This window comes from Desulfitobacterium chlororespirans DSM 11544, from assembly GCF_900143285.1.
GTDB lineage: Bacteria > Bacillota > Desulfitobacteriia > Desulfitobacteriales > Desulfitobacteriaceae > Desulfitobacterium > Desulfitobacterium chlororespirans.
In genome coordinates this window covers 321,719-379,389 of sequence record NZ_FRDN01000005.1, presented here as the reverse complement: position 1 = coordinate 379,389, position 57,671 = coordinate 321,719, and the positions used below count along the sequence as shown (strand labels likewise).

General features: G+C 46.1%; 54 protein-coding genes, 1 pseudogene and 1 riboswitch (1 of these 56 cut by a window edge). Of the genes and pseudogenes, 19 read left to right on the top strand and 36 right to left on the bottom strand.

The window, feature by feature from the left end; genetic code table 11:
- Window positions 1-13 precede the first annotated feature (13 nt).
- The 4 genes from BUA14_RS07665 to BUA14_RS07650 form a co-directional block, all read right to left on the bottom strand.
- Entirely contained in the window at window positions 14-1,150 is a 1,137-nt protein-coding gene (locus BUA14_RS07665) for an ABC transporter permease (RefSeq protein WP_072772054.1), read from the bottom strand.
- A gap of 32 nt (window positions 1,151-1,182) precedes the next feature.
- Window positions 1,183-2,343 (bottom strand): ABC transporter permease, encoded by a 1,161-nt coding sequence (locus BUA14_RS07660; RefSeq protein WP_072772053.1) that lies wholly within the window; start codon window positions 2,341-2,343, stop codon window positions 1,183-1,185.
- Window positions 2,340-3,038, bottom strand: a complete 699-nt coding sequence (locus BUA14_RS07655) for an ABC transporter ATP-binding protein (RefSeq protein WP_072772052.1) — start codon at window positions 3,036-3,038, stop codon at window positions 2,340-2,342. The genes BUA14_RS07660 and BUA14_RS07655 overlap by 4 nt, the downstream gene beginning before the upstream one ends.
- A gap of 66 nt (window positions 3,039-3,104) precedes the next feature.
- A complete protein-coding gene (locus BUA14_RS07650; RefSeq protein ID WP_072772051.1) occupies window positions 3,105-3,686 on the bottom strand; it encodes a DUF2318 domain-containing protein in 582 nt (193 codons plus the stop codon).
- 285 nt (window positions 3,687-3,971) lie between these two features.
- On the opposite strand from BUA14_RS07650, the gene BUA14_RS07645 reads away from it, so the two are divergent.
- The 6 genes from BUA14_RS07645 to BUA14_RS07625 all read left to right on the top strand — a co-directional run bounded on the left by BUA14_RS07645 (window position 3,972) and on the right by BUA14_RS07625 (window position 8,644).
- Window positions 3,972-4,739, top strand: a complete 768-nt coding sequence (locus BUA14_RS07645) for a tRNA threonylcarbamoyladenosine dehydratase (protein WP_072772050.1) — start codon at window positions 3,972-3,974, stop codon at window positions 4,737-4,739.
- Window positions 4,740-4,919: 180 nt separating this feature from the next.
- Window positions 4,920-5,612: a response regulator transcription factor gene (locus BUA14_RS07640; protein ID WP_072772049.1), complete on the top strand. Its 693-nt coding sequence runs from the start codon at window positions 4,920-4,922 to the stop codon at window positions 5,610-5,612.
- Window positions 5,613-5,616: 4 nt separating this feature from the next.
- Window positions 5,617-7,008, top strand: a complete 1,392-nt coding sequence (locus BUA14_RS07635) for a sensor histidine kinase (protein WP_072772048.1) — start codon at window positions 5,617-5,619, stop codon at window positions 7,006-7,008.
- 146 nt (window positions 7,009-7,154) lie between these two features.
- On the top strand, window positions 7,155-7,322 hold the full coding sequence (locus BUA14_RS27835; protein WP_178371648.1) for a hypothetical protein: 168 nt from the start codon (window positions 7,155-7,157) through the stop codon (window positions 7,320-7,322).
- Between the two features lie 135 nt (window positions 7,323-7,457).
- Window positions 7,458-7,775, top strand: a complete 318-nt coding sequence (locus tag BUA14_RS07630; RefSeq protein ID WP_072772047.1) for a TFIIB-type zinc ribbon-containing protein — start codon at window positions 7,458-7,460, stop codon at window positions 7,773-7,775.
- A 326-nt stretch (window positions 7,776-8,101) separates the two neighbouring features.
- On the top strand, window positions 8,102-8,644 hold the full coding sequence (locus tag BUA14_RS07625; RefSeq protein ID WP_072772046.1) for a nitroreductase family protein: 543 nt from the start codon (window positions 8,102-8,104) through the stop codon (window positions 8,642-8,644).
- Window positions 8,645-8,722: 78 nt separating this feature from the next.
- On the opposite strand, the gene BUA14_RS07620 is transcribed toward BUA14_RS07625, so the two are convergent.
- Window positions 8,723-9,298 carry a DoxX family protein gene (locus tag BUA14_RS07620; protein ID WP_072772045.1) on the bottom strand — a complete coding sequence of 192 codons (576 nt, stop codon included), beginning with the start codon at window positions 9,296-9,298 and terminating at the stop codon, window positions 8,723-8,725.
- 333 nt (window positions 9,299-9,631) lie between these two features.
- Between BUA14_RS07620 and BUA14_RS07615 the strand changes: the two genes are divergently transcribed.
- The gene (locus tag BUA14_RS07615; protein ID WP_072772044.1) at window positions 9,632-11,866 is read left to right on the top strand and encodes a sigma-54-dependent Fis family transcriptional regulator; all 2,235 of its coding nucleotides are present in this window, start codon (window positions 9,632-9,634) and stop codon (window positions 11,864-11,866) included.
- 99 nt (window positions 11,867-11,965) lie between these two features.
- Here the strand turns inward: BUA14_RS07615 and BUA14_RS07610 are convergent, their stop codons facing one another.
- From BUA14_RS07610 to BUA14_RS07530, 17 genes are all read right to left on the bottom strand, one after another.
- Window positions 11,966-12,931: a radical SAM protein gene (locus BUA14_RS07610; RefSeq protein ID WP_084078489.1), complete on the bottom strand. Its 966-nt coding sequence runs from the start codon at window positions 12,929-12,931 to the stop codon at window positions 11,966-11,968.
- A gap of 37 nt (window positions 12,932-12,968) precedes the next feature.
- Window positions 12,969-13,331, bottom strand: a complete 363-nt coding sequence (locus BUA14_RS07605) for a NifB/NifX family molybdenum-iron cluster-binding protein (protein ID WP_072772043.1) — start codon at window positions 13,329-13,331, stop codon at window positions 12,969-12,971.
- An 18-nt stretch (window positions 13,332-13,349) separates the two neighbouring features.
- Window positions 13,350-14,138, bottom strand: a complete 789-nt coding sequence (locus BUA14_RS07600; RefSeq protein WP_072772042.1) for an ABC transporter ATP-binding protein — start codon at window positions 14,136-14,138, stop codon at window positions 13,350-13,352.
- Window positions 14,135-15,151: an ABC transporter permease gene (locus BUA14_RS07595; RefSeq protein WP_072772041.1), complete on the bottom strand. Its 1,017-nt coding sequence runs from the start codon at window positions 15,149-15,151 to the stop codon at window positions 14,135-14,137. The genes BUA14_RS07600 and BUA14_RS07595 overlap by 4 nt, the downstream gene beginning before the upstream one ends.
- A 21-nt stretch (window positions 15,152-15,172) precedes the next feature.
- Entirely contained in the window at window positions 15,173-16,276 is a 1,104-nt protein-coding gene (locus BUA14_RS07590; RefSeq protein WP_072772162.1) for an ABC transporter substrate-binding protein, read from the bottom strand.
- Between the two features lie 37 nt (window positions 16,277-16,313).
- Window positions 16,314-17,831: a nitrogenase component 1 gene (locus BUA14_RS07585; RefSeq protein ID WP_072772040.1), complete on the bottom strand. Its 1,518-nt coding sequence runs from the start codon at window positions 17,829-17,831 to the stop codon at window positions 16,314-16,316.
- Window positions 17,832-17,841: 10 nt separating this feature from the next.
- Window positions 17,842-19,176: a nitrogenase component 1 gene (locus tag BUA14_RS07580; protein ID WP_072772039.1), complete on the bottom strand. Its 1,335-nt coding sequence runs from the start codon at window positions 19,174-19,176 to the stop codon at window positions 17,842-17,844.
- Between the two features lie 88 nt (window positions 19,177-19,264).
- Window positions 19,265-20,143, bottom strand: a complete 879-nt coding sequence (nifH, locus tag BUA14_RS07575; RefSeq protein ID WP_072772038.1) for a nitrogenase iron protein — start codon at window positions 20,141-20,143, stop codon at window positions 19,265-19,267.
- A gap of 162 nt (window positions 20,144-20,305) precedes the next feature.
- A complete protein-coding gene (locus BUA14_RS07570; RefSeq protein WP_011461520.1) occupies window positions 20,306-20,506 on the bottom strand; it encodes a YezD family protein in 201 nt (66 codons plus the stop codon).
- Between the two features lie 57 nt (window positions 20,507-20,563).
- Window positions 20,564-20,872: a DUF2325 domain-containing protein gene (locus BUA14_RS07565; protein ID WP_072772037.1), complete on the bottom strand. Its 309-nt coding sequence runs from the start codon at window positions 20,870-20,872 to the stop codon at window positions 20,564-20,566.
- A gap of 261 nt (window positions 20,873-21,133) precedes the next feature.
- Window positions 21,134-23,263: a molybdopterin-containing oxidoreductase family protein gene (locus tag BUA14_RS07560; protein WP_242954587.1), complete on the bottom strand. Its 2,130-nt coding sequence runs from the start codon at window positions 23,261-23,263 to the stop codon at window positions 21,134-21,136.
- A gap of 284 nt (window positions 23,264-23,547) precedes the next feature.
- Window positions 23,548-24,279: a gamma-glutamyl-gamma-aminobutyrate hydrolase family protein gene (locus tag BUA14_RS07555; protein WP_072772035.1), complete on the bottom strand. Its 732-nt coding sequence runs from the start codon at window positions 24,277-24,279 to the stop codon at window positions 23,548-23,550.
- Between the two features lie 195 nt (window positions 24,280-24,474).
- On the bottom strand, window positions 24,475-24,825 hold the full coding sequence (locus BUA14_RS07550; protein WP_005817423.1) for a type II toxin-antitoxin system PemK/MazF family toxin: 351 nt from the start codon (window positions 24,823-24,825) through the stop codon (window positions 24,475-24,477).
- Window positions 24,822-25,100, bottom strand: coding sequence for a CopG family ribbon-helix-helix protein (locus BUA14_RS07545; RefSeq protein ID WP_011461523.1), 279 nt, complete (start codon window positions 25,098-25,100; stop codon window positions 24,822-24,824). Before BUA14_RS07545 ends, BUA14_RS07550 begins: the two co-directional genes overlap by 4 nt.
- Window positions 25,101-25,329: 229 nt before the next feature.
- Window positions 25,330-26,094 (bottom strand): type 1 glutamine amidotransferase, encoded by a 765-nt coding sequence (locus BUA14_RS07540; protein WP_072772034.1) that lies wholly within the window; start codon window positions 26,092-26,094, stop codon window positions 25,330-25,332.
- 2 nt (window positions 26,095-26,096) lie between these two features.
- The gene (locus tag BUA14_RS07535; RefSeq protein ID WP_072772033.1) at window positions 26,097-27,497 is read right to left on the bottom strand and encodes a MurT ligase domain-containing protein; all 1,401 of its coding nucleotides are present in this window, start codon (window positions 27,495-27,497) and stop codon (window positions 26,097-26,099) included.
- A gap of 136 nt (window positions 27,498-27,633) precedes the next feature.
- Window positions 27,634-28,650, bottom strand: coding sequence for a 2-hydroxyacid dehydrogenase family protein (locus tag BUA14_RS07530; protein WP_072772032.1), 1,017 nt, complete (start codon window positions 28,648-28,650; stop codon window positions 27,634-27,636).
- Window positions 28,651-28,942: 292 nt separating this feature from the next.
- Between BUA14_RS07530 and BUA14_RS07525 the strand changes: the two genes are divergently transcribed.
- On the top strand, window positions 28,943-29,473 hold the full coding sequence (locus tag BUA14_RS07525; RefSeq protein ID WP_072772031.1) for a gamma carbonic anhydrase family protein: 531 nt from the start codon (window positions 28,943-28,945) through the stop codon (window positions 29,471-29,473).
- Window positions 29,474-29,664: 191 nt separating this feature from the next.
- Here the strand turns inward: BUA14_RS07525 and alr are convergent, their stop codons facing one another.
- The 5 genes from alr to BUA14_RS07495 form a co-directional block, all read right to left on the bottom strand.
- Complete coding sequence (alr, locus tag BUA14_RS07520) at window positions 29,665-30,774, bottom strand: alanine racemase (RefSeq protein ID WP_072772030.1); 1,110 nt, start codon at window positions 30,772-30,774, stop codon at window positions 29,665-29,667.
- A gap of 11 nt (window positions 30,775-30,785) precedes the next feature.
- Window positions 30,786-32,351 (bottom strand): bifunctional ADP-dependent NAD(P)H-hydrate dehydratase/NAD(P)H-hydrate epimerase, encoded by a 1,566-nt coding sequence (locus BUA14_RS07515; RefSeq protein WP_072772029.1) that lies wholly within the window; start codon window positions 32,349-32,351, stop codon window positions 30,786-30,788.
- 135 nt (window positions 32,352-32,486) lie between these two features.
- The gene (locus tag BUA14_RS07505; protein WP_072772027.1) at window positions 32,487-32,843 is read right to left on the bottom strand and encodes a holo-ACP synthase; all 357 of its coding nucleotides are present in this window, start codon (window positions 32,841-32,843) and stop codon (window positions 32,487-32,489) included.
- Between the two features lie 20 nt (window positions 32,844-32,863).
- Window positions 32,864-34,144 (bottom strand): histidine kinase, encoded by a 1,281-nt coding sequence (locus BUA14_RS07500; protein WP_072772026.1) that lies wholly within the window; start codon window positions 34,142-34,144, stop codon window positions 32,864-32,866.
- Between the two features lie 67 nt (window positions 34,145-34,211).
- Window positions 34,212-34,817, bottom strand: a complete 606-nt coding sequence (locus BUA14_RS07495) for a GntR family transcriptional regulator (RefSeq protein ID WP_072772025.1) — start codon at window positions 34,815-34,817, stop codon at window positions 34,212-34,214.
- Window positions 34,818-34,995: 178 nt separating this feature from the next.
- Window positions 34,996-35,123, top strand: a riboswitch (cyclic di-AMP (ydaO/yuaA leader).
- Window positions 35,124-35,227: 104 nt separating this feature from the next.
- Between BUA14_RS07495 and eam the strand changes: the two genes are divergently transcribed.
- Both eam and BUA14_RS07485 read left to right on the top strand, forming a co-directional pair.
- Window positions 35,228-36,469, top strand: a complete 1,242-nt coding sequence (eam, locus tag BUA14_RS07490; RefSeq protein WP_072772024.1) for a glutamate 2,3-aminomutase — start codon at window positions 35,228-35,230, stop codon at window positions 36,467-36,469.
- A gap of 59 nt (window positions 36,470-36,528) precedes the next feature.
- Window positions 36,529-36,723: a hypothetical protein gene (locus tag BUA14_RS07485; protein WP_072772023.1), complete on the top strand. Its 195-nt coding sequence runs from the start codon at window positions 36,529-36,531 to the stop codon at window positions 36,721-36,723.
- Between the two features lie 78 nt (window positions 36,724-36,801).
- On the opposite strand, the gene mnmL is transcribed toward BUA14_RS07485, so the two are convergent.
- The 4 genes from mnmL to BUA14_RS07465 all read right to left on the bottom strand — a co-directional run bounded on the left by mnmL (window position 36,802) and on the right by BUA14_RS07465 (window position 39,742).
- On the bottom strand, window positions 36,802-37,770 hold the full coding sequence (gene mnmL / locus BUA14_RS07480) for a tRNA modification radical SAM protein MnmL/YtqA (protein WP_072772022.1): 969 nt from the start codon (window positions 37,768-37,770) through the stop codon (window positions 36,802-36,804).
- Between the two features lie 38 nt (window positions 37,771-37,808).
- Complete coding sequence (locus BUA14_RS07475) at window positions 37,809-38,189, bottom strand: VOC family protein (protein WP_072772021.1); 381 nt, start codon at window positions 38,187-38,189, stop codon at window positions 37,809-37,811.
- A 39-nt stretch (window positions 38,190-38,228) separates the two neighbouring features.
- A complete protein-coding gene (locus tag BUA14_RS07470) occupies window positions 38,229-39,392 on the bottom strand; it encodes a DVU0298 family protein (protein ID WP_072772020.1) in 1,164 nt (387 codons plus the stop codon).
- Window positions 39,393-39,526: 134 nt separating this feature from the next.
- On the bottom strand, window positions 39,527-39,742 hold the full coding sequence (locus BUA14_RS07465) for a tautomerase family protein (RefSeq protein ID WP_005817453.1): 216 nt from the start codon (window positions 39,740-39,742) through the stop codon (window positions 39,527-39,529).
- 265 nt (window positions 39,743-40,007) lie between these two features.
- Between BUA14_RS07465 and BUA14_RS07460 the strand changes: the two genes are divergently transcribed.
- On the top strand, window positions 40,008-40,196 hold the full coding sequence (locus BUA14_RS07460) for a CooT family nickel-binding protein (protein WP_015943365.1): 189 nt from the start codon (window positions 40,008-40,010) through the stop codon (window positions 40,194-40,196).
- Between the two features lie 5 nt (window positions 40,197-40,201).
- A pseudogene (gene tsaA, locus BUA14_RS07455) lies at window positions 40,202-40,816 on the top strand (tRNA (N6-threonylcarbamoyladenosine(37)-N6)-methyltransferase TrmO); the annotation flags it as partial.
- Between the two features lie 303 nt (window positions 40,817-41,119).
- Here the strand turns inward: tsaA and BUA14_RS07450 are convergent.
- Both BUA14_RS07450 and BUA14_RS07445 read right to left on the bottom strand, forming a co-directional pair.
- Window positions 41,120-41,950, bottom strand: a complete 831-nt coding sequence (locus BUA14_RS07450; protein ID WP_072772019.1) for a manganese catalase family protein — start codon at window positions 41,948-41,950, stop codon at window positions 41,120-41,122.
- A gap of 146 nt (window positions 41,951-42,096) precedes the next feature.
- Window positions 42,097-44,073 (bottom strand): methyl-accepting chemotaxis protein, encoded by a 1,977-nt coding sequence (locus BUA14_RS07445; protein ID WP_072772018.1) that lies wholly within the window; start codon window positions 44,071-44,073, stop codon window positions 42,097-42,099.
- A gap of 380 nt (window positions 44,074-44,453) precedes the next feature.
- Between BUA14_RS07445 and BUA14_RS07440 the strand changes: the two genes are divergently transcribed.
- The 6 genes from BUA14_RS07440 (at window position 44,454) to BUA14_RS07415 (ending at window position 53,554) form a co-directional block, all read left to right on the top strand.
- The gene (locus BUA14_RS07440) at window positions 44,454-46,547 is read left to right on the top strand and encodes a glutamine synthetase III family protein (RefSeq protein ID WP_072772017.1); all 2,094 of its coding nucleotides are present in this window, start codon (window positions 44,454-44,456) and stop codon (window positions 46,545-46,547) included.
- A gap of 152 nt (window positions 46,548-46,699) precedes the next feature.
- Window positions 46,700-48,322: a sigma 54-interacting transcriptional regulator gene (locus BUA14_RS07435; protein WP_072772016.1), complete on the top strand. Its 1,623-nt coding sequence runs from the start codon at window positions 46,700-46,702 to the stop codon at window positions 48,320-48,322.
- A gap of 247 nt (window positions 48,323-48,569) precedes the next feature.
- Window positions 48,570-49,928 carry an amino acid permease gene (locus tag BUA14_RS07430; RefSeq protein WP_072772015.1) on the top strand — a complete coding sequence of 453 codons (1,359 nt, stop codon included), beginning with the start codon at window positions 48,570-48,572 and terminating at the stop codon, window positions 49,926-49,928.
- A gap of 131 nt (window positions 49,929-50,059) precedes the next feature.
- Window positions 50,060-51,448 (top strand): tryptophanase, encoded by a 1,389-nt coding sequence (locus BUA14_RS07425; protein ID WP_072772014.1) that lies wholly within the window; start codon window positions 50,060-50,062, stop codon window positions 51,446-51,448.
- 204 nt (window positions 51,449-51,652) lie between these two features.
- Entirely contained in the window at window positions 51,653-52,033 is a 381-nt protein-coding gene (locus BUA14_RS07420) for a RidA family protein (RefSeq protein ID WP_072772013.1), read from the top strand.
- A gap of 159 nt (window positions 52,034-52,192) precedes the next feature.
- On the top strand, window positions 52,193-53,554 hold the full coding sequence (locus BUA14_RS07415; protein ID WP_072772012.1) for an FMN-binding glutamate synthase family protein: 1,362 nt from the start codon (window positions 52,193-52,195) through the stop codon (window positions 53,552-53,554).
- Window positions 53,555-53,690: 136 nt separating this feature from the next.
- Here the strand turns inward: BUA14_RS07415 and BUA14_RS07410 are convergent, their stop codons facing one another.
- Complete coding sequence (locus BUA14_RS07410) at window positions 53,691-55,940, bottom strand: cell wall-binding repeat-containing protein (RefSeq protein WP_072772011.1); 2,250 nt, start codon at window positions 55,938-55,940, stop codon at window positions 53,691-53,693.
- A gap of 434 nt (window positions 55,941-56,374) precedes the next feature.
- Here BUA14_RS07410 and BUA14_RS07405 point away from each other — a divergent pair, with 434 nt between their 5' ends.
- Entirely contained in the window at window positions 56,375-56,932 is a 558-nt protein-coding gene (locus BUA14_RS07405) for a hypothetical protein (RefSeq protein WP_242954586.1), read from the top strand.
- Here the strand turns inward: BUA14_RS07405 and BUA14_RS07400 are convergent.
- Both BUA14_RS07400 and BUA14_RS07395 read right to left on the bottom strand, forming a co-directional pair.
- The gene (locus tag BUA14_RS07400; RefSeq protein ID WP_072772009.1) at window positions 56,929-57,426 is read right to left on the bottom strand and encodes a PspC domain-containing protein; all 498 of its coding nucleotides are present in this window, start codon (window positions 57,424-57,426) and stop codon (window positions 56,929-56,931) included. The two genes, BUA14_RS07405 and BUA14_RS07400, sit on opposite strands and share 4 nt — an antisense overlap.
- 94 nt (window positions 57,427-57,520) lie before the next feature.
- A protein-coding gene (locus BUA14_RS07395) for an NAD(P)-dependent oxidoreductase (protein ID WP_282433340.1) crosses the window boundary here: on the bottom strand, window positions 57,521-57,671 show its 3' portion. It continues 791 nt past the right edge of the window; the window shows 151 of its 942 coding nt (coding positions 792-942); its start codon lies beyond the right edge, outside the window; the stop codon is at window positions 57,521-57,523.

Genomic DNA, 57,671 nt, shown 5'->3' with positions numbered 1-57,671 from the left:
AAGTTGCACTAAGCTAAAGTGCAATTAATATTTCCTGTAAATCAAGCTTCAACGTTCTCCAGGCAGGATAAATCATCGCCAATATCCCCACCAAAAGAGAGCCCATAACCAAAGCGCTTCCTAATCCAGCATGGAGAGCAATGGCAGGATTTCCATAGCCTAATAAGGGCCCCAAAACGAGGGGAGCAACAATTCCTATACTGTAGCCAAGCAGGCTTCCTGTAAGGCTGATGATCAGCGCTTCACGGCCAAGCAAGAATAATATATGCTTTTGACGAAAGCCAATTGCACGAAGCACGCCCAGTTCCCGAGTCCGGTCATTTACATTTCCGGCCAAGGTCACGATAATCACCAGGGCTCCGATCAATCCCATAGCCAAAGAGATAGTCCGAGAAAAACTGGTGAAACGCTCCACATTCTCTTGGGAGCCTTGAACAAGCTGAGTCACTTCCGTGACATTAGCCGACTCCAGAACAGGCCTTAATTGGGCTACGGTCTGTGCATCATCCGGTGTGTTAAGTTCGATTAAAGACCATTCAGAAGTTATTCCTGTAAGAGATCGGGCAGTATGAATCGTTGTGAATACTCCTTGGTCTTCAGAGCCGCCTGTCTCTGCCATAATTCCTACCACCGGGTATTTTCCCTTCCCTAAATCCAGAATATCCCCCAGCTTCAGGTTAGAACTCATAGCCAACCGGGAACCGATCACCACCTGGTTATCTTGAGCAGCCATGCCCTCAATTTTCCACCATGGCTTCATCTTAAGCTCTTGGTCGAAGTCAATGCCGATAATCATGAAGGTTTGGCCCGAGGTTTCCGCTGAGCCAATAACCTTGGGAGCAATGATCACTTCCGGGCTCACCTCTTGGGAGATCCTCTCCGCAGTACCGGCATCCAGCTTCTTGACCTCATACTCCACTCCTGAGACAGATAATCCGCCATAGCTTAAATTCAAGTGCTCGGAGCGAGGACTAATCACTACATTGGCACCGTATTCGGTTAAACTTTTCTGCAAATCTGCTTTCATTGCCAACGCCAGAATCGTTAAGGCGGAAATGGCCGCAACGATAAAGGCAAAGGTAAGGATCAAAAAGAGGGTTTTGCCCGGTCTTCTACGCAGATTTTGCAAAGCGATGTGGTTAAGTGTCATATATACCTCCGAGATACAGTAAGCAGAGTTCCTTAGAAATAACGCAAGGCTTCAACGGGATCAAGCCTGCTTGCCCGCCAGGCTGGATAGATGCCGGCTATGAGGCTGATCACCAGGGCGGCTGCCGGAGAATAAAGGGCAAGCAGAGGCTGAAAGGGTACTTGAACGGCCATTTGGACCAAAGCAGAACCAAGTTGCATAGCCAGCCCCATGCCCAGCGCAAAGCCCATTAAACCTCCCAAGGCGCTGACCAGGCTGACCTCATAAAGAAACATACGCAGAATATGCTTTTTTCGAAAACCAATGGCGCGCAAAATCCCAATATCCCGCGTCCGCTCTTTAACTGCCGAGATCATGGACATGGCCACCACAAAACCACTGGTTATGAGCAAAATCACGGATATCACCACAGCAAAAAGGCTGAATTGAGCGACGGTATCATCCCTTGATTCTATGGTGGACTGGAGAGCGGCCACTTTAATACCGGGGAGTTTTTCACTTAATTGCAGGCTGACATCTTCAATAGGACAGGTGTAGCAAAGCACTGCTGCTTCAATAAGGCTGATAGCGGTGGGCTTATCTTCAATTTTTTGCAAGGTAGGCAAATCCATAAAGATCGCCTGGTCATTTTCCAAGGAACCTGTGGGTTGGATGACCCCTCCTACCCAGAATTTTTCCCCTTTAATTTCAACCTCTTGGCGAAAGCTAAGATTAAGGATGCGTGCCACTTCGCTGCCGATCAGAATCTCGTTGCTCTTTGGGAGTTGACCAACTGCCAATCCATCAATCGTCCACCACTTTTTTAAGCGCAGCTCCTCAGGAAACTGCACCCCTACCAGGAGTACTCTTTTCGTATTTATCGACCCTTCGGCAAGCAATTTAGGGGATATAGTGGCTAAAGTCTCACTATTCTTAATGGTTTTCATCTCCGGGATCATGTCCATATCCAGCTCTTGACCCGGGCTGGTTCCCACGGTCACCCCGCCAAAGGATAAGGTTTCGCCAGTCTTGGGGAGAATGAGAAGATTGGAGCCAAACTGGTCGATTTTATCAGCCACATCCTGTTCCATAGAGCGGGTGGTGGTAAAGAGAAAGACACTAGAGGCCACACCAATGATGATGCTCAATAAAAGCAAAAGAGAACGCAGCTTGCGCCGTTTTAAATTCCCCAGGGAAATGGCGAAGATGTTCATATCACACCACCGACCACAGGCTGGGGAGCTTTTTCAATAATTCCATCCCGAATCTGCACCGCATGAGAGACATAGGCAAGATTCTCCAGATTATGGGTCACCATGATGATCGTCTGCCCTTCTTTATTCAGGGCTTGGAAGAGCTCCAGAATTTCCTTAGCCGTCTTGGTGTCAAGGCTTCCTGTCGGTTCATCGGCGAACAAAATCACCGGATCATTGACGATGGCCCGGGCAATGGCCACCCGATTTTGCTCGCCACCGGAAAGCTGGTTAGGCAGGCGCAGGGACTTACTGCCCAGCCCTACTTTTTCCAGTACCTTTTGAGCCATCTCACGCTGAGTTTGATCCGAGTGCCTGGTGATCGCCAAAGGGAGCATAACATTTTCCAGAGCGGTGAGATAGGGTATCAACTGATATTGCTGAAAAACAAAGCCAATATACTCATGGCGGAAATCAGCTCTGCGCTCTTCATCCAGCCCGTAGATGTCAATATCATCGATAAAGACCTTCCCCTCTGTGGGCGGATTCAAGGCACCAAGGATGCTGAGCAGGGTGCTCTTCCCTGAGCCGGAAGGTCCCAGCAAAGCCAGAAACTGGCCTTGAAGAACCTGGAGATTAGTGTCTTTCAGGGCATAGACTGCTCCCTCTCCGCCTTGATAGATTTTTGATACATGATCGACCTTGATTAAACTCATCTTCGACCTCCTGCTGCTCAAGGCTATTTACCTGAATACTGCCGGATTCCCTGGGCAAGCTATTGACTAAACTCTGGGCTTCCAGGCATCCAGTATCCCTTGATCTACCTCCAAGTTATCCCCATTTTGAGTATAGATGAGGCGATCCGGCGGATAAGCCTGGCATCCCCCGCTTAAGCCTTTAAAAGAATCCAAGGCCCAGGTAGTGTTGCAGGCATTGCAGACCAGCTTTTCCCCTTCAATCCGGAAAGAGTCACTGTTGCAGGGCTCACAGATACTCACAGCCACAATGGCTTTGCCATCGGGCAGAGCGATAGCGGTAAGAGGAATGGTCTTGTCATTGACTTGATATTGAGTATAGATAAATTTCTTTTCCTTAAGTTCGGATAAAGTGGTGACCACCACTTTGCCGTTTGCAGCCTGAACAGGTGACGTTTCCACCTGAGGAAGAGGAGAGCCGCTGTAATCGAATGTTTGGCCAAGCGTTGCGACAGCGTACTGATCCCCATCGGAGCCTTTGTTCCCCAGGAAAAAGCTTCCCGCAATAATAGCGATTCCTAATAGGAGCACTCCGCCAATCAGAGGCGCCTTACTTTTTTTCTCAGGTTGGGTGAATTTTTCTTTTTTACTGTTTTGGTTATTGCTCATCAGATCCATACCTCCATAATTTTTGTTTGGACGATTCCCATTTACAAGACAAAAAAATAATAGCTTAGCGTAATCTTTACAAAATAACCTGTCCTAAATATAATCAAAATACGAGTATTTTTCAAGTAAGCCTATCATCTTTCTAATATTTTCTGTTCCCTTTGTCTAAAGTACTGTCTTTCACACTCCCTTTCTTTGCTTAAAACACTATGCTATACTGATTAACTGAAATCATAAGAGCAACCAATGAATTAATAAAACTTCCGACAAATGAGGAGGATACTCATGCAGCATAAATTCTCAAGAACTGAGCTTCTTATCGGCAAATCCGCCTTGGCGAAGCTCAGCCAAAGCACAGTCATCATCTTCGGCATAGGCGGCGTAGGCTCCTATACCGCAGAAGCCTTAGCACGAGCCGGTGTGGGGCATTTAATCCTCGTGGACTACGACGAAATTTGCCTGACCAATATCAACCGTCAGCTTCATGCTCTCCATTCCACCATCGGTAAAGCAAAGGTTGATGTCATGAAAAACCGCATCTTGGATATTAACCCCAAAGCGAAGGTGGATGCCATTAAAGAATTCTTCTCCGCTGAGAATGCGGAAAGCTTTTTGGGCCAAAAGCCAGACTATGTGGTGGATGCTATCGATACCGTCTCCGGTAAGGTTGCCCTGGCTAAGGAATGCAGCCAACGCAATATCCCCTTGATTGCCAGCATGGGAGCCGGCAACCGCCTTTCTGCGGAAAATTACCGCATTACAGATTTATCCAAAACCAGCGGCGATCCTTTGGCCAAGGCCGTGCGGAAATTACTGCGCAAAGAAGGAATTACCAAGGGAATCAAAGTCGTCTATTCGCCCGATCTCCCCCTTACTCCTCTGGATACGGAAGCCGACTGCCGCTCCAACTGCATTTGCCCGGGGGGCGATGCCCATTGTGCCCTTAAACGGCAGATTCCCGGCAGCATTTCCTTTGTTCCTCCTGTATCAGGACTTCTCATGGCCGGGCAGGTTGTCAATGACCTAATTGCTGATTGCCCCCGGGAGGCCTGAAAAACTAAGAAGACCGAAAGCAAACAGCTTGGGTCTTCTTTATTTTTACTGATGGCTGTGATTTCCCTATGAAAAACTTATGAATTTCTTATGAATTCCATGCACAGTCCAGGTTGATTACTTTCCAACAGCTATTTTGTCCACTAAAATTAGACTATGTTGAAAAAGAGGTGAATCTTCATGCGAATTCTCTTAGTTGATGATGAAAAAAATATCAGCAATGTCCTTAAAGCGTATTTGCAACAAGAAGGGTTTCATGTGACCACAGCGGTCAATGGCCTCGTAGCCTTGACCTTATTTAAAGAGAACTCCTATGATCTCGTCCTTCTCGATCTTATGCTACCAGGTTTATCCGGTGAGGAAATCTGTCGAGAGATTCGTAAAATCTCGGCCACTCCCGTTATTATGCTCACAGCCAAGGTCGAGTTGGAGGATCGGCTTCAAGGCCTTAACTTGGGTGCCGATGACTATATCGGTAAACCTTTCAGTCCGCGGGAAGTGGTGGCCCGGATCAAAGCCGTGCTTAGGCGCACCCATATGGAGACCGCTCTCCTTGCCGACAGCATCACTTACGATAACGGTTTGACCATTGATAACGCACAGCACGAAGTCCGTTTACAGGAAGAGGTCATCTCCCTTACCCCCACTGAGTTCAAAATTCTTGGTGCTTTAGCCAAGTATCCAGGAAGAGTGTATTCCCGGGGGCAGTTGGTACAAATCGTCCAAGGCCATGATTTCGGCGGGGATGAACGGGTAATAGATGCCCATATCAAAAAATTACGCCAGAAACTTGAGAGAGTACCCAGCGAGCCTAAAATTATTCTGACGGTCTATGGAGTCGGCTATAAATTTAATGCCCACAAGGAGGAGTAACATCATGCGTAAACGCTTATTTCTCTCCTTCCTGGCCATTATTCTCCTGACCTTATTGCTCAGCATTCTGTCCGTTAACTTTGTCTTCCAAAAACATTTCAGTGATTATCTCGCCCGCTCCACAGAAGTGACTCTGGAACAATTGCCTGAGCGTTTAAGCAGCAGTTTCTTCAGCCATGGGTGCTGGAATTCCGATTCCCTATCTAACATCGCCCACTCTCTTCCTTTTGGAACCCATATCGTGATCAAAGAACCCTCTGGGGAGACCATCATGACCCTCATCAACCCCATGGAATCCATGCTGAAAAATGATCCCGGTCTATGGATGGACATGGGTTTAAACTACACCATTGAGGAATGGAAAAACAAGACCCTCATGATCTCCGGCCCCAATGGAGTCTTTGCTATTGCGGAAGTTCGCTATCCGGCCAGGGCCAAGGTTTTGACCCCTGCTGATCAGTCCTTCATTTCCGCTATCTATCAATCCTTGTTTCTGGCCGGAGCTTTAGCCTTGATCATTGGTATAATCCTGAGTTATTGGATCAGCCGGCGCTTGACTTCCCCTTTACAGGGACTGACAAAGGCCGTGCAGAGGGTGGGGGAAGGATTTTTGGACGAACAAGTCCCAGTTGCCACTAAGGATGAAGTCGGTCAATTGGCTACCGCCTTCAATGGGATGGCCGAAAACCTGAAAAAGCAGGAACGGCTCCGCAAGCAGTTCACTGCAGATATTGCTCACGAATTGCGCACTCCCTTAACCTCTATCCGCAGTTATATCGAAGCCTTCCAAGACGGAGTTCTTCCAGCCACCAAGGAAAACCTTGCCATTATCAATGAAGAAATTGAGCGGTTGACAAGGTTATCCAGCGATCTTAAAGATCTCAATGTCGCAGAGATGGGAGCCTTGTGCCCTTATCTGACTCAAGTCAATCTTTCCGCACTCATCGATAAAACAGTGAATATGCTCTCCCCTCTTATCCAGGAAAAAGGAATTTCTTTAGCATGGGGCAAACCTGAATCAATTTTTATTGAAGGGGATGAATACCTGCTAACCCGCCTGTTCTACAATCTTCTTCACAATGCTTATAAATTTACGGAAAGTGCGGGCAAAATTGAGGTTCAAATGGAGCTTCGCCATCAGGATGTCCTGATCACCATTTCTGACTCCGGAATCGGTATTCCTGAAGGGGATCTTCCCTTTATTTTCGAACGGTTCTATCGCTCAGAAAAATCCCGTTCTCGGGAAACTGGCGGTACAGGCATCGGCCTCGCCTTAGCTCAACAGATCGCTCATCTTCATCAAGGGACACTTACGGTCGAAAGCTGCCCAGGTAAAGGCAGCCAGTTCATGCTCATACTTCCACTAATCATTCAAGAAAAACCCACCCCCGTCTAAAACAGAAATTTTCTCTGCCGCAAGGGTTCCAGAGGGTTTAATTCACATGATCTTCAACAAAATTCACACGATATTCATGATTATCCTCTATGATGTTGTTATGGTATTGCCCATTTAAAAATCAACTATTGTAGGGAGGAATCGAAATGATAAAAAAACTCGCTTTAGGAGTCATTACCGCAGCCCTGTTGATTGTCGGAACTACTGCCGTATTTGCGGAAACCAATAGTTCAGCGCAACCTGCTCAGACCCAAGGCTGCTACGGGCCACAATGCGGAGCGTCACCCTGCGGTCCTATCAATAACAGCTACTAATCCTACATCTGCGGCCACTTTCTGACTTACGCAATCGCTAAAGGTTGATTATGTAAAAATTGTAGCAGCCATGGTAGTTTTGAAAATTAAAATAACCATGCTATAATTTTTATAATTAGAGAGGAGTGGTGCTTTTTGAAATGTCCAGTCTGTGATGCAGAACTGACCATGTCCGAAAGACAAGGTATAGAGATTGATTACTGCCCTAAGTGCCGGGGTGTATGGTTAGACCGAGGTGAGTTGGATAAAATCATTGAAAGAAGCAATTCTTTTGCCAATCCCGTAAACCCGGTCCCTGCCTCAAGTACTGCTCCTAATCCCGGACAGCAATACAGCGGACAAACTTATGAGCAGCCTTATGGACAGCCTCAGCACAACCCTAATTATTCTAATCAGGATTACTATTACAAAAAGAAACGGCGTAAATCTTTCCTTGAAGAGTTATTTGACTAAACAGAGGACGTGTGAAATCTTGAATTTTCTCACGGCCCATAAACTTAGAGACACTAACCTATTAAAGATGGCACGACCACCCTACACTAGGGTAGCTGCCATTTTTCTCATATTATGAGCTATACAATCACCTGCCTTAACCCCGCAGACCTCAATCCGGAATCTTGGCGTTTATGGATTCTTCATAGCCTTTAGGGGCTCAATTGTGCCCAATCTTTCTATAATAACTTCATTTACTAAATGTTTGGATTAGAGTAAAATTAACTAAACATTTTCCAAGCTTTGAAAGTCAGGAAAACTTTGCTCGTTGGAGGAGAGATTGTATCATGGATACTATCAAAGCAATAGAGTTAAGAAAAAGTGTGCGGAGCTATCTGTCCAAACCTGTAGAAACAGAAATTATAACCCAACTTGTGAGAGCCGGCAATAGTGCACCTAAAGTGGGGATCTTCCATACTTCAGTCATTGAGAATCCTGAAATATTAAAAGAAATTAACGAAGAAGCCTTAGTACAATACAAAAACTCCGGCGACAAGCTTCTGATGGGGCGGGCAGCACTGGAAGGGTACCAGCCCCTATACGGCGCTCCTGTCTTCTTCCTCTTTTCTGCTCCTTTTGCCAACCCTTTGAAAGAAGCCACCACCTCCTGTGCCGCAACTTGTATTACCATAGCGGCAACGGCACTGGGACTGGGTTCTTGTTATATTCATTCTGCCTTACAGGGTATCAGGGGAAATTCAAAACTCATGGAAAAAATCGGTATCCCCTTTGGCTTAACTCCTATCTGCGGAGTCGTGGTAGGCCATTCTGCCGAAGATTCCTTGCCCCCTCACCGTTCCATCACAGAAAATGTGAATTATTGCCGGTAAAAAAGCGCCTGCCCCGTGAATTAGTTGGGACAGACGCATAGTTATAGTTTCGAATTGTATTGGGATAAATTCAAGTTATTAACCCGCTTGATTTATGGTGTTCTTTATTGCCGCTCTATGCCCGGCATCAACCGGGAAAAGATGTCTCAAGAACCCTTTGTTTAAGATGGGGAATTTATCCACCAGTTTATGCATAAAGAAACGATCTACACCAATTGCCCCCGAAGCAGCTGCAAAATATAAAATAAATAAGAACCCTATAACCATTTGGGGATTAGAAGATACTGTACCCGAAAGTAAAAAGGAAAAATTCATAGTTAGGGCAAAAAATGCTGCTAAGGTGGTAAAACAGCCAAGAATAAGACCCAGACCGATCATTACTTCACCGGTTTTAACCGCAACAGCCATGATATCTGCATTAGGTAAGAACACATGGCTGATCAGCCAGCCCCAAGTGTCGGTTACATTTGCTTTCCCGGTTTTACCCGCAGCTGCCATAGCTTCCGCCGTCTGAGCCAAGCCTCCTTTTAAGAATCCACCGACTGAGTCTCCGTTAAAACCGGTTTGGAACTTACCAATGCCGGCATTAAGGAAGTAGTAACCAAAGTAGAGACGAATCAATAGGGCAATAACGGACTTGATTGGATTTTTCATCTAAAACCCTCCTGCAAAATTATAATTAAGATCAGTGCTTTTTTGATCTGAGGTTAGGCCTCCTCTCCCCGCCTCAGTAACACTTATATCTGCATCAAGATTACATTGCAAATATCATGCCAATACTAAAAAGGCTTATCTTGGCTATGCTATTCAGAATTAACAGTTAACTAATTAACACTGCCCAGTTAACAGTGTTAACTCAGACCCTATTCACTTTACTTTTATACCTATCCTGTGCTGAAGAGACAGTTGTTAACACTGAGGGCAAAAAGCAAAATTGCCCATAAGACTGCCATGAGGATTACCTTAAACAGATTAGGGAGAACGATTATGCGTGATGAACTATTTGAATCCTTTCCTTTTGGGATAATCCGTATAGACTCCACCAACAAAATACAGCGGATGAATCATTATGCCAAACAACTGACTCATGCCCTGGATCAAGAATCTTTAGAGACCCTTCTCAGTTTAAAACCGAAGAATGATATTACCACATGGTCTGTAGCCAATCATCAGATTGCTCTAAATGTCGAACTCTTTATGGTAAGCGGTGACTCCAACCGCCTGCTTCTGCTTGGGTTGGAACCAAATTTTACATCCGCACTCCCTCCCCAGTTTGAACGAGCGCTCGAAGATCTGACCACAGATCCGGAAGAGATCGTATTGCGCATTGTAAATATGATCAGCGAGGCAACTTCTTTTGAGCGTTTTGATTTGGTACGGGTGAATCCCCAGCTTCGCAAATACAGCTATGCTTACTCCATTGGTTTGGGAATAGAGGGCAGTATCTACGCCCCTTATTCTCAAATCCGTAAGACCGGTTTAGGCTGGATTTTAGAAACGGAAGCTCCCCAACTGAGCTCCTCTCTTCAGCCGGAAGGTTTCTCTTTCAGCGAAGATCCCATGCTCTATCGGACAGGATTTCGTTCCGCCCTGAGAGTTCCTATACTCTTTGGTCACGAGGTAATCGGTGCCATCTTATTGGGCGGCACCAAAGCCTTGCAATTTGAGATAGAAGATGCCTATTTGATTAACCAGATTTCCCGGCACTTCAGTCAGGCCTTTTATCATTCCGGAATAATCCAGGAACGCTCTTATCAGGCTATGGCTACATCGGCTTTTCTGCACAGCATCGCAGAAAACCTTAAAGATGATCACATCCTTGATTTTCTCAATGACTATTGCATTCAATTGCAGATCGCCACTCAACTGGAAAGCATCTATCTTTGTCTCCTTGATCAGACTCATCAACAGCAAAAACTCCTCATTAGCGCAGGCAGAAAATTCCCCCAGAAAAATGAGTGGAAACCTTTGGACAAGGAAATCGCCGCGATGCTTCAAGCAAAGAGTATTGTCTGCTATAGCTTAGTCCACACCTCAATCCAAAATACGGACGAACTTTTGAACCAAGGATTTACCTCTACCCTTTACGCTCCCATCGAACATCGGGAAACCATTGTCGCCGCGCTGGTGGCCGCCGCTATGGACGAAAAAGCTTCTTCCCCCCATATGTCCGGATTATTCAAAGTAGCTACAGAGCAACTTAGCTCTGTAGTAGCCCGCCTCCAAGACGCGTCCGGTGCTGCCCCTGAACCAAACTCTTCTCGGCAATCCCTTAAACCAACAAGAAAAGATCGTCTACAAGATCAAGAAACTTCCGGATTTTCACGAATTATCGGCAGCTCTAAAATCATGCAGGACACAATCCAGAACGCTGCCCGAGCTGCTCAATATGACTTCCCCATATTAATTACCGGTGAAACAGGAACCGGGAAAGAGCTGCTGGCGAAAGCGATTCATCAATCAAGTCAAGTTGCTCAAGGCCCTTTTATTGTCGTTAATTCGGCAGCTATACCGGCTAATCTTTTAGAATCCGAGCTTTTCGGTTATCAGGAGGGTGCCTTTAGCGGCGGAGTGAAAGGCGGCAAGCCCGGAAAAATCCTGCTGGCCAATCGAGGAACTTTGTTTCTGGATGAGATTGGTGAGCTTTCTCCGGAACTGCAAGCAAAACTCTTAAGAGTTATCCAGGAACAAGAGATAGAACCTTTAGGCGCTATCAAACCCATTCCGATTAAGGTCCGCATTCTCTCCGCAACCCATCGCGACCTTAGTTCGATGGTTGAGCAGGGAGAATTCCGGGAGGATCTACTCTATCGACTTAATTCTATTGAGATCAAAATCCCTCCCTTACGGGAGAGGGGGCAGGATATTCTGGAATTAGCCGAGCATATGCTTCAGTTCCTTGCTCAAAGTCATGATACTCCGGAAAAAACCCTTTCCCCTGGCGCTCAAGACCTCTTCCTCAAATACACTTGGCCGGGCAATATCCGTCAACTCCAAAATATTATCAACCGGCTTTACGTTTTTGCCGAAGGTTCCACTATTCATGCCCAGGATCTGCCTCCCGACCTTCGGGTGGCTGAGACGGACAAGGGACATTCCGAGAAAGAGGAAATCGCAGGCTTACTTGCAGAGTTTGGCGGAAACAAAACCGCTCTGGCACAATATCTGGGGATTACCCGTACCGGTCTTTGGAAAAAGCTTAAACGTCTAGGGCTTCAATAATATGAAGGGTGGAATTTTAAATTCCACCCTTCATATTATTGAAGCCCTTCTCTGTCTGTCATATTCCCGCGCCAGGAAGCTTATACTCAAGAAATCATCTCACCCGTGGGAAAAAGTCTCCATTCTCCGTCCGCCATAAAGCTTAGCGGACAAATCTTCTTTGCCAATAATGCCGCAGGCATCAGCCCGGCAATGTTGGCAGTGACGAAATTGCTTTAGATAAACTTCTCCGTCACTACGGGCTTTATTGATTTGTTCACAGGTGGGGGCCGGAATATCCTTCAGCTCATGCTGAGGTATAAGAGGGATGATATTATGCACTGTTGCCCCTGCCTTCTTTACCGTACGGGCAATATCTCCAATGCAGTGATCATTGATTGTGGGAATGAGTACTGTATTGACCTTAACTACAATCCCTCTTTGACTTGCTTGCTGAATCCCGCGCAACTGGTGAGCAAGCAATATCCGCCCTGCTTCTTCACCTCTGTAAACTTTCCCTTCCCAAAGGATATGAGAGACCACCTTGGATGCGCTCCAAGGGTCTACTGCATTGACTGTTACCGTTACAGTGCGGACTCCCAAATCATACAGAAGATCCGCTTTGCCGGGGAGAGCTAATCCATTGGTGCTTAAGCATTTAATTAAGTGGGGGTACGCCTTGTGAACCTGCTGAAAAGCTTCGACTGCATGAAAAGAGGCCAGGGCGTCCCCAGGTCCGGCAATCCCCACTACCGTAATTTCCGGACACAGTTCCAAGGCTTTGCCCACTATATCCACCGCTTCTTCTATAGGAAGAATGCCTTTGGCAACTCCGGGGCGCAATTCCTTACTATTGCAGTCCCGCCGGCAAAACCGGCACTGGATATTGCAGGCGGGACTGATCGGCAGATGAAGTCTGCCCTTTTTTCCATGGACCGCTCCGTTGAAGCAGGGATGATCAGAGATGTTAGGAGTTCGCAAATGATTCTCCATCTGAGTTTCTATCAGCTGCTCTATTTGATTGATAATCTGCCTTCGCAAAGGTCTTACACCTTGAGCCTCAACTTCCATAGCCATTTCAGCCATGGCACCCCTCTTCTGGGGTCGAATACCATTTTTATAATTAATGCTTATGATGAGCCCTCCTCTCCTTTTGCTTTTTCAGATAGGAGATATACCCTGCCAAGATATCTTCAATAAAACCGGTCATCTCCAAGACCTGGACATTGTGCCTTTGCAGCGCTGTCTTAGCGTAAGAACCTACTTTGACCGCAAAGAGAACCTGGCAGTCAGAAAGCAAGGAGATACTATTTGCAAAAGTCTTGTCATCATGCTCACCGAAACGGCAGGGAGGACTGTTTTCACGACGTTCTGCGAAGTTCCAGGCACAGGACTCCTCATTAATTTCCACGATATAAAAGCAGGGACTATGCCCAAAATGCTGACTTACGAATTTCCCATCCTTAGAGGCAAAGGCTGCCAACATAAGCACCTCCCCTTTCGTTCAGAGATAATATTCCGTTACCTCTTCATCGGCAAAATGCAGGAGCTTGAGGATTTGATTGCGATAGTCTACAAATTCAGAGGCTCCCCGATTGCGGGGATGGTACATATCCAATTTTAACTCTTTCATGATGCGTCCCGGCCGGGGCGACATCACAATAATTCGATTGGAAAGATAGATAGCTTCGTCCACATCGTGGGTAATGAGGATCATGGTGGTACCACGCTGCTTCCAAAGATTGATCAGCTCATCCTGGATATTCATGCGGGTAAAAGCATCCAGGGCACCCAAGGGTTCATCCAGAAGCAGAACATCCGGTTGATTGGCCAGTGCCCTAATCAGAGAAACCCGCTGGCTCATGCCTCCGGAAAGCTGATGGGGGTAAGATTTATGAAACTCCTCCAGCCCAATGAGTTGGAGCAATTTTGAAATGCTTTCTTTTTTCTCCTTATATTTCCCCTCTGCTTTCAGCCCAAAAGCAACATTATCCCAGACATTGAGCCAGGGGAAAAGCGTTGGATCCTGAAAAACCAACCCTCGCCTGGCACTGGGTTCCTCTATCCTTTCGCCATCACAAAAAGCTCCTCCATGAGTGGGCGTCTCCAACCCGGCGATGATTCGCAAAAGGGTGGATTTACCGCAGCCGCTGGCCCCCACGATGGACACAAATTCTCCCGGCTGAATATCTATACTCACATCATTTAAGGCAGTCAGGGTCGTGGCCAGATCATTGCGGGCGAAGATTTTCGTAACATTTTTGATTTGGATATATCCTTTTCCTCCGCTCATTGGATCGTCCCTTCCTGCCAGCGCAATACTCGTTTTTTCACTTGGGTCAGCACAATGTTTACTACGGTAAAGGTCAGGCAAATAACAATAACCGCCGCATACATCTTGCCAAACTCTGCCCAGCCCTTTTGCCAGTTGATATACCACCCCAAGCCTGACTCCACGCCCATCATCTCCGCAACCATAAGTGTAGTGCAGGCTACACTCATGCCCTGGGTTAACCCTTGAAAGATATTCGGCATAGCGGCAGGAAGGGCAACTTTAAAAACAAGCCGTCTCTGCCGTGCACCCAGGGTTCTGGCGACTTCAAAATAGGATTTGCGCACATTCACAACTCCTGTCAGAGTGGCTATGGTCACCGGATACCAGACCCCTAAAGCAATGAGAAACACACTTCCTTTAAACAATGAAGACGCTATGATTAGAACAATAGGCAGCCAGGTGGTGGAAGGAATCGGGCCTAAAATCTTAATGATCGGCATAACCCAATAATGAACTTTTTTCGACCATCCGGCAGTCACGCCGGTGATGAGGCCAACAATGCCTCCAAAAAAGTATCCCGTAAACAGCAGAATGAGCGAATTTCTGATGCAATCCAACAGCAGCACCCGGTCCTCAATGATGGCATTGAGAATCTTATCCGGCCAGGGAAAGTAAGGAAGGGGCAATTTTCCGGTTTTAAGGGTCAGGTAATCAAATATAATCAGCAAAATAAAAACCGCGCTATAAAAAGGAGCTTGAGCCCTTAAGCTTTCATGAACTTTTTGGGAGAAGAAAGACCCAATGAACCGTCCCAGCAGCAGGAGCACAAAGAATCCCACAAACAGCGGATAAACCGCTGTTGTGGTATTGAATTTATAGTTGGGCAGGAAATAATATTGCAGAAAGAGAATTACGGCCACGGCTACAGGTGCACCACTGATAATATAATCTAAAGTTCGCTGCCATTCAGTCTTGGGGCGTTTTTCCAATTCCGCCAGCTGGTCGCTGGTCAACGGCGGTGTGGTGCTCATGATAATTTCCCCTTTCGCCCATTAATTCTTCAGATCTTCCAGCTCAAACCGATGCCAGACTTGTTTCTTAAAGGTTTCAGCATCAAGATTCTGATCGATGACACCCAGGGCCTTATATTCGTCGATAGAATCATAGATTGATTTTTCCGTGCCATCGTTGGTGACGTTATAATTATAGAGCTTGAGCAAATCCACGGCATAATCAACACTGCCACTGATATGCTTATTATCCAGGAGAATCTGAGCTGTTTCTTCCTTATTTTCCTCTACCCACAGACTGGCCTTGTAAATTGCTCTGGTAATTTTTTCGGCAGTTACAGGATTCTCACGGATAAAATCTCCTGAGATACCCAGTACGCAGCAGGTTTCATTCTTAAAATCTTCATCCAGGGTAGTGGAACGAATTCTTTTCACCAGTCCTTCCTGGACCCATTTCTCAGCTAGTTGATCCGCAAGAACGGCTATAGAAGCTTCGCCTTTCTGCAATACCTGAAGAGCCTGTTCGGCAGGGAAGTCCTTCCAAGTAAAATCTCCTGGAACGTACCCATCATGGGCAATCAAACGATAGGCAATGTTATGATAGATACCGCCGATACCGCCATTAATGGCCACAACCTTTCCTTTGGCATCCGCGAAGGAATTGATGGGCGAATCAGCCAGGGCAATGGCCGAGGCGCAACCGGTGTGCAGGCCTACCGTAAATACCAGATCCACTCCGCTGGTGATGGGTTTAAGCCAGCCGGCAACCATGCCTGCCGAGGTATCAATTTTCCTGCCCACAATAGCGTCACGGGTATCTTCGGCACGGGTCAGCTCCGTATTAAGCCCTTCAGCCTTGAAAAAACCTTTTTCTTGAGCAATGGCGATGGGCGCCTGGCACAGCCCGCCATTGTACCCAATATGAATCACCCGGTTGGCAGCCGGCTCCGCTTGATAGGCTGCCTCATATTGCTCCGGAGTCAGATTGGCGGATTCTCCAGGCTGCAGCTGTTCTGTTCCGACTTGGCTGCTTTGGGCCGGAACCCCTTGGTTCGAAGCGCAGCCTGTAAGGCTCCCTGCCAGCAACGCTCCTGCAAGAAGCACTGCGGTTAATCGGAATACCAAGTCTCTTTGCGGTTTTCTCATACTCATCTTCTCCTTCTCATCATCGATCTTTCCTGGCTCATCCTTTGATGTAACTGAAAGGATCCTTTTCATACCATTCCTTTTTATAAGGAAGGTTCACATGTTGGGCCAAACGCCTGGGCAAGGAAGTATTCTCAAAGGCAAAAGCGATCCGTTTGACCAGGGAAAACAGCCCTCTGTATCCAAAGTAGGCCCGATCCACATCGAATAACTGAATGGCCGGTACCCCCATCTTCGCTACCCAACCCTGGGTGCCGTTGTGGGCAATCACCAAATCCGGCTGATACCGGGCGATTTGATTGGCCAGTTCAAATAGTTGGTTGCTTACCGACACGTGAACTTCGGGCAACTCATCAGCCAAGGAGCCATAAACAGGCTCTGCACCGTTATCATAGTGATAGGCTCTCACACCGATGACTTCCAGGCCCAGGTCCTTGAGAACTTTTGCTTCTTCGGCTACGCGGACGACCCCGCCGCTGATCAATACACGCTTGCCCTTTAGGACCGGCAGGAAGGGCTGAAGGGCTTCGTTCACCTGCTTTTCCTCTTGGTCTGCCAGCCGATTAGCCTTCTCTGCCAAGCCGAAATGCTCTGCCACCGCAAGGAGCCATTTTCGCACCGCTTTCGTACCGATAGGCATTCCTTGGATTACATAGGGCAGACCGTATTTATCCTTCAAATAAGCAAGCAGATAATCGTCATGAACATTGCACATGCTGATATTCAACGCAGCCTGAGACATTTTACGGTACTCAGCCAAGGAACTGTATTCTGTGTAAACCTGTACATTAAGGTTCAAAGCCTTTAACAAACGCACCAGTTCTTCCTCATCGGCAGGGCCGATGGAGGTGGCGTTAAACAAATTGACCGTGCGGTTTTTCCGGTAAGCAAATTGTTGAATGGCCAACTCATATCCGGGCTCATTTTCCTTAAGGGGAATAAAATCTTGCCCGGGAAGTGGTTCTAAAGGAAGATGCTTAAGCAGTCCGTGATAAAAGGAGTCATAAGCCGTTGCCACCACACGGGTTCGAAAGCCCGGGCAATGAATGGAGACCAGATGAGCAGCAACTCCTTTCTGGGTTTGACGAACTACTTCTTCCACATCATCACCGATGATGCTTGGGGTGCAGGTGGATACTACAAAAATGATCTCAGGACGGAAAGTTTTATCCGCATATTCGACAGTTTCTCTAAGCTTCTTTTCCCCGCCGCCGATGACGTCTGACTCCTGCAAATTGGTTGTCAGCCAGACCAGAGCCTGCGGCTTCTTTCCCCGCTTCGCTTTGCCTTTATTGGCTGCGGGCCCAAGACTATGCAGTGTGCTCCCGCACCCTACCGGGCCATGCATAATGATGACTGAATTCTCCACCGTTGCAGCCATCATCAGGGACAACTGCATCTGGCAGGCACCGGCTTGCCAAAACTTCCTGTTTTTTTGCAGTATGCATCCCGATTGGGCGCAGTCCAACAGTTCTTTCCCGCAACCGCTGAAGCTGTCCCCTATGGTCAGACGCTGTTCCCGGGTGGGGGGGATATTTTGTTCATAATAGCTCATTTTTGACCTCCTACTTCGGGGCGACAAGGACATCGATCAGATCTTCAAATAAGTGCAGCCCGCCCCGGTATCCTGAATACCCCCGGTCCACAATGATGCGGTTGTATACGGGGAAGCTGACGCTTAAGTAATTGAGACCCCGGCCGACTGCCAACTCCTTCTCCAATGAACTGCCTAATAGGTAAAGAGGAGCATAGGCATCAAAGTAACGCTGTCCCTGGTCTTGAGGATGCCTTTGCCTGAGAGTCACACCGATGCGGCTGGTGTCGCTTTCAAATATCAACTCACCCAGTAAATTCTTCGCCTGAAATGCCTCCCTGAGTATTTCTTTTTGTCCGTCATGAAGAAGATCGGTTATGAAAATATCTTTGGGTACCCACCCCAATTCCCTTTCTAAAAACTCTGCATAGGGGATGGCATAGTTGGAGTTGGTGATTATGGCTGCATAAAATTTGTAGTCAGCATCGGTAAAAATATCCACAGCCCGTTGGAAATAGCCATAATACTCTTTGTTTTCCTGGGCAATAACCTCTTCAACCCTTTGCGGTTCTATCTCCAGCTTTTCAGCAACCTCCCTCAGAAAATGGTCAGTGGCTTCAGGGCCGATGGGCAAATCAGTAATCCAGTAGGGTGTTCCATGTGTTTGCTCAAAGTTCTTCACAAACTCCACTCCCCACACATGGGAAAACAGAATATTTAAAGTGGCTGACGGAGCACTGGTAAGGTTGGCGAAGGTCTGATCAGGAGTAAAGAAGGTATTAGCCTCCAGTCCTAGCTTTTCCAAAAGCCGTTTTATTTCACTTAGATCTCCCCGAAAAAACGGGTCGTAAGAGGGCACCAAACCAAAAAGATTGACCAGTTTAGGTTTTTTAGGGTTAGACCTGGACAAATACTTATTAAAAATACCTTCCAGGGTGATGGAATAGCCCGCATAGGCATCTCCCTTAAAACTGGGAGTGCTGATGGCGATGACAGGCTTTCTCTCGCCGGCAAATTCACTGACAACACCCTGCACGTCATCCCCGATCATCTCGGTTATGCAGCCGGTAGCTACGACGAATAAGTCGGCATCAATAAGGTCCAGCGTGGATTGAATTTCCTCATGCAGACGGTCACTGCCGCCAAAGACAATTTCCGTCTCGGTCACGGCACTGGTAGGCGCACTTTGACCACTGGCATAGCTGGAACCGCAGTATCCGGCTCCAAAAGCCGCGGCACCGCTGAGATTGCCTCCGCAACCGAGGGCGCTGTGAATTATGGGCACCACTCTGGGCAGAGCGCTCATGGTGGCCAGAGCCCCTCCCAGTGCGCAGGATGTTCGCGGTCTTTCGATAAAGATTGCCATGGTTTTCCTCCCCTAAAGTCTTAATTAGAAATAGCTGTTCAGGCCGCTCAGGGTGGTTCAGGTTGATTAAACTGAGGATAAAGGCGGGCTAAATACCTGCGGCATTTCCTCCGACAACCACTCCCCTTTCCAAGGCCAACAATTGATCTGACCAGCTTGTCGCCCACTCTTGCAGTTCTTTTATTTCCAAGGGAGCGGGAACCTTTGAGCTTTTATGCTCCACAATCTTTTCGGCCAGACGAGTATATACTTTCGCTTGTTCGGATTCAGGAGCAGCTTCAATCGTGGTCTTTCCCTGCAACTCACTTTGGGTTACTGTAATGGAGCGAGGAATATATTCCACCACCTGGGTCTGAGTCCGTTCAACAAAATCATCGACAATGGCTTTAGCATAGGCTTGGTTGATGGAATTAGCAATGACGCCCCCCAACAACGCTCCACCTGAATTGGAATATTTCTTGATCCCTTTAAAGAGATTATTGGAGGCATAAATGCTCATAAAATCTGACGAGGAAACCGTAAACACATGTTCAGCGATCCCTTCTCGAATCGGAATTGCAAACCCTCCGCAAACCACATCCCCTAATACGTCATAAATGACAAAATCCAAATCCAGGCTTTCAAAGACTTTTTGCTGCTTAAACAGTTCCACCGCTGTGATGATCCCCCGTCCTGCGCAGCCAACCCCTGGAGCCGGGCCTCCTGCCTCCACGCAATAGATTCCATTGAAGCCCTCAAAGATCACTTCGGATGCTTTCACCACACTTTTTTCCCTCAGAGTGTCCAGCACCGTAGGGATGTACCTTCCTCCCCGCAGAGTATTCGTGGAATCGCTCTTAGGATCGCAGCCAAACTGCATCACCTTATATCCGAGCTTTGACAAAGCTGCACTTAGATTTGATGTGGTGGTGGATTTGCCAATCCCTCCCTTACCATAAATTGCAATCTGTGTGATTTTCTTTCCCATAACACCCTCCGCAAAAATTAATTCTGTCTACTCCACACACTTCCGACGTGATCATAAACTAAAGATCTTTTACTCAAAAGAAAAGGAGATCAAGTAGATAACCTTAAGGCAAGGTCCTGCTTAATCTCCAGTTTACTGGTCAATTAACTATCAAGTTGTCAACTAGGCTGTTCCTTTTCTGTTAACTTGGTTTTTTAACCTGAATTTCTCATTTTTATCAATCTGGATGACAATACCATCTTGAACAATTATCGTGACAGAACCATGTTTCATTGAGTCAATAATTTCTAATAGTGTTACTACCCATGAAGGATTAACTTGGCTGACGGCGGGTTGGACTTTTTCGCTCTCTTTAATCCTCAACACCTCCTGACAAGGGTACTTGATCAAGGCATTCCTGAATACGCCGCCTGAAACTATCTATGCTGTATACGCAGGTTTTCCCGCAATTTGCTTAACTATAGAGGAAATTCCAATTCCCCTGGAAAAAAGCACTTCTTTATCGCATTTTTTTGCTGCTTTTTTGGTATCCCACATACTGGCATGTGAACAAGCTCCTAGAATTACGATTACCAAATCTACGTCTTTAATTAATTTCTCTAAATTCCTTTTATTATGTTTCTTCGGAATGCCATCATAAAAGTGAATTTCGACCCGGCCTGTTTTTCCCAGAAGCTTACCATACGTTTCTTGATTATGATTTTGCCCACCTACGATAGCAATCCTCATTTTAATCCCTCTCTTTCCACTAGATGATAACACTTTTCAATACTTACTTATCCAATCAATTTACTACGTTTTGTATTAAAAAAAGAGAGCTGCAAACTTTATACCATTCTTTAATTTATCTATGCAAAAATTATATGTTTTTATTCTATTATTATTCCTATAGGATTTATAAATATATCTTAAGGGGTATTCTATTCTACAACAGATCTTTTGTCAATAGGAATTTCATCAAATTTTCTTCCTTTACATTCCCGGATTCTTTTATGTTCTTTCAATCTGGCATAAAAGTGCTTTCAACACCGGGAACCCGGAGATTGGATCGCGATTATAGAAATCAGTCAAATTATTGGCATTGGCATGGCGCCAGGGTTCCGCCTGGATCGGCCCTCCCCCGCCCACATTAAGTTCTACCACTCCCTGGGGAATGTCTTCCGTTACGGCAGCATAAAACTCCACACTTCCCCGTTCCGTACGAATGACAACCTTATCGCCATTCCGGACACCACGAAGGGAAGCATCTTCCGGATTAATAATGACCTGAGGTTTTTCTTGAAGTTTGAGCAAACCAGGGATATTCAAATGCTGGGAACGGAAAGTAGATTGAATTCTCGCTCCGGTATTCAAAATCAAAGGATATTTCTTATACAAATCCGGGTTGCCGAACTTCCCTTCTGCGGGTTCTGAGTATACCGGCAAGCCGTCGTATCCATATTGGAGCAGTATGCCGGCATTGATTTCTACTTTGCCGGAGGGGGTATTAAATCCTGCTTGACCATCAGCCCGCAACAACCCTTTCGCGTATTTTTGATACTGCGGTTCCGGTCGAGGTAAGAGAATTCCATCTTCTGCTTCCTGTAATCTCTCCAATACTTCAGGATTTTCAGCAAAAGCTTGCTTTAAAAACTCATCATCACATTGAGGAAACAGCTCGCCATATCCTAACCGTTCAGCCAAAGCCGCCAAGATTGCCAAGTCGCTTTTTGCTTCACCCACTGGTTCAATCACTGGTCGTCTTAAACGCAGATAACCTGGATAACGCTGATAAGATGTGTTTTCAAAATAGGTTGTAGCCGGCAGCACTACGTCTGCGAATTGAGCATCCCGGGTGAGAAAACGATCTATTACCACCAAGAAATCCAAGCTTTCAAAGGTCTCTTCCCATATTTGGGTTTGGGGATAGGAGGTCAAAATAGATGCACCTATATTGATCAGCCCTTTGATTTGGTAGGGTTTACCTTCTAAGACTGCTTTGGGGAATTCCATAAATTGAGCACTTTCCGTAAGTTCATAGAACAGTGGGTATTCTGCCGCACCAATCGGAGCTATACCTTCAGGTTTATAGGCAAGTAATCTTTGGTTCCCTGGCCGCGAAGCCTGATTGATGACTAACCCACCGGGCACATCGATATTTCCGGTAATGGCCCAAAGAAGATAGACAGCTCGAATGGATTGTACTCCCCCATTGGAATACTCCAACCCGGTATACGTCCTTAAAGTCGTATGCTTCGTTGTTGCAATCAGACGGGCCAATTGAATGACTTGTTCAGCTGGAACTCCAGTAATCTTCTCTACTTCAGCAGGGGAAAATTCTTTCACATATTCCCTTAGCTCGGCAAAGCCTATAGTCCAGCTCTCCACAAATTCTTTGTCATATAATTCTTCTTCAATCACCAAATTGAGAAGGCCTAAAGCTAACGCGCCATCCGTCCCGGGGCGAACAGCTATCCACTGATCCGCTCTTTTGGCAATATCGCTGCGCATATGGTCAATGGCAATAATCCGTATTCCTTTCTGCTTCGCTTTTAGAATCCGGTCAAACATAAAGGGCGGGGAATCCGTAGCAGGATTTGCTCCCCAGACAACAATCAGCTTGCTGTTCTCAATATCCGGTTCTAAAGCGGGTCCCAGCAGCCCAAAATTCGCCTTAGGCGCCAATACACCGAAAGAGGTGAAACATAAGGAGCTTACACTAGCCACATTAGGAGAGCCAAAAGGCCAAAGAAATCTGGAGGTCATGGTTTCCCCACCACCGGTGAACTCTGCAAAAGACTGTTCAAAGGTTCCCCTTCCGCTATGACTGGCTACCGCTTGAGGGCCATATTTCTCCTTAATTGCCAGGAGCCTCTCAGCCACATAATTCAGAGCTTCATCCCAGGTGGTTTCCCTAAATTGACCGTTTCCCCGTTTTCCTGTACGAATCAGCGGTTTTTTCAAACGATTAGGTGAGTGAACCACTTCAGGTGCATGTTTTCCCCGAATGCATAAGGCTCCAAAAGGCCCCCCCTTTAAAGGGAAGATCTCCACTAATTCACCATTCTTAACTCCAACCTCTACAGCGCACCCTCCCGGGCAAATCCCGCAAATTGTCTTCTGAGTTACCTTAGCACTCATTTTCATCCCACCTACTCTTTCTTACTTTGTTAAACATAAAGTGATTCCGCCTGCCTTAATGACTCTAATTCCTGCCTTAACAATGACTGTATCAATTATCCGTTTGAGTCCTCCATTCATGGTTTTCATGGTTATATAATAAAGACCCCATAACATCAGTATTTCACTAATGTCATAGGGCCTTTAGTTGACTAATCAGCCATCCAGTTAAGGAGATTTCAATATATATCCAACTAAACCTATTTAATTACTTTTATTTATAAAGCAATTTTAATCTAACACTATTAAAATGTCAATGCTTTCTTTCTATAATATCCTGCCCCTGCCGCCACTAACTCCTGAAATATTTTTTGACTGCTCTTATCCTTCATCATCACTTCAGGATGCCATTGCACTCCTATGCAGAAATACGCGTCAACTTTCTCAATCCCTTCGATGATGCCATCGGGAGCGACAGCACTGATCACAAATCCTTGGGGAGCCTCGGAAACTGCCTGGTGATGAACACTGTTTACCGCGATTCGCTCTTCACCAAGGAAGGTCCTTAATCGGGATTCCTTGAGAGTTATTTCATGCCAAGGGAAGTCCCGGGGGGCTTTCATCTTATGCTCCATAGATCCTGGGCATTGGCTGATAATATCCTGAAAAATCTTTCCGCCTGCGGCTACAGCCAGCACTTGAACCCCTTTGCATATCCCTAAGAGAGGAAGGTTCACTTCCAGAGCCTTTTGGGTCAGGAGAATCTCACTGAAATCCCGATCCGGCATACAGTCCCCGATTCCCCGCAGCGGATCTTCCCCCAGCAAAACAGGGGAGATATCCCCTCCACCCGTAAGGATAAGTCCATCCATAAGGGCAATGACTTCCTCGGCATCTTCAGCGGCAGCGACTGGGGGTAATAGTATGGGCTGCCCTCCCGCTTGCTTAACCGCTTCCACATAGCGGGCCCGCGGATAGGATTTTAACTCCTCATTACAATGAGCAGCAGTTATACCAATGACAGGTTTGCGCTTCATTATGTATCTCCTCTCCATACATTTCTCTACACCGGCTTATAGAGTATGATTATTGGGCTGCGCAGAGCCTCTTCCCTAAACATACTATTCAACGCTCTGCATTAAGTGATGAAGAATAAAAACAGCATTAGTCGTTCCGACCAACGCTGCCGCTGTGTTTATCTTAATTTATATTCACTTCATGTATTATACTCATTAAATATCAGTCAGTCCTAAACTGATTTCAATCGCTTGATCCACCCTCAACATCACTTCTTCATCAAGAACGGCGACCTTCTCCTTGAGGCGGCTTTTGTCAATCGTTCGGATCTGTTCGGTCAAAATGACCGAATCCCTTTCCAAACCACTGCGCTTGGCCCGCACCTCCACATGAGTCGGCAGCTTTGCTTTGGCAATCTGAGATGTAATCGCAGCTATAATAGTCGTCGGACTAAACTGATTTCCGATATCATTTTGGATCACCAACACAGGACGGGTACCGCCTTGCTCGGATCCGACGACGGGGTTAAGTTCAGCATAGTAGATTTCCCCGCGTTTTATAATCATCTCTGACACTCCACATTAGAATCTTCATAAACCACCTGGACCTCTTCCTCAGCAAGGAACAGCTCTCTGGCAATGGCTAAGTTCAATTGAGCCATTTCCTCATAACCTTTACGCATCTGTTCGCGGATTCCCCGTTTCCGGCGTTCATGAAGAACACTGTTGATTGCTTCACGTATAAATTCGCTACGATTTCTATTCTCAAGCGTAACGACATCATCCACTTCCGCGAGCAAATTCTCCGGCAAACTAATCATTATCCGCTTACTCTCTGCCACACCAGCACCCCCAAGTCATTTAGCCACAGCTATACTTCATTATAGACAATAACCCTAAAAAGTGTCAACGAAGTATGACGTTGAGATAAGCTAAAAAACCTTCAAATCAGCCTTATTTGCCATGTAAATTTTGGCATCACTTTGTTTTCCCCATTAATTAGCTTATTTTTCGGGATTATATCTATTATATGAGTATAGCCTCAATGATATACTCTCAATCTGCATTCTGCTAAATTTTCTTCTGCTTGGCAAGAATTCGCTCCACTACAGTTTCATGGGCAAGTCTTTCTAATTGATCATCTAAAAGAGTTAAGTTCCCAGCTTCTCCTCTTCTTTCCATAGCTAATTTCAACAGCACATCTGCAAAATGAGGATTCTTAGGCAGCAGGGGCCCATGCAAATAAGTCCCGAAGACATTCTTATAACGCAGGCCCTCTCCTTGATCCTCACCATTATTCCCATGACCATGGATGACCTTACCTAGGGGTTCTAGTCCAGGGCCAAGATAAGTTCTCCCCGAATGATTTTCAAATCCTACCAAAGTAGACAGGGAGTCGGAATTCACTTCTGCCAGCTCTTCAAGCTCTAAATTCACCACCACATTGCCGATCAAGCGGTTGGCACCGGCCACGGTCCAGAGATCCAGAATCCCTAAACCAGGAATCCTCTGCCCCTCAGCGGTCTGATAGTATTGACCCAGAAGCTGATAACCACCACAGATGGATAATACCACCAGTCCATCTTCAATGGCTGCCTTTAATTCTTCAACCCGCCCCATCAGGTCAGCCACGAGTATGTTTTGTTCCCGATCCGATCCTCCCCCGAGAAATAAGATATCCAAAGCATGAAAATCAATCTGTTCCCCTAAAGAAACATTTTGAACCTCAAAATCTAACCCACGCCAACGGGTTCGTGCTTCTAAGACCAGAATATTTCCTCGATCCCCATAGAGATCCAACAAATCCGGATAGAGATGGCCGAGTTTGATTTTCAAATTTACCCCTCCCCTCTTTGGATTTGTTGCCTTGAATTCAGCTCGCGGCCCTTAATCTGCCTATTGGCCAGAAGCTCCCGTGTGGGAAAAAGCAAGGTGTAGGTAGGGAGGATAAAGATCGTTGCCTGGCCTGCCAAGCCCTCAGATAACTTTTCCAGAGCATTGCTCATTTCCCGTTCAAGGTGCAACTTGTCTGCCGGCACTCCTGCATATTTGAGACGGACCGCCATATCCTCTGCCCGCAGCCCGGAACAGACAATTCTTTGAATCCGCCCCTCCTCCCGGCCTAAACACTCAAAGTCTACATCCCACAGCCAGGAAATATCCCGGCCATCGGCCGCTAAATCATTGATGCCGATGAGCAGCCGAATAGGATGCTCTTTACGGCTTAATACGGTCTGAATCACTTGATTAAAGCCGGTGGGATTCTTGACCAGGGTCAAAGTAACCGCTCCTTGGGGCAGGATGAATTGTTCCATGCGGCCGGCCTGTGGTATAAATTCACTTAAGCCTCTCTGAATCTCCCGGTCTTTTATTCCTATACGCTTGGCTGCCGTCATGGCAGCTAAAGCATTGTAAAGATTATAGTATCCTTGCAAGGCTATGGAATAGGAAGTCGGCTCCACCCTAAATTGGATTCCGTCTTCCCCCGCTTTGACATTCTGAGCCAGTACAGGGGGCTCTGGACGCTGATAACCGCAAGGGCAGGCATAGATCCCTAATTGTCCATAATGATAAAGAGTATAGACCAACTCTGCTCCGCAATGAGGGCAGAACCTCGCCTCCCGAGTCTCTGTGCTGTAGGTCTTACTATCCGGGGTCTGCTCCACCCCATAATATAAGGTATGGATTCGCTCCCGGCCGAATTGAGCTACCAGGGGATCGTCAGCATTAAGAATCAAATGAGTTTGAGGGGAAATAGCGTCCCGGACCAGTTTAATGGTAGTATCAAGTTCTCCATAGCGATCTAGCTGATCCCTGAAAAAATTCGTTACGATGGCGACATGAGGGGTAACCTGCTGACAGAATTTCGGTACCGTAGCCTCATCCACTTCCAAAAGAGCCATCTTTACTTTGGATCGTCCCCCCCAACCGGTATTGGTCAGCAACGCCCCGGTAATCCCTGTGACTAAGTTAGCCCCCGCCTGATTAAAGGCAAAGATCTTCCCGTCCGCCTTGAGTATCTGGGCCAGGAGGTTGGCTGTGGTAGTCTTGCCGTTGGTTCCTGTCACCATAATAATCCCATCCGTATAAGCACTGCTCAGCATGCCCATGAGCTGGGGTTCAATCTGCAAAGCTATTTTGCCAGGCAGGGTTGTTCCTTTTTTGCCCAGCAGCTTTAATATACTGCTCATGCTCTTGCCCGCCCATAGGGCAAGCCAAAAACGACTTTTTCGTCTCACGCCTGTATCTCCTTTTCACCCGATGTCCCAATTTTAGCATTCCTTAAGGGACTATATCAAGGATTACACACAGGTTCCTGTCAGAACTACTTGAAAATGGAACAGGGAACGGACTTCGCCGTTCCCTGCAAGGCTCTTATTTAGCAGCCATAATCGTCTTACTCAAATAATCCTGATTGACGCAAGTCAAAGGGGCTTCCCCTCTCAGCACAGCGGCAATATTTCCAGCGGCAGTCTCGGCCATGGCATCCCTGGTCTCAACAGTAGCATTGCCGATATGAGGAGTAAGGATGACCTGATCCAGCTTTTCCAGCCCTGCCGTGATCTGAGGTTCAAACTCATACACATCCAGAGCGGCTCCAGCAATGCTTTTATTTTCCAGAGCCTTCAATAAAGCTTTCTCATCGACCAAAGGCCCCCGAGCGGTATTGATCAGATAGGCCGAAGGCTTCATGGTTTCCAGCTCCTTAGCACCGACCATATGATGAGTGGCAGGACTATAGCTTAAGCTTAAGTTTACAAAATCCGCAGTTTTCAACACATCTTCCAAAGACATATAGGTGAACCCCAGCTCCTTTTCCTGCTGTTCTGAGAGGCGTGTTCGGCTGGTATAGACGATTTTCATATCAAAACCTTTCGCCCGCCGGGCAATAGCCTTCCCAATATTCCCCATGCCGATAATCCCGAGGGTCTTGCCTGTAACGTCCACTCCCAGATGGTACAAAGGAGCCCAACCTTTAAAGCGTCCGGCACGGGTCTCTTTATCCCCTTCAACAATACGGCGGGCGATGGCCAGAATAAGGCCGAGGGTTAGATCTGCTGTAGCATCCGTGGAAACATCCGGAGTGTTGGTTACAGGAATATTGGCTTCCCCTGCCGCAACAATATCAATATTGTTATAACCGGCACCATAATTGGCGCTCACTTTCAACTGGGGATTAGATTCGATAATATCCTTATCAATCGTATCGGACAAGAGACAGAGCAGAGCATCCTTGCCTTTCAGACCGGCAATGATTTCCTCCTTACTCAATAGCCGCAAATCATCATGCATGGTTACATCAAATTCTTTAGAGAGAATCTCATAAGCAAGTGAAGGAATCCTTCCTGTAATAAACACCTTTTTTCTGTTTGAATTTACGCTTTGTTTCATATATTAAAACCATCTTCCGCAATGTAAAACACTCTTTGTTGATTCTAAAATACCATAGCACTCACCCAAAGACAATACTTGGAAAAAAAGCTTTTATCTTTGAAAAACTGTTAAATTTAAAAACGTTCCAATAAAAGAGATAGTTCAGATAATTATCTTAAATCTGTATACCTGTGCTGGACAGTCCTCAAAAATCATCTTATAATTTAATAGCCAATTTCCTTTTGGTAAAACGTATTTGTGATGTATCTATGATGTAGTTATATTGAGCAAAAGACAGGAGGGAAAATCCGTGCTCTATTCTTATATGGACAGACGCCCCAGGCTGGGTAAGGATGTCTTCATTGCCGATGGAGCAAAAATAATCGGCGATGTCCATATCGATGAGGGTGCCAGCATTTGGTACAATTCCGTAATTCGCGGTGATATAGCTTCCATTTACATTGGTAAAAGAACAAATATTCAGGATCTCTCCGTAATCCATGTTAATACTAATGTACCCGTGATCATTGAAAATGATGTTTCCATAGGTCACTCCGTAACTCTACATGGGTGTACCATTAAGAAAGGATCCATGGTTGGCATGGGTTCCACGATTCTTAACGGAGCCATTATTGAGGAGGGATCTATGGTGGCTGCAGGCTCCCTCATCACAGAGAACAAACAGTTTCCCCCGCATGTTCTGATTATGGGATCACCAGCTAAAGTGGTAAGAGAGCTCACCCCTGATGAAGTAAACGACCTTAAAACAACAGCCCGCCACTACACCCAAAGAGCAGAGGAGCACCGGAAGAACATCCCCTTTTCTCCAACAAACGTTTAACTTCGTTGGCCAATCCATAGACAAACCTTAAATTAAGGCTTCGCAATACTACTTTGCTGTAGAACCATGCGAAGCCTTTTGCTTTTCCAGTTGCAGTGAAAAAAGGTCTGTCCGAAATCAGTACGCACGTACTGGTTTCGGACAGACCCCGTTTTCTAACCCTTATTATACTGAAAGATAAAGAGCGCATTTTACTTTATATACACTCGCGGGACTCGCTTCGATATTCCACACACAATCTCATAATTTATAGTATCCAACCAATCGGCCATTTCCGTGGCATCGATCCGTTCATAACCATCCATGCCGAGTAGGGTAACCACATCCCCTACCTGAACCTCCGGTATTTTCGTGACGTCCAGCATGGTCTGATCCATACAGACTCTCCCGATCATGGTGGTTCTTCTGCCTTTAATTAAAACTTCACCCTTATTGGATAGATTCCGGCGCAGACCATCGGCATAACCAAGGGGAATCGTCGCCACGCGGGTGGGATAGGCGGTTCTGAAGGTTCTGCCATAGCTGATGGTTTCCCCTTGGGGGACCACCTTTATATGACTGATTTTGGCTTTCCAGGAAAGTACGGGCTCCAGACCTAAATCATTGCCGACATGCTGGGAGGGAGGAAGTCCATAAAGAATAATCCCCGGCCGCACCATATCCAGATGAGCCTCCGGCAACTGCAGCAGAGCTCCGCTGTTGGCCGCATGCCGGATGGGGATATGAATTCCCTGGGCTTTGATTTTATCACACATCACTAAAAATTTCCTCAGTTGCTCCCGGGCAAACCTCAGATCACTATGATCCGCCGTGGCAAAATGAGTATAAATTCCCTCTATGTAAAGACCAGGCAGCTTGGTACAGCCGAAAAGCTCTTCCCAATCCTCTTCTCTAAAGCCAATGCGCCCCATTCCTGTATCCACTTTAAGATGAATTACTGCCTTCTTGCCTTGTCTCTCTGCTTCTTTCGCTAAAAGTACTGCTTGATCTAACTGATACACCCCGCAAATAATATCTTCTTTAACAACTGTCTCTATGGATTCTTCGGGTAAAGAACCGATGAGCATAACTTTGATATCCGGATACGCTCTTTTAAGCTCCAAAGCTTCATTCAATAAGGCAACTCCGAAACGACGGGCACCTTTTTCATAAAATGCTTCTACTGCTTGTAAGGCTCCATGTCCGTATGCATCAGCTTTGACTATCGGCATGATTTCACTTTCAGTCAAGGCCTGAATCCGGTCATAATTCCTCTGCAGTGCTTGTAAATTGATTTCTGTCCAAACCGGTCTATGTTCCATGGTGCCCCTCCTTAATGATTATTTTCCAGACTTCTCCGTGCCTTGGGCAGCTGATCCGCCACCTCACCGGCTGTATATCCGCTTAAACCGAATTCACCGGTCAATTGATCCGCTGCCTTGCCATGGAGATATACCCCCAGACAGGCTGCAGCTAAAGGCTCTACCCCTTGGGCCAACCAGGCCAGGATACTCCCTGTAAGCACATCTCCCGTCCCTCCGGTCCCTAATCCTGGATTACCGGTAGGGTTAAGAAATGCCCGCCCATCCGGGGCAGCAATAATAGTAATCGCTCCTTTAAGAACAAGGATACTTTCCCATTCTACAGCCTTATTTATGGCCAGTTCAAGCCGATTGGCCTGCACTTCTTCCGTTGTGCATCCGCACAAGCGAGCCATCTCGCCGGGATGAGGAGTAAGGATTAAAGGCCCCCGGCCCTGGCGCCAACCCAGAATTCCAGGTTCCTTGGCCAAAACATTCAAAGCATCGGCATCCAGGATTACCGGAAGAGGCAGATTGCGCAGAACTTCCTCTATGACCAGCAGCAATTCAGGATCTTGCCCTAATCCCGGGCCTATGGCTAAGGCCTGGGCCTGCTCCGCCCGTTCGTAAATAACAGGCCAGGCATTGCCATTGAGGGCCTTTTCACTTTCCGCACCCCAAACCGTAGCTTCTGTCAAAGCAAGATCGATTCCTTCGGCAAGTCCACGGGGAACAACCATCTGCAATAAACCTATTCCCGAGCGCAGGGCAGCTTTGCCAGCCAACAAAGCGGCGCCGGTCATTCCTTCCGAACCTGCCACCAAAATCCCCCGGCCATGGGTCCCTTTATGTCCCTGCAGACTGCGGATAGGTAAATATTGACGCACATCCTCAGTCAATATAGATGTAGTCAGCTTTTCATCATCCAGGAAGCGTTCCGGAATGGAAATAGGATCCACGCTGACCCGACCTGCATATTCGGGTCCTATCCCTAAAAAATGACCGAGTTTGGGCAGACCAAAGGTGACCGTGGCATTAGCCATGATCGCTTTACGGTAGACTTTTCCCGTATCTGCTTCCACGCCACTGGGAATATCTACGGCGATAACAGGTGCCTGAGCACGGTTGATTTCTTCCACATACTCCTCAATTAAACTGGGCAAAGCACCGCGAAAACCCGTCCCATAAATAGCATCTATGATCACATCAGCCTGGGCAAGAGATATTCTTACCAGTCTGCGCTGTTTTTCTCCCTCAATAGTGAAGAGCTTACCCCCGGTATTTTGGTACAGCCGATAATTGAGGGCTGCATCACCTTTGAATTCTTCAGCCCTGGCGAAAGAATAGACGGTTATATCCATCCCTAAGATCAAGAGATGCCGGGCAACGGCTAAGCCATCCCCGCCATTATTGCCTTTGCCTACAAAGACCGTAGCTCTTCCCGCCGACAGTTGAATATGCCGGTCTTCAAGCATTTGACGGACTTCTTGAATCACTGCCAAAGCTGCATTTTCCATGAGCAATAAACTGGGTATACCAAAATCCCGAATCGCCCGTTCTTCCAGTTCGCGCATTTGTTGGGCACTGACCACTCTCATCGCTCCACCCCCACCTAACTTTATAGAAAACCCGGCTTCGCCGTGCTTTAAACGCATGCTCTTAAATGAGGCAAAGTCGCTGGTTGCACTTATGCTTAGAAAGTATATAGCGCAAGCTTATATTTTCTGACAGTGCTAAAAAAGTATGGCCATTCCTACAGCGTACTCTTTCTCGTGGGAAAGGCTTATGCGGATCTGGGATCCTCCCCGTCTATGCAATACTATCTCAGCCTTTTCCGTAAGGAATACAGCAGGTTCCCCTAAATCATTGCTGAGGATCTCAATATCATGCCAGGAAAGACCTCTTAGTCCTGTCCCTAAAGCTTTAAGGACCGCTTCTTTACCCGCAAAACGCGCCGCCCAGCTGGATATCGCTTTATGCTGTAAATTCTCAATTTCACGTTCCGTAAACAAACGCTCCCGAAGCTTAGGTGTTCGCTCACAAGCTTTAGCAAAGCGCTGAATTTCGACAATATCCACTCCTGGGATCATTATAAACCTCCTAAAAATCCTTACGCCCTTTCCAACATATCCTCATCTTCCATCGTGGTTAAGGGCAAATGCATGGTTACAGTCGTGCCGATATTAGGTTGACTCTCAATCTGCAAACCATACTCCTCACCATAATGACCAATTAAACGTTCATGGACATTAGCCATGCCCACTCCATTACCTGAACCAACACCGGGTTTTAACACTTCCTGGAGACGTTCCGGCTGTATTCCCACGCCATCATCCCCCACAATAATATACAGCTCCTGACCTTTTTGCTCCACTTTCACGGAGACGACTCCATTGCCGATTTTCTCCGTAATCCCATGTTTAACGGCGTTTTCCACCAGGGGCTGAACGCTTAAACGCGGGACCAAAGCATCCATGAGCTCTTCGGGAATCTCTCCTTTAAAATGAAGCTTACGCCCAAAGCGAGCTTTTTCGAGAATTAAGTAGGTCTTGACAAAGCTCATTTCCTCTCGCAAAGTAATCAAGCTTCCGTGGGATTTGAGGGCCTTGCGGAAAAATTCCGCAAGATGAATCAGCAATCGTCGTGAACGATTGGGGCTGGTACGGCTGGTGGCAATAATAGTATTGAGAACATTGAAAAAGAAATGGGGATTGATTTGAGCTTGCAAGGCATTCAGTTGTGCTTCCGCAGCCAGTTTCGCCTGGTGATCAAGCTCTGCTAATTCAATCTGAATCCCCAGGAGATCAGCCATCCCAAGAGCTAAGCGAATAAGATCCGATGAGAGCTGCCCATCCTTAGTTTCATACAGCTTCATGGTTCCCACTACTTCCCCCTGACACTTCAGAGGTACGATGACAGCCGCTGCCAGTGGACAATCGCAGACGTTTTGTCTGGGGCAATTCAGCTCTTTTTGCGTTCGCACTATCTTATAAACCCCGGATTGGATCACATCCCGGGTTGCCCGGGTAAGAATCTTATCTCCCGGATGATGCTGATCGCATCCCACACCCAAATAGGCCAGCTGCTTTTCACAATCTGTGATCGAAACAGCCGCCACTTGGCCAATCTCTTGAATGATTTTAGCGATGTACTCTGCGTTTTGTTCATTAAGCCCCCGGCGCAAGTAAGGAAGGGTCTGGTTGGCTATTTTAAAGCTGAGTTCCGCGTTTCGCTCTGTGGCCTGCCGGGCAGCTTTTTTATATTCCAGATTTAAGTGATATAAAAGAAAAAATGTATTACCGATTAAAAATAAAATTAACAGATTCATCTGGCCTGTTACTAAGACCAGCATCAACTCCACGCCGAGTATGACTATGCTTTCAAAGATCATCCATCATCCCTCATGTCCTCTAGAATTCATAGAGAATTTCGACAGATGGCTATCCACTTCCTGTATTCTAGCGAAGGATTTCCTGAAGTTTTTCTTTACCTTGTTCAGAGCCTACCGCCAGCAGGATATCTCCGTCGTCCAGGATAAACTCCGCTCCCGGAGAAAATTGCTCGATTCCCCCTCTGACCACAGCCACAACCGTTAAACCTGTCTTCTCCCTCAATTTTAAATCACTTAAAGTTTTGCCCTTGGCGCTGGAGCCTTTGGCGATTTCAATTTCGGCCACATCCATCCAACGGCTGGCCAAACGATCTGTATAGTTCACGATTTTGGTGAGATGGGCATCGATCTTCTGATCGATCTCACGTCTTTGTTCCATAAGTTTTTTCAGTTCATCAAAATAGACCTGAATTTCTGCTTTCTGGTCAAAACCCCTCATAAATTTTTCCGCCATGCTTTTGGAGACTACCGTAATCCCTACCCCTTGGCTTACCATGACTACGCCCATCGTTTGGAGGATAGCAATGGAGCGCCGGATAGTCTCCGGAGATACATTATAACGCCCCGCTAAAGTAGAGCGTCCATGAATTTTTTCCCCTTCCCGGTATTCTCCCATAACGATAGAATGAGCAATATCTATCGCAATTTCCTGATAACGTGCATTATATTCCATCGGATTCCTCTCCTTGATTCATCTTATCATTAACCTTTAATTCTGCTACTAAAATAAGCTACAAATTCTTACACAATAAATTTTACTAAGATAACCTATATACAAAATAAACATATGTACAAAATATACAATTGACTGCCACCAACCCATATGATACTATTAAGTTGTTAGTTATGCAACTTAATATGGGCTTAATTTCCCAAGGGGAAAACGGGGGAACCAATTCAGGGGTGAATCGTTTTAAACGTAGAGCATGTTTCAGCTCGAACCCGTCAGCTAACCTCGTAAGCATTGAAGCACATGAGGCGTAAACACCTGATTATGTAATATGCTTTTTCTTGGGAACCGAGAGGTTCTTTTTTGATTCTGAAGACTTATTTTATATCTGCAAATAGAGGAGGGCAATCATTATGGCAGTAGAATTTCTCCCCCCTAACCCAAGACAGGCTTCACAAGCAAGGGCTTTGGAATTAAAACAAAAAGTTCAATCCTACAACAAGCGCAAAGAAACGATTCCCTGCGGCCTTGCCTTGAGCGAAGAATTTAATGAAAACCGAGACTTTATATTGGATCAGTTGGATGCCGACCTGGAGGATTGGCAGGATTGGAAGTGGCAGCTTAAAAACCGCATTCAGGATGCTGAGAACTTGAGCACCCTGCTTCCCCTAACCCCAAAGCAAAGACATGAAATCAACGAAGTAGGCAAGGTCTATCGTTGGGCTGTTTCACCCTATTATTTAAGCCTGATCAATAAAGATGATCCTCGGGATCCCATCCGTCTGCAAAGTCTCCCTTCTGTGGAAGAAATCCTCGACGATTCCGGAGAAGTAGATCCCATGGGAGAAGAGTATACATCCCCTGCGCCTTGCATCACACGTCGTTACCCGGATCGCCTCATTATTAATGTAACCAATTTATGTGCTATGTATTGCAGGCACTGCCAACGCCGACGGAATATCGGTGAAATTGACCTCCATGAAACTCGTGCTAACCTGGAGGCCGCCTTGGATTATATACGCTCCAATCCAGAGATTCGGGATGTGCTGGTCACCGGCGGCGATGCCCTCCTTCTCAGCGATCAAATGCTGGACTGGTTATTGGGGGAATTGCATGAAATTAAGCATGTGGAGATCAAACGTATCGGCACCCGGGTTCCCGTCACTCTGCCCATGCGCATTACCGATGAGCTCTGCGCTATTCTTGAAAAATATCCACCCCTTTATATCAATACTCAATTCAATCATCCCCAAGAGGTGACTGAGGAAACCAAAAAAGCTGCTGATCGCTTAATTAAAGCGGGAGTCATCTTGGGCAACCAAGCAGTTCTTCTCAAAGGAATCAATGACCAACCAGAGATTATGAAACGCCTTAACCAAGAACTTCTTAAAATTCGCGTTCGCCCCTACTATATTTTCCACGCCAAAAATGTTAAAGGCACGAGCCACTTTATTCCCCGTATTCAGGACGGGTTAAGAATTATGGAAAGCTTACGCGGCTACACCTCCGGTTTGGCCATTCCGACCTATATTATTAATGCCCCGGGAGGCGGTGGCAAAACCCCCATCTTACCACAATACCTTATTTCCCTAAACGATGAAGAAGCAGTCATAAGAACCTGGGAAGGTAAAGTTGTGCATTATCCTAATCATTAAACTAATTTCCACCTAAGGTGAAATAATAAGTCCAAATAATTATGTTAGGAGGAATCGGTATGAATTCACAAAAACTAACCCCTGACCCAGTTTATCAAGCCATCCTCCAGACCCATACCGACAGCTTAAAGCGCTATCTCTCTTTAGCGCCTGCCCTTAGAACTCCTTCTCAACGGGATAAGAGTGACTCCTCTCCGGCGAATCCATACTATCCCCATGTTCAAAGTCACACCAAACTATTCGAGAAAGGTTAATAATCTAACCAAAGTCCAAAAACTTGTGTTGCTAAACTAGTTACGGCTAATTCCACTTCGTTAATTGAATGGGTGGTGTCAGCCGTTTTTATTTTGCACCTTTTTCCCCTGCCATGTTCCCCTTCTTTCCAGTTCCCGGTCAATGGCATTAAGGACTTCCCATTTTTTCAGACTCCACAGAGGGGCTAGCAAATCCTTTCGGGGAGCATCTCCAGTCAAGCGGTGAATAACCGTCTGTTCAGGCAGGATCTCCAGTGTATCGCAAATCAGCTGGATATACTCATCCTGAGTGAGTAAGGGAAAAGGGCTCTGCTCATAGATATCAGCCAAAGGTGTACCCTGCAACACATGCAAAAGATGCAGCTTAACTCCCTGCACATCGAGTTTGGCTAAAGTTTGTGCTGAGCTGAACATATCCTCAAGGGTTTCCCCCGGCAGCCCATAAATCATATGGGCACAGACCCGTATGTTTCTTCGGCGGAGCTTATCCAAACCCTGAAGAAAATCCTTATAAGTATGTCCTCTCCCCACCCATTCCATGGTCCGATCATGAATACTTTGCAGGCCCAGCTCCACCCAGAGATAAGTTCGCTGATTGAGCTCTTCCAAATAATCGAGCACCTCAAACGGTAAACAATCCGGACGGGTGGCAATGGACAGACCGACCACTCCCTCCTCCGCCAAAGCTTGCTCATAGACCTCCCGCAAGCGCTTCAGTGGGGCATAGGTATTGGTATAAGCCTGAAAATAAGCCAGATATTTGGCACTGGACCATTTCCGGTTCATGACCTCCTTGATTTCACAGAATTGTTCATGAATCGATTGCTCCGCCTGACCGGCAAAGTCCCCGGAACCTCTCGCGCTGCAATAAATGCAGCCTCCCGTTCCAACCCGGCCATCCCGATTAGGACAGGTAAATCCTGCATCAAGGGATACCTTGAACACTTTGTCACCAAAAACATGGCGCAAATGTTGGTTTAAAGTGAAATAACGTTTATCCCCATTTTGCCAATTAAAGTTTGATTTTTCTTCCCTACCGTAACTCAACTTGGTATTGCCTCCCATTTCCTCGGCTGAGCTGCTGATTATCCCTGGAATAGCTCCAGTTTCTCACCTGAGGGACCTCTAAAGAAAAAATTATAGCGTCCTCCTTCCATCTCACGAGGTTCTTCATCAATACATTCTACATGGTGATCCTTCAACCAGGCTACCGCCTGAAAGATATCTTTTACTCCCAGTGCCAGATGGTTGACCACGCCATCTCCGAATTTCCTTTGGTCATTGATTTCAATCAGCTCAACAACGGTTTCCCCGTGCTTCATAAAAACAAGCTCCACATCCCCGGGTTTTATCCGCTCGATGAGTTCAAAGCCAAGCACCTCAGAATAAAAGGCAACAGCCTGATCCATATCGATTGTTTTAATCCCAATATGAGCTAAACCTTGGAACAATTTCTTCTCGCTCAATTCAATACCTCCACTATTTAAACTGCCACTTATAGAGCCTTATTGGTGACGATGGGCTGCTTCCCAGTCGAGAAGCCGCACTTTATGATCAAGACCACTGGCATATCCCACCAAATCGCCCTTTTTACCTACTACCCGATGACAGGGTATGATGATGGCTATGGGATTCTTGTTATTCGCCAAACCTACGGCCCTTTGGCCTTTAGGGTTGCCAATATTTTGAGCAATCTCGCCATAACTGCGAGTTTCCCCATAGGGTATTCTGCACAGCTCTTCCCATACTTTAAGTTGAAAATCTGTTCCCCTGGGGTCCAAGGGAAGATTAAAATCTTGGCGGATACCTGAAAAATATTCTTCCAACTGCTCCATAACCTTTTGATTAGGCAGAGCACGAGGAATAACCAATGCTCCAGGCATACGCTTCCGCGCCCACGCTCTTACTTCACCTTCCTCTTTTTCCGGAGTCCCTAAACCTACCCAGCAAAGGCCTTTCTGAGAACTGGCCACGCTGATACTCCAGGTGAAATCTGCTTGCTCATATTCTCTGGCAGAGAAAGCAATTATCTCTTTTCCTAATAATACAGAGACCGGAAAATGGTAATATTCCCCTTCCAAATAGATTTCAGCCATCTCTTGATCCTGAATAAGTATCTTATGCAATTCCTCCCCAATCTCCCACCGTTCATTGGCTGAGGGACAGGCTTTCATCAAAGAAAAAATCCAGACCGCCAGCCCTCTCTGGTTGGCATCCCGGGCTTCGAGAAAAGGATACACCCTCTCCATTAAGGGGTCCACCACTTCGGGAGCATTAATGGAGAGGTTAAGCACCCCCCAAAGAACCCCTTCCTGCAAGCTTTCATCTTCCAAAAGATTAGCAAACATCCAGTTAAAGTGACCGCACTCCTTAGGGTTAGAGGCCATGATACTGCCAATCGCCTCAGCCGCATTCCAAGCATTGCCACCGGATTCTTCATTCAAAGACCAAAAATACCGGCGTACCAGTTCCACAGAAGAATCCTTCTTCTGTTTCTCATCCAAAGCGGAAGCAACCCCCAGTGCTTCTACTGCACGCCAAAAAACCAATCCATCCTTTATATAAATCCTGTTTACTAAGGTACGAATTGCTTTTTTACTGCTGACACGAACCAACTTCTCCAAGTCCTGCCAATTTCGTTCCCGTAAGATTTTTTCCATCATCTCCATCATTTCACCCACTTTTCCGATACTCGACCTATTTATTAATCATCCTCTAAAAGTGGAATTTTTTCAATAGCAAAATAAAGCTAGCGGAGATTTCCGCTAGCTTTATAGCTTCGTCAGATTGAAAACACTCATCCTTAGTCCTTAATCTCTTTAACCTTAGCCCAAAAATTAGACTCAACCAATACTTCTCCCCCGATACCAAAGTTGCTGTACTCATGCTCATCGAGAACAACAGTAAAGGAGGCCATTGGCAATCCTGTTGCTTGAGAGGCTGCTTGGGATATTCCATGAATTAGACTTCGCTTCTGATCCATAGTAAGTACAGGACCATCAAAGTGAATCATTGGCATAAAAATGACACCTCCAAAAAGCTTCTTAATACATCTATTAAACTTCCCGAATTATCACCGAAACATGTAAAAATAAAGAAGGAAAATTTTAATGAATGGAGAATAACCATGATAAAGGAATGGATTAATAAGGCCATGGAGGTCTTGCCGTTACAATGGTATCTCCATGGCTTTTTAGCACTCTTTTCGCATTAACATATACAGCACGGAAGGATTGGGCTTTAAAATAGTTTAGGTAGGTTACTCATGATAAGGAGGAATGGCAATGTGTGAAGCAAATGCTTATTTGAAAGATGGTGTTGAAGAAGTTCTATTTATGGAAGCGGTGGATATTATCGAACCTCATGACGAAGGGCTGAAGCTCGTCGATATTTACGGCAAGCAAAAGTTTATCAGAGCGAGTATAAAGGATATGAATTTGCTCAATCATCGCATTGTGCTTGAGAAAGGTTGATATGTATGAACATTGATTTGAAACCCATTGGGACCATTCATACTCCCTATATACCAACACTTCCGATTCCTGAGCAACCTGTGCAGGACGCTCCCGGGGAATTCTGGATTTCCCTTAACCCTGAGTATGTCGAGGGATTGAGCGAGCTTTCATCTTATCGCTACATTACACTGCTTTTTTATCTTGACAAGGTATCTGAAAAGAGTTTAAAAGTTAACCCGTCTATCGCACCTGAATTGGAGGTGGGGATTTTTGCCAGCCGCTCTCCCCGCCGCCCCAACCCTCTCGGCTTAAGTGTGGTGGAGCTTAGAGGAATTGAAGGAAACGAGATCCTCATTTCCAGCATTGATGCCTATAATGCTACACCTTTATTGGATATTAAACCCTATATTAAGTCCATTGATATAAAGGCTGATGCCAATGATGGCTGGATGGATGCCCTTCCCGACAAGGAGCACCTCCTGGCGCATTTCCTGGGCCTTCCCCACGACCATGAGCACGGACACTCTCACGACCATGCCCATGAACACTCTCACGACCATCCCCATGAACACTCTCACGACCATAACCATGAACACTCTCATGACCATCCCCATGAACACTCTCATGACCATCCCCATGAACACTCTCATGACCATGCCCATGAGCATTCCCACGACCATCCCCATGAACACTCTCATGACCATGCCCATGAACACTCTCATGACCATGCCCATGAACACTCTCATGACCATTCCCACGACCATGCCCATAAGCACTCTCATGACCATGCCCATGAACACTCTCACGACCATAACCATTAATCTAAAACAATGCTCCCTGGAGAATCAGGCTTACCTCTTCTCAGGGAGCATTTTCATAGTGCAATACATACCCATTATTCAAAGCCGCTAACCTCCCGCCAATCGCGGTCCAGTGTGAGTTTAGTGCACCGGTTTTTCCTGTCCCGCTACATTAGGGGTAGGGGCTTTGGGCTGAGTGTACTGAGGATTATTACGCCTGCTGTCATCATAGCCAGGACCCATTTCTCCCTTGCCGCCTGCGCTACGATCCTGACCATATCCCGCTGGCCCACCGTACTTTTCATTGGGATTCTCTTCATATTGGATGCCATTGCCTTGATTCCATGGACCACGGGAATCCCCTGCACCGGTGGATAGATTCATATACTTCTTCGTAAACTCGGTATCTCTGAAATTCGCGTCTACCCCAGTTCCTTTAAGGGTTTCGATAGCCTGCAGGAAAGAGAAGTTATGGGCTTCTTCCCGGCTGAGGAGAAATCGCACCATATCTTTTACGCCGGCGTCATCGGTTTGCTGGAGTAACCGCTCATAAATGAGTTTCGCCCGCAGTTCAGCCGATGCATTAGAGGCTAGATCCGCATAGATGTCACCGGTGGTCTCTATATAGCTTGCGCTCCAAGGAATACCCATAGCGTTAGTCAAGATCGGACCGCCTGTTAAGATCGCCATATGAATCGCCGGAAAATCACGAGATACTTTATCCGTCGGACCAAGCAGCATGGCAATGCATTCTCCCACCATTTCAAAATGGCTCAGTTCTTCTGCGGCGATATCCTGCAGCATATCCCGAATCTTCGGATCGTTGCAGCCAACAGCTTGAGTGAAATATTGCATCGCTGCTTTTAATTCTCCATGGGGGCCACCAAACTGTTCAAGCAGAAGATTGGCAAAACGAGGATCGGGGCGATCGACACGGACAGTATATTCCATGTCTTTAATATGTTTAAACATACGAACCCTCCTTTAATTTGGCTATAATTAGTCAAATTTATTATCCTCAAAAGGGGAGAAACTATGCGAATAAAAATGCCCAACAGACAATGCTCTAATCTGTTGGGCTATCTTTTTCAAAATCTTCAATTTGGTGCTTAGCTCAATTAAATTTTGAATCGGGCAATTTCCAGACTTAATTTTCCGGCCAGCTGCTCAAGCTCTTCTGCCGTTTTGACTACATTACTAAAGGCACCGGCTGTTTGCTCCATGGATGCACTCACTTCTTCTGATGCGGCAGCGGTTTCCTCGGTTACTGCGGAGATATTCTGAATTACATCGACAACTTGATTGGAATCCGTGGTCATTTCTTGAATCAAAGCCGTAGTATGAGCGATTTTTTCTCTAATCCCATCCATCGCTTGAGATATCTCAGCAAAGGATTGGTTGACATCCGCCACGGATTGCACAGTGGCTGCGGAGTGATTCTTCACTTCTTTCATCACGCCCACCGCATGATAGCTCTCCCGCTGAATATCTTCCACAATCCCCTGAATCCCTTGGACCGATTGGGCAGATTGCTCAGCAAGCTTACGGATCTCATCTGCCACCACGGAGAATCCCCGACCGGCCTCTCCGGCTCGGGCAGCTTCAATGGAAGCATTTAAAGCCAAGAGATTGGTTTGCTCTGCAATATTTGTAATTGCAGCAAGAATACTGCCAATAGCTTGGGATTTACCATCAAGATTACGGATCACTTCACTGATTTGATCAACAGCTAAGCTGCTGTCTTCCGTCTTTACACGCAAATGCTCAACCGACTGCAGCCCTCGCTCATTGGCCTGTTTTGCATCCATGGAGGAGTTAACCATTTCCACCGAGTTCGCCCCGAGGGTTTGAATTTTTGTGGCAAGTGCCGTAACCATTCGGGTACCTTTTTCCGCCTGAACCGCTTGTTCGGAAGCACCGCCGGCAATCTGAGCTGCCGTGGCATTGATCTCTTCACTGGATGCCATCGTCTCCTCGGCACTGGCTGCCAACGTTTCAGCAGAAGTATTCATCTCTTCAGCAACATGCTTAATATTTCCGATCAGACCCGCCAACTGGATAACCATTTGATTTAAGGTGTTGGTCAAGACACCGGTTTCATCCCGGGACAGGGCCTTGGCTCGAACTGTGAAATCTCCGGAACCAATTTTCTCGCTATAGGCAAACAAGGCTTTAATGGCTTTAGTAAAGCCACGGGTGGCAAATATTCCAAAAACTATAGCTAATGCGGCAAAAACTACACAATAGATAATAGTGTTTCTGAGGATTTGGAAGACCGCTTCATTGATCTCGTTATATCCCAATACGCCAACGAATTTCCACTGGGTCTTGGGGTAAGTAGCAAAGACACTGAATTGTTCTTCTCCACCATATGTATAATCGACAATTCCTTGTTCCTGAACCACGGCCTTCTTAAGTTCTTCCACAGGGATCTCTTCCCCAATCAGGGTAGGGTCAGGATGCGTCATAATTTTGCCGCTTTGATCCAAAAGGAAGATATAGCCCTGACGGCCAATTTTCATATCCCCAACTAAAACACTCAACGTATCGAGTGCAATATCAACGCCCACCACCCCGATTACTTCCTTTGTGGATGGGTCCAGGACAGGTTTGGCCGCTGACACCACTAACCTTTTTGTCGCTGTATCCACATAGGGTTCGGTCCAAATAAGCTGCCCGCTGTTTGCCGCCTGCCGGTACCAATCCGTGGCCGTTGGATCAAAACCCGGAGGTAACTCTGCCGCGGGGTACACAATCATGTCCGTACTCTTTGTTCCTAAATAAATATTCAAGATGTCAGGGTTACTTTCTTTATAAAGTTGGAAGCTCTGCAAAGCCTCCTCACTTTCCCCCTGCAAGGCGGCAATCAGGATACCTTCTTCCATTCCCAACCGTTTAAGATTTTGTTCATATCCTTCAAGATACAATGTCGTGGAATCTTGTATACGCTGCATGGATTGTTCTGCTGTATTCTTAAGCTCATTTTCCAGCGCATTATTCGCTCCCCTGTAGCTAAAGTACCCCAGCAACGCTGTAGGGATCAGGGCTGCAAAAAGTATGACTGCCGTTATCTTTTGTCTAATCGAGAAAACCATTCTTTTACCCCTCTCAGAAACATAAATTTTTTCCTTTTTCAACGAATTATACATATCTTTAAATAAATCGGCAATATATGTCGAAAATAAAAGGCAATATTTTGTGAAGCGCTAAAAGTCTATTCGAGAGCAGTGGTTCCTTCGGGATACTCTTGTCGGAAGGAAGGCTATAGGAGTACTTCTATGGATTTTCCAGAAAAAATTTCTTCTGAAATTATTATTTTTAACGCCTGCTCCTATCTTGTGTTTTGCAATGAGATATGCTATTTTTATGAATAAGGCATTTTCGAGAGTTAAGACGCTCAATAGAGATTTTCTTGCGCAAGAGAGTCCAATGGGGGTCTTTTTCTGTTTAGTCGTAATAAGGAGAGGATAAAGAGATGGATTTCTTCGGTAAAAATGTATTTAATGACGCCGTGATGCGTGAGAGATTACCCAAAAATACCTATAAGGCACTCCACAAAACCATTGATGAAGGCCTTCCCCTGCAATTAGAAGTGGCCGAAGTAGTAGCTAACGCTATGAAGGATTGGGCAATTGAAAATGGGGCAACCCATTATACTCACTGGTTCCAGCCCATGACCGGTTTTACCGCGGAAAAACACGACTCATTTATTTCCCCCACCAGTGACGGCAAAGTAATTATGGAGTTTTCCGGTAAAGAGCTGATCAAAGGTGAACCTGATGCTTCCTCCTTCCCTAACGGCGGAATCCGTTCCACCTTTGAAGCCAGAGGGTATACTGCCTGGGATTGCACTTCACCGGCCTTTTTACGAGAGGATGCAGGCAAAGTTATCCTTTGCATTCCTACCGCTTTCTGTTCCTATACCGGGGAGGCCTTAGATAAAAAAACCCCCCTCCTCCGTTCCATGGAAACCATCTCTAAACAAGCCCTGCGTATCCTGCGCTTATTCGGCAACACCACAGCCAAACGGGTTACTCCTACAGTCGGTGCCGAACAAGAGTACTTTCTCATCGAAAAAAAATACCATCAAAAACGTCTGGATCTCATGCTTACAGGCCGAACCCTATTCGGTGTTCTTCCTCCCAAAGGTCAGGAAATGGAAGACCATTATTTCGGCATCATCAATGAGCGCGTTACCGCTTTTATGCAGGAAGTCAATATCGAGCTCTGGAAGCTGGGTGTCCTGGCCAAAACCCAACATAAAGAAGCAGCACCCGGCCAATATGAGATTGCTCCTATATTCACCAGTACAAATATTGCCACAGACCATAATCAAATCATCATGGATACTTTGCACAAAGTAGCTAACCGCCATGGCCTGGCCTGTCTTCTTCATGAAAAACCCTTTGCCGGTGTCAACGGTTCAGGCAAACACAACAACTGGTCTTTAAGCACCGATGAAGGAGTTAATCTGCTGGAGCCCGGTAAGACACCCCATGAAAACGCACAGTTCCTGACCTTTATTTGTGCCGTCATCAAGGCTGTGGATGAATATGCCGACCTTTTGCGGGCATCCGCAGCCAACTCTGGCAATGATCATCGTCTGGGAGCCAATGAAGCTCCCCCCGCCATCATTTCCATTTTCCTTGGTGATGAATTATCCGACATTATCGAGCAGCTTAAAAACGGCAAACCCAATTCATCCAAACAGGGCGGCGAACTGACCATTGGCGTATCCACCTTGCCGTCCCTGCCCAAGGATTCTACAGACCGCAACCGGACCTCTCCCTTTGCCTTTACCGGCAATAAATTTGAATTCCGTATGGTTCCCTCTTCCCTTTCCATTGCCGGTCCTAATGTAGTGATCAACACTATCGTCGCTGAAGTGCTCTCGCGAATGGCTGACCGTTTGGAAAAAGCCGAGGATTTCCATGGAGAGCTTCAAGCTATCCTTCAAGAAATCGCCATCCATCATTCCCGTGTCATCTTTGATGGCAACGGTTACTCTGAAGAATGGGTTAAGGAGGCCGCAGGGCGGGGGCTGCCCAATCTCTCTTCCACAGTGGAAGCCATTTCCGCCCTGATCAGTGAAAAAACCATTGAACTCTTTAAACATCACGGCGTCTTCAGTGCCACCGAACTCCACTCCCGTTATGAAATTTATTTGGAACAATACTCCAAAACCATCAATATTGAAGCCCTGACCATGGTGGATGTTGCCAAGCGCCAAATTCTCCCCGCCGTCATGCGTTATTCCACAGAACTGGCTCATTCTATCAATACCATCCGCACAGCGGACCCTGAAGCAGAGGTACTGGCCCAAAGGTCTTTACTCAACGAAATATCCCCTTTGCTCAAGGAACTCAGTTTTAAAACCAAAGCTCTTCAAGATGCAACCTGTGCAGCAAAACAGCTTCACGGAGACGCCTATAAGCAAGGCATCTATTACCGGGACGTGGTCTTTAAAGCCATGAATGAACTGCGCCAGACAGCTGACCAACTGGAAGTACTTGTGGACTATGACATGTGGCCCTTGCCTTCCTACACTAAAATGCTGTTTAGACTATAGCAAATCTCACCTTACCCTTTGTTTAGCCGGTTAATCACCGGCTTTTTTCTTTTTGGGATGTTTTCTAGGAGGATTCACATGTTAATGCTATAATAGTGGCGAATTGTAATCATTCACCTTGGTCAAAATCAGAGTTGGAAAGGGTGACGGCTATGGAATCCCTGGAATTTATCGTACGCATCGACTTTATTGATCGCCCGGGTCTTGGTTATGATATATTTCTGCGTTTTGAAGATCATAACGCTGATAAAATCGTCATGGAAGTCACCCATGGGCACCACATGATGATTAAATTCCGTTGCTCCCATCAGGAAAAATTGGCTACTCTCATTCAGGACCTTCTCACCGTTCGAGGTGTCGTATCCGTGAAGCTGGCCGATTACATGCCTTATGAGAAGCGCGAGCAGGAATTAAAAACGATTCTCGATTTAGTAAGCGAAGGCATTATCGCGGTTAATACCAACCATGAAGTAACTCATATTAATGAGGTTGCGGCACGGATCTTTCATACCACTCCGGAGAAAGCTCTAAACCAGGATGCTGAACTTTTGTTTGAAGCAAATGCTCCGATTTTTGAAACCCTGAAAACAGGAATCCCTTATAGCCTAAAAGAACGTAAAATCCGCAGAAATCAGAAATTAATTCATTTCTTGACCAGTGGCGTCCCCATCTTCAACAAAAAAGGACAAATCATTGGCGGAGTCATGACCATCAAGGATTTTCGTCAAGTGGAAGAGCTCCTTTCCAAAGTCGAACGCAAGCCCCAATCCATATCTTTTGACACTATCATCTATGAGAGCCGGCGGATGAGAGAGCTCATTGAGACTGCTAAAACAGTAGCACGGGGGACTTCAACCATATTGCTGCGGGGGGAAAGCGGCACAGGAAAGGAATTGTTCGCCAAAGCTATTCATGCCGAAAGCCCGCGTTCCCAACAAGCCTTCATCCCTATTAATTGTGCGGCTTTACCGGATACCTTATTGGAGAGCGAACTCTTTGGTTACGAGGAAGGCTCCTTTACCGGAGCAACTAAAGGGGGCAAAAAAGGGCTTTTCGAGCAAGCCCACGGGGGCACCCTTTTCCTCGATGAGATCGGGGAAATCACGCCTCAGGTTCAGGTGCGCTTGCTTAGAGTATTGCAGGAAGGAACGATTCGCCGTGTCGGAGGTTCAAAAGAAATTCCTGTGGATGTACGAATCATTGCCGCCACTCACCGCAATCTCGAGGAATTAATTGATAAAGGACAATTCAGAGAAGACCTTTACTATCGTCTCAATGTGATTCCCCTGCATATTCCCTCACTGCGGGAGAGACCTGAAGATATCCCTTTAATCGCCCAAGTCTTAACCCGAAAGATTGCCAGAAAGCTTGGCAAATCCGAAGTGCACCTCACCAAGGAAAGCACGGATTTGCTCATGGCTCAGAAGTGGCCCGGCAATGTTCGTCAACTGGAGAATCTCCTGGAGAGAATCATTAATTTAAATTCGAACTCAGAGATCAAGCCCGATTCCTTCTATGAGTGGGCAGACTTGGCTCCGGCGATTCCTGTGTCTGAATCCGAAAGCACAGCTCATCAACTTATCATTCCTTTTGGCGAACCCTGGCCTCCCCTTAAAGACATTGTTGCTCAAGTGGAACGTCAAGTTTTACTTAAGGTGCTGGCGGAACATCCCTCTTCGCGTAAGGCGGGTAAAATACTGGGCGTTTCCAATACAACCATTTTAAATAAAATGAATTCCTATGGACTTGGCAAGATGGATGAACCCGAGGGATAATTTAAAGGAATAAGTAGAATGTGCAAAATTTTTTCACCATGTGATAAAAAAAGTTGTCAACTTTTCTTATCACATTTTTATTTTAGATATGTTTGTCCTTATTCTCTTGCAACGATTCGACAGTTACCCTATAAAATACAAGAAAATATCCTAAAATATTTAATAGTTTTGCAATTATTTTTGGCATGGGATTTGCATTATCATAAAGCACGCACTATTCAATTACATTATCGGGAGGAGAAATTTTATGAGCAACCAAGAAAACGGTATGCACCGCGGTCTAAAAAACCGGCATATCCAAATGATCGCTCTAGGAGGAGCGATTGGCACAGGTCTTTTTTACGGTTCTGCTGCAACGATTGAACTGGCCGGTCCCGCAATCACATTTTCCTATCTTATTGGTGGATTAGTTATCTTTTTCATCATGAGAATGTTAGGGGAAATGGCCGTTGATGAACCTGTTTCCGGATCGTTCAGTCACTTTGCCTATAAGTATTGGGGGGAATTTCCCGGATTTCTTTCAGGTTGGAATTATTGGTTCAATTATATCGTCGTAAGCATGGCTGAATTGACTGCCGTCGGGATCTATATCAATTTCTGGTTCCCTGACATTCCTCACTGGCTAACTGCCCTGGTATGCCTCGTCCTCATTACTCTGCTTAACCTTATTAGTGTCGGCACCTTTGGTGAATTTGAATTCTGGTTTGCGATTGTTAAAGTTGTGGCAATTATCGGCATGATTGTCTTCGGATTATTTCTTATCTTCTCTGGAATCAACGGTGAAGCTACAGGATTTGATAACCTTTGGATTCACGGCGGGTTTATTCCCAACGGCATGATTGGCATTTTGCTCTCTTTGGTACCTGTCATGTTCAGCTTTGGCGGAATTGAGCTCATTGGCATCACGGCCGGTGAAGCTGATAACCCGAAAAAATCCATTCCTAAAGCCATCAACCAAGTTATGTGGAGAATTCTTATTTTCTATGTGGGAGCCTTATCTGTCCTGATGGTTCTTTATCCCTGGAATCAAGTGGGTGCTGACGGAAGTCCCTTCGTTATGATCTTCTCGAAAATTGGCATTCCCGCGGCTGCCACCATCCTCAATGTCGTTGTTCTGACCGCTGCCCTTTCCGTGTACAACAGCGGCGTCTACAGCAATGGACGCATGCTGTACAGCCTGGCTATGCAAGGCAATGCTCCGAAGCTTTTTACCAAATTAAACAAACGGGGTATTCCTGTCGCCGGAGTGCTGGTCTCTTCGGGAATTACCTTAGTCGGTGTTATTCTCAACTTCCTGTTGCCCGGCAAAATCTTTACGTATCTCATGGCTGTAGCGATCATTGCCGCAGTTATTACCTGGACTACAATTATTATCGTAAACCTTAAATTCCGCAAGGCAAAAATTGCTCAGGGTGAAGGCGATGCTCTTCACTTTAAGACTCCCCTACACCCTTACACAAACTATTTTTGCGCCGCCTTCCTTGTAATGATTGTCATCCTTATGGCGTTTACTGAAAGCATGAAAATGGCTGTATGGGTGCTTCCCATTTGGTTGCTCATCCTCTGGATCAGCTTCAAAATCAAAAAATCAAGAGAAAGCAAATAAAAACCTTAGCATTGGCATGAATCTTGCATAAAAACTAAGACAGAACTCTGTTCCAATTACTATGCCAAATACCGACCGCTCATCATTTCGATAACCGGGGTATGAATAAAAATTAAATGGAGGTATTTGTTATGGCAATCAAGTATGTACCCGAACCGTTTCGTATTAAGGTGGTAGAACCCTTGCGGATGCTTACCCAAGAAGAAAGAGAAGAGAAAATCGCCAAGGCTAATTACAACCTTTTCAACTTAAAAGGAGAGGATTGCTACATCGATTTGCTAACTGACTCCGGAACCAATGCTATGAGCCAGGAGCAGTGGGCTGGTGTGATGAGAGGCGATGAGGCCTACGCTGGAGCTTCCAGCTACTTTAAACTCATGGAAGCGGGCAAGGATATTTTTGGCTTTGGCTATATCCAGCCTGTTCACCAAGGTCGGGCAGCAGAGAAAGTTGTCTTCCCCTTATTGCTCAGCGAAGGTAAATTTGCAATTTCCAATATGTTTTTTGATACCACTCGCGCTCATGTCATCTTGTCTGGTGCCAGACCTATTGACTGCGTAGTAGAAGAAGCCAAAGATCCATCAAAACGCGCTCCCTTTAAAGGAAATATGGACGTTGCCAAGATGGAAGAAGTGATCAAGGAAAAGGGTCCGGAAAACATTGGTTTGGTTGTCATGACCATCACCAACAACTCTGCCGGCGGACAACCCGTCTCCATGAAAAATCTTCGTGAAGTTTCTGCTTTAGCTAAAAAATATGGTATTCCTATGTGCATCGACGCAGCCCGCTATGCGGAAAATGCTCACTTCATCAAACGGGATGAATCAGAATACAAGGACGTATCCATTAAAGACATTGTTCGTGAAATGTTCAGCTATGGTGAGCTCTTCACTATGTCAGCTAAGAAAGACACTATCGTCAATATGGGCGGCCTCCTTGGTGTTAAAGATGCCGATTCGCCGCTGGTCTTAAAAATCAAAGCTAATTGCATTAGCTATGAAGGCTTCTTCACTTATGGCGGTCTTTCCGGTCGCGATATGGAAGCACTGGCCATCGGTCTCTACGAAGGAATCGATGAAAACTATCTCCGTTACCGGATTGGTCAAATGGAATACCTGGCAGCTCGCTTAGATGATGCCGGTATTGCCTATCAGTCCCCGGTCGGCGGCCACGGCGTGTTTGTAGATGCTGCTGCGATGTTCCCCCATATTCCTTACTATGAGTTTCCTGCTCAAGTTCTTTGCGTGGAGCTTTATAAAGAAGCCGGCATTCGGACTTGTGACATTGGTTCCTATATGCTGGGCAACGACCCGGATACCGGAGAACAGTTAAAGGCCGACTTTGAATTCAGCCGCCTTGCCATACCGCGCCGCGTTTACACCCAAGCCCATCTTGACATTATGGCTGATGCCTTGATAGAAATTAAGAATCGGGCCAACACCATTAAGCGCGGATATAAAATCACTTGGGAACCCCCCATTCTGCGTCACTTCCAGGCATCACTGGCACCCATCGAATAATATTACTGAGCGGGAAGCCCGGAAACCCCATTGTAGATAGGGCACCGGGCTTCCCTCATTTTTATTGACAAACAGTGATGCAAAAACATTCAGGCCGTTTTGAGACATCCATCTTTGATTAGTGTTATAATAAACTCACTATCAACATAAGCCTTTTAAACTTATTTGATTTGCTCCAAGAGCATTTAAACAGGAGGTTAATTTATGTCTATCAATGTTTTACACACCGATAAGGCTCCTGCCGCTATCGGTCCCTATTCCCAAGGAATCAAAGTGGGAAATTTGGTGTTCACTTCAGGGCAATTACCACTTAATCCTGTGACCGGTGAACTAGAAGCCGATATACGTCAAGCGACCCGACAATCCTTGGAAAATGTAAAGAACATCTTAGAGAGTGCCGGGACCTCCCTGGATAAAGTGGTTAAAGTGGTGGTTTTTCTGAGAGATATGAACGATTTTGCCGCCATGAATGAAATCTACGGAACCTTCTTTACAACGAATCCGCCTGCCCGTTCAGCAGTACAAGTAGCCCGCCTCCCCAAAGATGCCATCATTGAGATTGAAGCCATTGCTTTAGCCGACTAACATAGGGAAATACCAGCCACGACTTTCTCAGTCGTGGCTGTTTTTATCACTTTCAGAAAAGTATAAGCTTGCGCTATATACTTTCTGTTTTTCTATGCATACCGATAAATCTTTGCAAAAGACACATACTATAACAACTTAACAAAAGAGGTGTTTTGCATGATTAACGAATTGATGCTGCGTTTAATGAACCCTTTAACAGATGGTATGCTAAAGAACATGCTTACCGAGTCTTATCCAAATAACCCCATGGTCATGACCACAACCTTTGAAAAACTGACTTTGCGGGCTGTGATTGAAGCAGGGATTCGAGCAGAGACAGGAAAGGCACTTACAAGGCCAATGGGCAGCCCTCTGCGTTTATCCCCTTGGGAGCAGTTGTTATTGAACCCAAGACAGCTTTTTGAACTCCCTACCCCGGACGATACAATCATTGACACTAAAGTGGTCATCGGCCCCCAAGCCAAAAAGCCTCTCAAACTGGATACCCCTATTATCATCACCGGCATGTCCTATGGAGGTTCACTGAGTCTGCCCATGAAAATCGCTCTGGCCAAAGGGGCCTCAACAGCCGGAACAGCCACCAACACCGGGGAATCGGCAGTATCTGAAGAAGAGCGGGAGGCCGCTGACTTCCTGATCGGTCAGTATAATCGTGGCGGCTGGCTGAATTCTCCCGAGCAGCTGGAGCTGGTGGATGCCATTGAGGTTCAGCTGGGACAAGGTGCCTGGGGCGGTGCTGTCTCTTCTTCTGTAATGGAAGAGGATATGGATGAACACCTCCGGGTGCTCTGGAAAATCGATGAAGGAGGCAGCACCGGAAAGAGCTCCCGCTTTCCCGAAGTCAATTCACCGGAAGACCTCGTTAAACTCATCAAAAAGCTGAAAAAAGAGTACTCCGTACCGGTAGGAATCAAAATTGCCGCCACCCACTTTATGGAAAGGGAATTGGAAGTCATCGCCAAAACCGAGGCCGATTTTATTTGTATCGATGGCCAAGAAGGCGGAACCGCAGCCTCTTCCCCTACTTTGGAAGATGATATGGGCTTACCTACCCTCTTTGGCTTAGGAAGAACGATCAATTGGCTGAAAGGGCAGAACCTAAGGGAACAATTCACAGTCATCGCAGCCGGAGGTTTCCGTACTCCGGGAGAAATCCTCAAAGCCCTGGCTCTAGGCGCCGATGCCGTCTACATAGGGTCCATCGCTATTATAGCTGCACTCCAAAGTCAAATCACCAAAGCTCTTCCTCAGCATCCTGCTCATCAGTTGGCACTGTATAACGGCTCCCTTGCCGAGGAGTTTGATATAGAAGAAGGAAGCCGGTGTCTTGCCAACTTTCTCCTCTCCTGTCAGGAAGAGCTGAAAATGGCCCTTCAGGCCATGGGTAAAAAAACTATTCAGGAACTGGGCCGGGAGGACCTGGTTTGCCTGGATCCTGAGCTGGCCAGAAACCTCCAGATCGGCTATGCAGGCACTCCGGCAGCAAATTACTGGGGTTCCCCCCTGGCAGCCAGATAACACGATTGTAACCAGATAACTTCATTGCTATTTAGACAGGAAAAAGGAGGGGCAATCCCCTCCTTAACTAGTTTCTTCGACAGTGTCTCCTATTCATTTTCAAACACTGCCCTGTAAATTCTCTATCTAAGTCGTCTTATTCGTTGCCTTCTGCAGGTGCTTTGGTGACAACCACTTCACCCATGGTGGAAGCAAGGACTTCACTTTGCTGACCCTCCTCGGCAACGGTCACGACTTCCAAGTTGTACTTATAGGTCCCGGCTTCGCTGAAGGCTACTTTGAACTGGCTTGCAGCATTCAGGAAAGGGAACCCGGTTTCAGGACCATAAAAGGCGCTGTTCTCTGCATCCAAAGGAAGTGCTTGATAGGTTCCGTCATTTTCAAGATATTGAAGAACCATGTTCTCTTTATTCCCTTGGGTTAAAGTAATCTTGACGCGAACTTTGGTGGTAGCCGCTGCCGGCTCAGCAACAAAGCTGTTGGGAGCGGTGGTCACCGCAAAATCGACTGTTTCCCCTACAGTTAATTCTTCAGCTAATCCGGAAACGATAGCAGGTGCGGCAAGAAGTTTAGGATCTCCGGTTAACTCGGTATTTTGAACGGTAAATTTACGTCCGTCCTGGTATTGAATGGTGATGATAGCTTTGGTAGGGACATCTTCAACAGTTCCGTTGAAATCACCATAGGTCCAGTAACCATCGTTTTCAAAAGTGCCATCGATATTGAAGGGAGAAGAAAGCTGTTGACCGGTTAATTCAAAGAGCTTGGCATTTGTAGCACGGGTTGCTTTATTGGTTGCCAGGATGGTCTCTTTAATTTGCTGTTCTTCGCCATCTTCATCTTTAATCGTTTCTACTTTGACCAGGCTTACTTCAATGCTCTGTAAATCTACAGGAAGCTTATCCACTAAGGAAAATCCAACACTATAGCCATTAACTCCAGACGCTTGCATGACACCAAAGTCTTCAGCTTTGACGTGATTGAGGGCTTCTTGGTTAAGCTCTTCGGGATTACCGGCAAGCTTTGTATTAACGACTTCATAGACACGACCATCCAAATAAGTCACTTTGATAACTGCTTTGGTAGGAACATCGAGAACACTTCCGTTCCACTTACCGTAAGACCAGTAACCGTCAGCAGAAAAGTTTCCATCAATATTGAAAGGAGAGGAAAGCTGGGTTGCGGTGGGGTAAGAATTAAAGAGCTTATTCATACTGGTGTTTTTGGCAAGAACGGTTTCCCCTCTGTACAGGGTCACTTCAACACTTGCCAAATCCCGCGCGCTTCCATCAACGATTTGAAGTCCTACATTGTAACCGTTAACACCGGATACCTGCATGACAGCGAAATCTTGGGGACGCACATGGTTAAAGGTAAGAGCTTTGTCTGTAACAGCGGTAGTTCCACCTACAGCCACAATGCTCTTTTCTCCCAATTTAGGAAGCAAGAGATCTTCTGCTTTTTTGCTGAGTTCTTTTTGAGCCAAAACGATAGGAGAATTGGTTTTGGCGGCAAGAGCCGATACAACCAAGGCATCCACGAGATGCTCATCATAACCATTGCCCACATAAACCTTGCTATACTCCAGATCAGTGAAAGTTTTTAATACTTCCAAGTTAGTATCAAAACGGTCATCGCCAAAAATACGCATCTTGCTGTCACCATCGGTTCCGGGCAATTCTTCATATACTTCTTTGCTGATCAGTATTTCCCCACCCAGTACATAGGTTGCTTTCACTTGGTCCTTGATTTCATCAAGGTATGCCGCTTCGACTTCAGGCAGCCCATCTTGATCGGCCAGGAGTATAGGCATATTCTTCGCGGCAGCAATAGAAGCTACGGAAAGCGCATCGGCATATTTATATGCCGTGGTTATCATGATTCCCTCTACATCTTCAAGGTGGCTGGCAATATTTTTAGCCGTCTCGAAGCGATCTTTACCGCCTAATTCTTCTTTAATGGCGATTTCTAAATTATTCTCTTTAAAAATCTTTTCTAAAGCTTCTTTTTTAATGGCACCGCTTACGGTGTAAACTTCTTCTACTTTTAGAGTCTTAAGTGCTTCGATGGTTGCTTCCGGAATATCCGCACCATTGGTCAGCAGAATCGGTGCATCAATAGAATTAGCGAAAGGTGCTGCAGTCAAAGCATCCACCAAATTTTCCTGTTTGCCGGAAGCAAGAATCACTGCTTTAGAGGTTTCCCAACCTTCTGTGGCAACTTTCGCCGCAGTTTCAAAACGATTCTCACCGTGCAGACGATTCAATGATTCTTTACTTTCAGCAGGTACTTGGGTGTCTGCCAATACGGCCGCTGGCAAAGCTGTGCCAAGAACCATAGCTGCAGCTATAACACTGGATACGACACGAGCTCTTGTCTTCTTCATTCGAATATCTGCCCCCTATAATATAATGCTATTTCTGCGTCGGTAACTGCATCGTTTAGCAGCATAATGTATATATTATTGATATACCAATCTATATACATTATCTTGCTTTCTGCAATCACTCAACGCAATATCAATGTTATATCAATAATCCACATAAGTCACTAGTATATTATTGGGAATCAATAATATATACTTTTACAATATATTTATATATCATATATAATCAATATAATATACGTATGATATACAATACAATATACATCATAATATCGATTCAATAAGCTCGGCGTCAGTATAAACGTCTGTGTAAAGAACTAAAATAGTACAACTTGATCGGTAACTTATATAAGCCACATGGAATATTTTGGATTATAATAATGTGTAAGTGTGTATTGGGTAATGACTCGTTTATCCATATAGGAGGGAATGAAATGCATCTTTTCTCGCCGGCTAAGCCTCAAATCAATTCTTTAGATACTCCTCAGGCTAATTCTCGGTCCTTTCAATATAATATAAATAACCTTCCCGCAAGCCCCCTCTCATCTTCTTCACCATCTTCCACTCCTCCACAAACCCTCGAACGGCCATCTGCACAACTCCCAGCAAATTCTATTTTACAAAGCAATTTAAATCCCGTGCAGACCAACTTGACAAATTCGCAACCGGTTGCGAATTCTACCAGCACTCCGAATTTAACACCGAAACCTGCCCCACCAGCCCCGGCTGATGTTAACTCCGAACTCAAATCTCTTCTGCAAAAGCAAGGTGTTAATTTTCTGCAGAGCTTTGGCCCCGCTTTCGCCCGGGAATTTGGAGCACCCTTAGCACGAAATATCGCTCCCCAGCTTGCTGATCGTTTGGGTCCTCCCCTTGCTGAAAAAGTTGCTCTGCCCTTAATACAAAAAGTAGGCTTCCCTTTGGCAAAAAGGGTAGGCCTACCTTTAGCTAAAAAACTAGGTGGACTGGTTCTGAAACGAATTGGTCTTTAAACTCTTTTCCAAATCAATGCGGCTCCGATCATGATTAAAACCAGGGGCCACATTTTACTTATGCTCTCCCATACCGGGAACCACTGGTTGACCAGCAGAAAGATGCCAAGAATAATCAGAATCAGCCCAGCTGTCCTGCCGCTCTGAGAGTATTTCTTATTCGAACTATAGGATGATCCGGAATAGGATGTGGAGTTGGCAAAGGAATCTATTCCGAAATCCCGGGCAGTATTCTTGACGTTTTGGACAACTTCATCCACTATATCTTCTACATGTCCCCCCTGCCCTCCGGACGCAAGAGGGCCCTCACTCTGATCGCCGGGGACAACAAATAAGGCGGCAATATAAGGAAAGATGCCGGCTCCACCCATCAATAAGGTGATAAGAGCAACTAAACGAACCAGGGTGACATCTACATCGAAATACTCGGCCAGTCCACCACATACTCCACCGATCATTTTTTCCCTTGAAGAACGATACAAACGATTGGTCATAATTAAATTCCCCCTGCACCATCTCCAAAATTCGCTAAATAATTGTTTAATAATGATAGCACCCGCTGCGATTTGCCTCTAACTATCCCCTGCTTCACTTCATATATAATTTATACAAAGCGTGAGTGCCGCTGTTTTCCTCTCCCTCAGCAGCTAATTGTTCATAAAGTGCTCTCGCCAGCTCAAGACCGGGAGTCATCAACCCCATTGCTTTGGCTGATTCTAAAGCAATGTTCATATCCTTA

What these genes read in the sequence shown, in the direction of transcription:
- BUA14_RS07665 (WP_072772054.1), bottom strand. Translation starts at nt 1,150, where the DNA reads ATGACACTTAACCACATCGCTTTGCAAAATCTGCGTAGAAGACCGGGC.
- BUA14_RS07660 (WP_072772053.1), bottom strand. Translation starts at nt 2,343, where the DNA reads ATGAACATCTTCGCCATTTCCCTGGGGAATTTAAAACGGCGCAAGCTG.
- BUA14_RS07655 (WP_072772052.1), bottom strand. Translation starts at nt 3,038, where the DNA reads ATGAGTTTAATCAAGGTCGATCATGTATCAAAAATCTATCAAGGCGGA.
- BUA14_RS07650 (WP_072772051.1), bottom strand. Translation starts at nt 3,686, where the DNA reads ATGAGCAATAACCAAAACAGTAAAAAAGAAAAATTCACCCAACCTGAG.
- BUA14_RS07645 (WP_072772050.1), top strand. Translation starts at nt 3,972, where the DNA reads ATGCAGCATAAATTCTCAAGAACTGAGCTTCTTATCGGCAAATCCGCC.
- BUA14_RS07640 (WP_072772049.1), top strand. Translation starts at nt 4,920, where the DNA reads ATGCGAATTCTCTTAGTTGATGATGAAAAAAATATCAGCAATGTCCTT.
- BUA14_RS07635 (WP_072772048.1), top strand. Translation starts at nt 5,617, where the DNA reads ATGCGTAAACGCTTATTTCTCTCCTTCCTGGCCATTATTCTCCTGACC.
- BUA14_RS27835 (WP_178371648.1), top strand. Translation starts at nt 7,155, where the DNA reads ATGATAAAAAAACTCGCTTTAGGAGTCATTACCGCAGCCCTGTTGATT.
- BUA14_RS07625 (WP_072772046.1), top strand. Translation starts at nt 8,102, where the DNA reads ATGGATACTATCAAAGCAATAGAGTTAAGAAAAAGTGTGCGGAGCTAT.
- BUA14_RS07620 (WP_072772045.1), bottom strand. Translation starts at nt 9,298, where the DNA reads ATGAAAAATCCAATCAAGTCCGTTATTGCCCTATTGATTCGTCTCTAC.
- BUA14_RS07615 (WP_072772044.1), top strand. Translation starts at nt 9,632, where the DNA reads ATGCGTGATGAACTATTTGAATCCTTTCCTTTTGGGATAATCCGTATA.
- BUA14_RS07610 (WP_084078489.1), bottom strand. Translation starts at nt 12,931, where the DNA reads ATGGCTGAAATGGCTATGGAAGTTGAGGCTCAAGGTGTAAGACCTTTG.
- BUA14_RS07605 (WP_072772043.1), bottom strand. Translation starts at nt 13,331, where the DNA reads ATGTTGGCAGCCTTTGCCTCTAAGGATGGGAAATTCGTAAGTCAGCAT.
- BUA14_RS07600 (WP_072772042.1), bottom strand. Translation starts at nt 14,138, where the DNA reads ATGAGCGGAGGAAAAGGATATATCCAAATCAAAAATGTTACGAAAATC.
- BUA14_RS07595 (WP_072772041.1), bottom strand. Translation starts at nt 15,151, where the DNA reads ATGAGCACCACACCGCCGTTGACCAGCGACCAGCTGGCGGAATTGGAA.
- BUA14_RS07590 (WP_072772162.1), bottom strand. Translation starts at nt 16,276, where the DNA reads ATGAGAAAACCGCAAAGAGACTTGGTATTCCGATTAACCGCAGTGCTT.
- BUA14_RS07585 (WP_072772040.1), bottom strand. Translation starts at nt 17,831, where the DNA reads ATGAGCTATTATGAACAAAATATCCCCCCCACCCGGGAACAGCGTCTG.
- BUA14_RS07580 (WP_072772039.1), bottom strand. Translation starts at nt 19,176, where the DNA reads ATGGCAATCTTTATCGAAAGACCGCGAACATCCTGCGCACTGGGAGGG.
- nifH (WP_072772038.1), bottom strand. Translation starts at nt 20,143, where the DNA reads ATGGGAAAGAAAATCACACAGATTGCAATTTATGGTAAGGGAGGGATT.
- BUA14_RS07565 (WP_072772037.1), bottom strand. Translation starts at nt 20,872, where the DNA reads ATGAGGATTGCTATCGTAGGTGGGCAAAATCATAATCAAGAAACGTAT.
- BUA14_RS07560 (WP_242954587.1), bottom strand. Translation starts at nt 23,263, where the DNA reads ATGAGTGCTAAGGTAACTCAGAAGACAATTTGCGGGATTTGCCCGGGA.
- BUA14_RS07555 (WP_072772035.1), bottom strand. Translation starts at nt 24,279, where the DNA reads ATGAAGCGCAAACCTGTCATTGGTATAACTGCTGCTCATTGTAATGAG.
- BUA14_RS07550 (WP_005817423.1), bottom strand. Translation starts at nt 24,825, where the DNA reads ATGATTATAAAACGCGGGGAAATCTACTATGCTGAACTTAACCCCGTC.
- BUA14_RS07530 (WP_072772032.1), bottom strand. Translation starts at nt 28,650, where the DNA reads ATGAAACAAAGCGTAAATTCAAACAGAAAAAAGGTGTTTATTACAGGA.
- alr (WP_072772030.1), bottom strand. Translation starts at nt 30,774, where the DNA reads ATGGAACATAGACCGGTTTGGACAGAAATCAATTTACAAGCACTGCAG.
- BUA14_RS07515 (WP_072772029.1), bottom strand. Translation starts at nt 32,351, where the DNA reads ATGAGAGTGGTCAGTGCCCAACAAATGCGCGAACTGGAAGAACGGGCG.
- BUA14_RS07505 (WP_072772027.1), bottom strand. Translation starts at nt 32,843, where the DNA reads ATGATCCCAGGAGTGGATATTGTCGAAATTCAGCGCTTTGCTAAAGCT.
- BUA14_RS07500 (WP_072772026.1), bottom strand. Translation starts at nt 34,144, where the DNA reads ATGATCTTTGAAAGCATAGTCATACTCGGCGTGGAGTTGATGCTGGTC.
- BUA14_RS07495 (WP_072772025.1), bottom strand. Translation starts at nt 34,817, where the DNA reads ATGGAATATAATGCACGTTATCAGGAAATTGCGATAGATATTGCTCAT.
- eam (WP_072772024.1), top strand. Translation starts at nt 35,228, where the DNA reads ATGGCAGTAGAATTTCTCCCCCCTAACCCAAGACAGGCTTCACAAGCA.
- BUA14_RS07485 (WP_072772023.1), top strand. Translation starts at nt 36,529, where the DNA reads ATGAATTCACAAAAACTAACCCCTGACCCAGTTTATCAAGCCATCCTC.
- BUA14_RS07470 (WP_072772020.1), bottom strand. Translation starts at nt 39,392, where the DNA reads ATGGAGATGATGGAAAAAATCTTACGGGAACGAAATTGGCAGGACTTG.
- BUA14_RS07465 (WP_005817453.1), bottom strand. Translation starts at nt 39,742, where the DNA reads ATGCCAATGATTCACTTTGATGGTCCTGTACTTACTATGGATCAGAAG.
- BUA14_RS07460 (WP_015943365.1), top strand. Translation starts at nt 40,008, where the DNA reads ATGTGTGAAGCAAATGCTTATTTGAAAGATGGTGTTGAAGAAGTTCTA.
- BUA14_RS07450 (WP_072772019.1), bottom strand. Translation starts at nt 41,950, where the DNA reads ATGTTTAAACATATTAAAGACATGGAATATACTGTCCGTGTCGATCGC.
- BUA14_RS07445 (WP_072772018.1), bottom strand. Translation starts at nt 44,073, where the DNA reads ATGGTTTTCTCGATTAGACAAAAGATAACGGCAGTCATACTTTTTGCA.
- BUA14_RS07440 (WP_072772017.1), top strand. Translation starts at nt 44,454, where the DNA reads ATGGATTTCTTCGGTAAAAATGTATTTAATGACGCCGTGATGCGTGAG.
- BUA14_RS07435 (WP_072772016.1), top strand. Translation starts at nt 46,700, where the DNA reads ATGGAATCCCTGGAATTTATCGTACGCATCGACTTTATTGATCGCCCG.
- BUA14_RS07430 (WP_072772015.1), top strand. Translation starts at nt 48,570, where the DNA reads ATGAGCAACCAAGAAAACGGTATGCACCGCGGTCTAAAAAACCGGCAT.
- BUA14_RS07425 (WP_072772014.1), top strand. Translation starts at nt 50,060, where the DNA reads ATGGCAATCAAGTATGTACCCGAACCGTTTCGTATTAAGGTGGTAGAA.
- BUA14_RS07420 (WP_072772013.1), top strand. Translation starts at nt 51,653, where the DNA reads ATGTCTATCAATGTTTTACACACCGATAAGGCTCCTGCCGCTATCGGT.
- BUA14_RS07415 (WP_072772012.1), top strand. Translation starts at nt 52,193, where the DNA reads ATGATTAACGAATTGATGCTGCGTTTAATGAACCCTTTAACAGATGGT.
- BUA14_RS07410 (WP_072772011.1), bottom strand. Translation starts at nt 55,940, where the DNA reads ATGAAGAAGACAAGAGCTCGTGTCGTATCCAGTGTTATAGCTGCAGCT.
- BUA14_RS07405 (WP_242954586.1), top strand. Translation starts at nt 56,375, where the DNA reads ATGCATCTTTTCTCGCCGGCTAAGCCTCAAATCAATTCTTTAGATACT.
- BUA14_RS07400 (WP_072772009.1), bottom strand. Translation starts at nt 57,426, where the DNA reads ATGACCAATCGTTTGTATCGTTCTTCAAGGGAAAAAATGATCGGTGGA.